The sequence below is a fragment of the Methylobacterium sp. R2-1 genome, from assembly GCF_014191355.1.
GTDB lineage: Bacteria > Pseudomonadota > Alphaproteobacteria > Rhizobiales > Beijerinckiaceae > Methylobacterium.
The window spans coordinates 280292-337371 of sequence record NZ_JACHWM010000005.1 but is presented as its reverse complement, the minus strand read 5'-3'; the positions used below and the strand labels follow the sequence as shown (position 1 = coordinate 337371).

Annotated in this window: 47 protein-coding genes, 1 tRNA gene and 1 pseudogene (2 of these 49 running past the window's edge); 17 read left to right on the top strand and 32 right to left on the bottom strand. The window is 67.6% G+C overall.

Annotated elements, in window-relative coordinates; genetic code table 11:
- The 3 genes from FHU13_RS09960 to FHU13_RS09950 form a co-directional block, all read right to left on the bottom strand.
- Window positions 1-620: the 5' portion of a sulfate ABC transporter substrate-binding protein gene (locus tag FHU13_RS09960; protein ID WP_183435690.1), read on the bottom strand. Its footprint begins 430 nt before the window's first position; 620 of the gene's 1050 nt are visible here — the first part of the coding sequence; it begins with the start codon at window positions 618-620; its stop codon lies beyond the left edge, outside the window.
- Between the two features lie 236 nt (window positions 621-856).
- Window positions 857-1003 carry a hypothetical protein gene (locus FHU13_RS09955; RefSeq protein WP_183435689.1) on the bottom strand — a complete coding sequence of 49 codons (147 nt, stop codon included), beginning with the start codon at window positions 1001-1003 and terminating at the stop codon, window positions 857-859.
- A gap of 792 nt (window positions 1004-1795) precedes the next feature.
- The gene (locus tag FHU13_RS09950) at window positions 1796-2002 is read right to left on the bottom strand and encodes a hypothetical protein (protein WP_246714578.1); all 207 of its coding nucleotides are present in this window, start codon (window positions 2000-2002) and stop codon (window positions 1796-1798) included.
- A gap of 150 nt (window positions 2003-2152) precedes the next feature.
- On the opposite strand from FHU13_RS09950, the gene FHU13_RS09945 reads away from it, so the two are divergent.
- A complete protein-coding gene (locus tag FHU13_RS09945; protein WP_183435688.1) occupies window positions 2153-2572 on the top strand; it encodes a cupin domain-containing protein in 420 nt (139 codons plus the stop codon).
- A gap of 3 nt (window positions 2573-2575) precedes the next feature.
- Here the strand turns inward: FHU13_RS09945 and FHU13_RS09940 are convergent, their stop codons facing one another.
- The 3 genes from FHU13_RS09940 to FHU13_RS09930 form a co-directional block, all read right to left on the bottom strand.
- Window positions 2576-3214 (bottom strand): cyclic nucleotide-binding domain-containing protein, encoded by a 639-nt coding sequence (locus FHU13_RS09940; RefSeq protein ID WP_183435687.1) that lies wholly within the window; start codon window positions 3212-3214, stop codon window positions 2576-2578.
- Window positions 3215-3339: 125 nt separating this feature from the next.
- Window positions 3340-4674: an NAD(P)/FAD-dependent oxidoreductase gene (locus tag FHU13_RS09935; RefSeq protein WP_183435686.1), complete on the bottom strand. Its 1335-nt coding sequence runs from the start codon at window positions 4672-4674 to the stop codon at window positions 3340-3342.
- An 87-nt stretch (window positions 4675-4761) separates the two neighbouring features.
- The gene (locus tag FHU13_RS09930) at window positions 4762-5715 is read right to left on the bottom strand and encodes a Kelch repeat-containing protein (protein WP_183435685.1); all 954 of its coding nucleotides are present in this window, start codon (window positions 5713-5715) and stop codon (window positions 4762-4764) included.
- Between the two features lie 162 nt (window positions 5716-5877).
- Here FHU13_RS09930 and FHU13_RS09925 point away from each other — a divergent pair, with 162 nt between their 5' ends.
- Together FHU13_RS09925 and FHU13_RS09920 are read left to right on the top strand one after the other, a co-directional pair.
- Window positions 5878-6603, top strand: a complete 726-nt coding sequence (locus tag FHU13_RS09925; RefSeq protein WP_183435684.1) for a sulfate transporter family protein — start codon at window positions 5878-5880, stop codon at window positions 6601-6603.
- A 277-nt stretch (window positions 6604-6880) separates the two neighbouring features.
- Window positions 6881-7135, top strand: coding sequence for a hypothetical protein (locus FHU13_RS09920; protein ID WP_183435683.1), 255 nt, complete (start codon window positions 6881-6883; stop codon window positions 7133-7135).
- Window positions 7136-7554: 419 nt separating this feature from the next.
- Here FHU13_RS09920 and FHU13_RS09915 read toward each other — a convergent pair whose 3' ends face one another.
- From FHU13_RS09915 to FHU13_RS09905, 3 genes are all read right to left on the bottom strand, one after another.
- Entirely contained in the window at window positions 7555-9207 is a 1653-nt protein-coding gene (locus FHU13_RS09915; protein ID WP_183435682.1) for an ABC transporter permease, read from the bottom strand.
- Window positions 9208-9286: 79 nt separating this feature from the next.
- Window positions 9287-10312, bottom strand: coding sequence for an extracellular solute-binding protein (locus FHU13_RS09910; RefSeq protein WP_183435681.1), 1026 nt, complete (start codon window positions 10310-10312; stop codon window positions 9287-9289).
- Window positions 10313-10413: 101 nt separating this feature from the next.
- Window positions 10414-11439 carry an ABC transporter ATP-binding protein gene (locus FHU13_RS09905; protein ID WP_409518491.1) on the bottom strand — a complete coding sequence of 342 codons (1026 nt, stop codon included), beginning with the start codon at window positions 11437-11439 and terminating at the stop codon, window positions 10414-10416.
- A gap of 289 nt (window positions 11440-11728) precedes the next feature.
- Here FHU13_RS09905 and FHU13_RS09900 point away from each other — a divergent pair.
- Window positions 11729-11802: transfer RNA gene (locus tag FHU13_RS09900), tRNA-Gly, on the top strand.
- Between the two features lie 70 nt (window positions 11803-11872).
- On the opposite strand, the gene FHU13_RS09895 is transcribed toward FHU13_RS09900, so the two are convergent.
- From FHU13_RS09895 to FHU13_RS09870, 6 genes are all read right to left on the bottom strand, one after another.
- Complete coding sequence (locus FHU13_RS09895; RefSeq protein ID WP_183435679.1) at window positions 11873-13003, bottom strand: FAD-dependent monooxygenase; 1131 nt, start codon at window positions 13001-13003, stop codon at window positions 11873-11875.
- A gap of 156 nt (window positions 13004-13159) precedes the next feature.
- Window positions 13160-15583, bottom strand: a complete 2424-nt coding sequence (locus tag FHU13_RS09890; protein WP_183435678.1) for a phosphoketolase — start codon at window positions 15581-15583, stop codon at window positions 13160-13162.
- An 80-nt stretch (window positions 15584-15663) separates the two neighbouring features.
- Window positions 15664-16869, bottom strand: coding sequence for an ABC transporter permease (locus tag FHU13_RS09885; protein WP_183435677.1), 1206 nt, complete (start codon window positions 16867-16869; stop codon window positions 15664-15666).
- A gap of 1 nt (window position 16870) precedes the next feature.
- The gene (gene rbbA / locus FHU13_RS09880; protein WP_183435676.1) at window positions 16871-19639 is read right to left on the bottom strand and encodes a ribosome-associated ATPase/putative transporter RbbA; all 2769 of its coding nucleotides are present in this window, start codon (window positions 19637-19639) and stop codon (window positions 16871-16873) included.
- Between the two features lie 7 nt (window positions 19640-19646).
- Entirely contained in the window at window positions 19647-20678 is a 1032-nt protein-coding gene (locus tag FHU13_RS09875; protein WP_183435675.1) for an HlyD family secretion protein, read from the bottom strand.
- A complete protein-coding gene (locus FHU13_RS09870) occupies window positions 20675-21877 on the bottom strand; it encodes an acetate/propionate family kinase (RefSeq protein WP_183435674.1) in 1203 nt (400 codons plus the stop codon). Before FHU13_RS09870 ends, FHU13_RS09875 begins: the two co-directional genes overlap by 4 nt.
- 624 nt (window positions 21878-22501) lie before the next feature.
- On the opposite strand from FHU13_RS09870, the gene FHU13_RS09865 reads away from it, so the two are divergent.
- Window positions 22502-24889 carry a glycoside hydrolase family 65 protein gene (locus tag FHU13_RS09865; protein WP_183435673.1) on the top strand — a complete coding sequence of 796 codons (2388 nt, stop codon included), beginning with the start codon at window positions 22502-22504 and terminating at the stop codon, window positions 24887-24889.
- Window positions 24873-25616, top strand: a complete 744-nt coding sequence (locus tag FHU13_RS09860; protein ID WP_183435672.1) for an HAD family phosphatase — start codon at window positions 24873-24875, stop codon at window positions 25614-25616. The genes FHU13_RS09865 and FHU13_RS09860 overlap by 17 nt, the downstream gene beginning before the upstream one ends.
- A 76-nt stretch (window positions 25617-25692) precedes the next feature.
- Here FHU13_RS09860 and mltG read toward each other — a convergent pair whose 3' ends face one another.
- From mltG to fabD, 5 genes are all read right to left on the bottom strand, one after another.
- Window positions 25693-27096: an endolytic transglycosylase MltG gene (mltG, locus tag FHU13_RS09855; RefSeq protein WP_183435671.1), complete on the bottom strand. Its 1404-nt coding sequence runs from the start codon at window positions 27094-27096 to the stop codon at window positions 25693-25695.
- A 227-nt stretch (window positions 27097-27323) separates the two neighbouring features.
- Window positions 27324-28586: a beta-ketoacyl-ACP synthase II gene (fabF, locus tag FHU13_RS09850; protein ID WP_183435670.1), complete on the bottom strand. Its 1263-nt coding sequence runs from the start codon at window positions 28584-28586 to the stop codon at window positions 27324-27326.
- A 122-nt stretch (window positions 28587-28708) separates the two neighbouring features.
- The gene (locus FHU13_RS09845; protein ID WP_003599981.1) at window positions 28709-28945 is read right to left on the bottom strand and encodes an acyl carrier protein; all 237 of its coding nucleotides are present in this window, start codon (window positions 28943-28945) and stop codon (window positions 28709-28711) included.
- 261 nt (window positions 28946-29206) lie between these two features.
- Window positions 29207-29947, bottom strand: coding sequence for a 3-oxoacyl-[acyl-carrier-protein] reductase (fabG, locus tag FHU13_RS09840; protein WP_183435669.1), 741 nt, complete (start codon window positions 29945-29947; stop codon window positions 29207-29209).
- Window positions 29948-29977: 30 nt separating this feature from the next.
- Window positions 29978-30910: an ACP S-malonyltransferase gene (gene fabD / locus FHU13_RS09835; protein ID WP_183435668.1), complete on the bottom strand. Its 933-nt coding sequence runs from the start codon at window positions 30908-30910 to the stop codon at window positions 29978-29980.
- A 332-nt stretch (window positions 30911-31242) separates the two neighbouring features.
- Here fabD and FHU13_RS09830 point away from each other — a divergent pair, with 332 nt between their 5' ends.
- Complete coding sequence (locus FHU13_RS09830) at window positions 31243-31572, top strand: hypothetical protein (protein ID WP_183435667.1); 330 nt, start codon at window positions 31243-31245, stop codon at window positions 31570-31572.
- 71 nt (window positions 31573-31643) lie between these two features.
- Here FHU13_RS09830 and FHU13_RS09825 read toward each other — a convergent pair whose 3' ends face one another.
- Both FHU13_RS09825 and FHU13_RS09820 read right to left on the bottom strand, forming a co-directional pair.
- A complete protein-coding gene (locus FHU13_RS09825; protein WP_183435666.1) occupies window positions 31644-32840 on the bottom strand; it encodes a pyridoxal phosphate-dependent aminotransferase family protein in 1197 nt (398 codons plus the stop codon).
- Window positions 32841-33210: 370 nt separating this feature from the next.
- Window positions 33211-34284 (bottom strand): hypothetical protein, encoded by a 1074-nt coding sequence (locus tag FHU13_RS09820; protein WP_183435665.1) that lies wholly within the window; start codon window positions 34282-34284, stop codon window positions 33211-33213.
- Between the two features lie 305 nt (window positions 34285-34589).
- Here FHU13_RS09820 and FHU13_RS09815 point away from each other — a divergent pair, with 305 nt between their 5' ends.
- Window positions 34590-34754, top strand: coding sequence for a hypothetical protein (locus tag FHU13_RS09815; RefSeq protein WP_183435664.1), 165 nt, complete (start codon window positions 34590-34592; stop codon window positions 34752-34754).
- A gap of 74 nt (window positions 34755-34828) precedes the next feature.
- On the opposite strand, the gene FHU13_RS09810 is transcribed toward FHU13_RS09815, so the two are convergent.
- Complete coding sequence (locus FHU13_RS09810) at window positions 34829-36193, bottom strand: RsmB/NOP family class I SAM-dependent RNA methyltransferase (protein ID WP_183435663.1); 1365 nt, start codon at window positions 36191-36193, stop codon at window positions 34829-34831.
- Between the two features lie 89 nt (window positions 36194-36282).
- Here FHU13_RS09810 and FHU13_RS09805 point away from each other — a divergent pair, with 89 nt between their 5' ends.
- Window positions 36283-36522, top strand: a complete 240-nt coding sequence (locus FHU13_RS09805) for a DUF1674 domain-containing protein (RefSeq protein WP_183435662.1) — start codon at window positions 36283-36285, stop codon at window positions 36520-36522.
- Window positions 36523-36588: 66 nt separating this feature from the next.
- On the opposite strand, the gene FHU13_RS09800 is transcribed toward FHU13_RS09805, so the two are convergent.
- Window positions 36589-37359 (bottom strand): NAD kinase, encoded by a 771-nt coding sequence (locus tag FHU13_RS09800; RefSeq protein WP_096483710.1) that lies wholly within the window; start codon window positions 37357-37359, stop codon window positions 36589-36591.
- 105 nt (window positions 37360-37464) lie between these two features.
- Here FHU13_RS09800 and cutA point away from each other — a divergent pair, with 105 nt between their 5' ends.
- Window positions 37465-37788 (top strand): divalent-cation tolerance protein CutA, encoded by a 324-nt coding sequence (gene cutA, locus FHU13_RS09795; protein WP_183435661.1) that lies wholly within the window; start codon window positions 37465-37467, stop codon window positions 37786-37788.
- Window positions 37789-37856: 68 nt separating this feature from the next.
- Here cutA and FHU13_RS09790 read toward each other — a convergent pair whose 3' ends face one another.
- Window positions 37857-38021 carry a hypothetical protein gene (locus FHU13_RS09790; protein WP_183435660.1) on the bottom strand — a complete coding sequence of 55 codons (165 nt, stop codon included), beginning with the start codon at window positions 38019-38021 and terminating at the stop codon, window positions 37857-37859.
- A 395-nt stretch (window positions 38022-38416) separates the two neighbouring features.
- Here FHU13_RS09790 and FHU13_RS09785 point away from each other — a divergent pair, with 395 nt between their 5' ends.
- The gene (locus tag FHU13_RS09785) at window positions 38417-38842 is read left to right on the top strand and encodes a PilZ domain-containing protein (RefSeq protein WP_246714576.1); all 426 of its coding nucleotides are present in this window, start codon (window positions 38417-38419) and stop codon (window positions 38840-38842) included.
- 272 nt (window positions 38843-39114) lie between these two features.
- Window positions 39115-40593, top strand: coding sequence for a glucose-6-phosphate dehydrogenase (zwf, locus tag FHU13_RS09780; RefSeq protein WP_183435658.1), 1479 nt, complete (start codon window positions 39115-39117; stop codon window positions 40591-40593).
- A gap of 35 nt (window positions 40594-40628) precedes the next feature.
- Here zwf and rocF read toward each other — a convergent pair whose 3' ends face one another.
- On the bottom strand, window positions 40629-41558 hold the full coding sequence (gene rocF / locus FHU13_RS09775; protein WP_183435657.1) for an arginase: 930 nt from the start codon (window positions 41556-41558) through the stop codon (window positions 40629-40631).
- Between the two features lie 354 nt (window positions 41559-41912).
- Between rocF and puuE the strand changes: the two are divergent.
- Window positions 41913-42827 (top strand): annotated as a pseudogene (gene puuE / locus FHU13_RS09770) (allantoinase PuuE).
- A 41-nt stretch (window positions 42828-42868) separates the two neighbouring features.
- Here the strand turns inward: puuE and FHU13_RS09765 are convergent.
- From FHU13_RS09765 to FHU13_RS09755, 3 genes are all read right to left on the bottom strand, one after another.
- Window positions 42869-45229 (bottom strand): PAS domain-containing sensor histidine kinase, encoded by a 2361-nt coding sequence (locus FHU13_RS09765; protein ID WP_183435656.1) that lies wholly within the window; start codon window positions 45227-45229, stop codon window positions 42869-42871.
- Window positions 45230-45428: 199 nt separating this feature from the next.
- Complete coding sequence (gene pepN, locus FHU13_RS09760) at window positions 45429-48065, bottom strand: aminopeptidase N (protein ID WP_183435655.1); 2637 nt, start codon at window positions 48063-48065, stop codon at window positions 45429-45431.
- Window positions 48066-48142: 77 nt separating this feature from the next.
- Window positions 48143-49303, bottom strand: a complete 1161-nt coding sequence (locus FHU13_RS09755; protein ID WP_246714575.1) for a hypothetical protein — start codon at window positions 49301-49303, stop codon at window positions 48143-48145.
- Window positions 49304-49467: 164 nt separating this feature from the next.
- Here FHU13_RS09755 and FHU13_RS09750 point away from each other — a divergent pair, with 164 nt between their 5' ends.
- Window positions 49468-49908 (top strand): VOC family protein, encoded by a 441-nt coding sequence (locus FHU13_RS09750; RefSeq protein ID WP_183435654.1) that lies wholly within the window; start codon window positions 49468-49470, stop codon window positions 49906-49908.
- A gap of 51 nt (window positions 49909-49959) precedes the next feature.
- Here FHU13_RS09750 and FHU13_RS09745 read toward each other — a convergent pair whose 3' ends face one another.
- The gene (locus FHU13_RS09745) at window positions 49960-50124 is read right to left on the bottom strand and encodes a hypothetical protein (RefSeq protein ID WP_017482637.1); all 165 of its coding nucleotides are present in this window, start codon (window positions 50122-50124) and stop codon (window positions 49960-49962) included.
- A gap of 100 nt (window positions 50125-50224) precedes the next feature.
- The gene (locus tag FHU13_RS09740) at window positions 50225-50734 is read right to left on the bottom strand and encodes a PAS domain-containing protein (RefSeq protein WP_183435653.1); all 510 of its coding nucleotides are present in this window, start codon (window positions 50732-50734) and stop codon (window positions 50225-50227) included.
- Window positions 50735-51413: 679 nt separating this feature from the next.
- Between FHU13_RS09740 and FHU13_RS09735 the strand changes: the two genes are divergently transcribed.
- The 3 genes from FHU13_RS09735 (at window position 51414) to FHU13_RS09725 (ending at window position 56836) form a co-directional block, all read left to right on the top strand.
- A complete protein-coding gene (locus tag FHU13_RS09735; protein ID WP_183435652.1) occupies window positions 51414-55106 on the top strand; it encodes a PAS domain S-box protein in 3693 nt (1230 codons plus the stop codon).
- 151 nt (window positions 55107-55257) lie between these two features.
- On the top strand, window positions 55258-56337 hold the full coding sequence (locus FHU13_RS09730; RefSeq protein WP_183435651.1) for a sensor histidine kinase: 1080 nt from the start codon (window positions 55258-55260) through the stop codon (window positions 56335-56337).
- A gap of 85 nt (window positions 56338-56422) precedes the next feature.
- A complete protein-coding gene (locus FHU13_RS09725) occupies window positions 56423-56836 on the top strand; it encodes a SufE family protein (protein ID WP_183435650.1) in 414 nt (137 codons plus the stop codon).
- Between the two features lie 107 nt (window positions 56837-56943).
- On the opposite strand, the gene FHU13_RS09720 is transcribed toward FHU13_RS09725, so the two are convergent.
- Window positions 56944-57080 carry the 3' portion of a DUF6456 domain-containing protein gene (locus tag FHU13_RS09720; RefSeq protein ID WP_183435649.1) on the bottom strand. Its footprint extends 673 nt past the window's final position, so the window shows 137 of its 810 coding nt (coding positions 674-810); its start codon lies beyond the right edge, outside the window; it ends in the stop codon at window positions 56944-56946.

The window sequence follows — 57080 nt, the reverse complement described above, 5'->3', positions numbered from 1 at the left end:
GTGTCGAGCACGGGCACGTTCTTGTAGAGCTGGCCGACGAAGGCGTTGGCCTTCTCCTTGTCCTTGCCGTCCCGCTCGTAGGCGTAGCCCCAGGCGGCGAGGAAGTTCCAGCGACCGCCGGCCGAGGTCTTCGGGTTCGGGGTGATGACCTTCACGTCGGGCTTGGCGAGGTCATCCCAATCCTTCACGGCCTTCGGATTGCCCTTGCGGACGAGGAACACGACGGTCGAGGTGTAGGGCAGGCCCTCGTTCGGGAGCTTGGTGCGCCAGTCCCCCGGGATCTTCTTCGAGAGCTTGGCGATGGCGTCGATGTCGGAGGGAATGCCGAGGGTCACGACGTCGGCGGGGATCCCGTCGATGACCGTGCGGGCCTGCGCGCCCGAGCCGCCATGGGCGGCGCGCACGGTCACCGTCTCGCCGGTCTTGGCCTTCCACTCTTCGGCGAAGGCGGCGTTGATCTCTCGGTAGAGCTCGCGCGTCGGGTCGTATGATACGTTGAGGATCTCGGTCTGCGCGTGGGCGCCGCCGGTCGACGCGAGACAGGTGGCCATGGCAAGGCCAAGAAGGACTGCCCGCCGATATGGTGTTGCACCGAGCCTGATCGGATATCCGTCGAACACGTCGTCTCGCCTCCAGGTCGCGGATTCTCGCCCGCCCACGACGAGGAAGTGTTCGTTTTAAAGAACGATGTCAAGCTGAGCGACAGGCTCGACCAGCCTGTGAACGCTCTAAACAGGGTCAGTTTGTGCGTTGCGCTGCAAAATTCTTCTTCATTCTTGTCGGTTTGAAGGAAAGATCATCCATTTATATCCTGTTCTGTCGAAAGAACGTTTTCCGGGGAAGTTACCCCGTGGCGTCAGGCCGAGGCCCATTCGACTGCTAGCCAGACGCCGCGGGCGACGATGAACCACCATGTCACGGTGACGAATAGGGCGCCGAGCAGGCCGAGGGTTGCGAAGCGGCTCTGGAGAGCGCGGAGGAGGGTTTCGAACGTTCGCTTCATCAAGGGAATTCTTCTCATTCCGGAGCCGGATCGACGCCAAGGGGCGCTCGAACGGCCGCGTCGGTCGTGGTGCCACGTACCATCGCGGAACATCGGGCGGCTCATCGGGCAGTCTTCGCTCGACCGTGGCAAATGACGAGCCAGGGTTGACGTCGTTTCCAGCGGCTCGACCGATCGTTCCGCGGTGAGACCGGGATTTGAGGCGTCGGATTTGCAGAGATGCGGGTGACCGTCCCGTTTTTGGACAATCCGATTCGCCCTCGAGAAAGCTTTTGAAAATGTCTCTGACAAACTGCGCGGAGAAGGTCTCGAACCGCAAGGTGCAGCCGATCCTGTTCGGGTTGCTCAGCGACGGCTCCGGTGAGGTTCGCTTCGCTTGCCTTCGCAGCGCAGCTTTTGAGTCCGGCCCAGCCTCACGGGAGTCATCCCGCTTCTCGCCGTCCAGTGATTGGTACGGTCGTTGGGCGGTTCAGCCCCTGCACGGCACTCTGATGCAGAAAGCGAGGCGGGTGGAGCGCAGCGTGTGCCCGGACGACATCGTTGTCCTGGGCTCAACCCGGCGCACAGGTCAGTCGTGAGTGGTGGCGGCGCGACGCCGTCCTGGACGCGATCGCCGCGCTATGCCCCACGCACTGCATCACTTAAGCTCAAGCTATGGACAACCATGAGTTACGTGAGTCGCGGGCCGCTCTCATCCTGATGGCCGTAGCGGTGCTTGCCGTGCTGCTGTTCGGAGCCGTGACGCTGATCGTGCAGGCGGCGGGATGAAGTGGTGGCGCGCCAGGTGACGGCTCAGTCCGAGAGCGAACGGAGCTGCCGATCGAGCGCTTCCAGGGCGCGGGCCTGATCCGGCTCGGGCTCGGGACCGCTGACATAGGCGAGCGTCACCCGGGCGATGCGCAAGGCCGTCGCGAGATCGCGACCTTCGCGCTGCGCCTGCTCGATCACGGCGGCCACGTCCGCCATGACCTGGGCGTTTCCCTCATATCCGCGCATCATCTCCGGGTCATCGATGTCCGGGCCGCGATCGATGCGGCACCGCTTTCCCTAACATTTCCGGCCGGTTGATGAAATGCACAGGGACCGGGCCCCTGTGCACTGGTCTCCCGCGCAGGCATAGTCCCGGTTCGACGAGACGGAGCACCGGAGATGGGCGAGGAGCAACCGGCCGGGCACGCGGTGTTCGACGTCGCCGAGAGTGTGCGTCGTCTGCCCGAGACGGCGGCGACCATGGTGGCCGACCACCGCTTCACCGACGACGAGACGGCCAGCGCACGCGTCTTCCGGGTCTACCGGCCGACGCCGCCGCATTATCACACGACCTGCGACGAGTATCTCTACGCCCTCTCCGGCCGCTGCCGGATGCAGTTCGGCGATGCGCCGCCGATCGAGGTTGGCCCAGGCACGCTCGTCTTCTTCAAGCGCGGGGTGGTGCATTCGGTGCCGGAGATCCTGGAGGAGCCGGTGGTGTTCCTCTCCGTCGATACGCCCCGGCGCGGGCCGCACGACATCCAGTTCGTGGAAGCCGGCACCGGCACGCCGGACAGCTTCATGCGGCAATCCGATTGAGGCTCACAGCACGTCGCTGCCGGCCGGCGCGGCGGGACGTGCCGTTTCCGCCGCTTCGGCGGCGCTCTGGAACAGGCGCTCGCTCGTCAGCTTCAGGAAGTAGAAGCCGAATTCCGGGTTCTGATAATAGAGCTGCTTGACCTCGGAATAGGAGAGGCAGCGCGCGGTGCCCGCTTCGACGCAGGCGAGCGACCCGGTCCGCTGGTTGCCGGGCGAAAGCATGCCGAGTTCGCCGACGATCTGGCCTGGCCGCACGTCGAGGCCGTGCTCGGCGATGCGGAAGCGTCCGCTCTCGATCAGGTACATCTCGTGGGCCGGATCGCCCTTGAGGAACAGCACCTCGCCGGCCCGGAAGCGGCGCAAGGTGCCGAAGGGTTTCAGCCAATCGAGGGAGAGATCGCCGGAGGCCGCCCGCTCGGTCTCGCGCACGAGGCGGACCATCTCGTAGAGCCGCCACGCGTTGAAGGGAATCTGGATTGCTTCGGTGAGCATCACCGGCACGCTGCCGATCAGGAAGCCGTAGGTGATGACGGCGCAGCTCGCGCAGAGGGCCACGATGCGCAGCGGGATCATCGTCCCCATCGCCGAGGAGGCGACGGTGAGCGCCGTCCCGAGATACCCGATCGCCTCGACCCAGTTCATCGTGATGCCCCCGCTCGCGGCCGGTCCTTGCTCCGGCGGACGCTTCGCGCGCCTGTCGCACCGGCGGTTCGCCTATCCGAGCGGGGGATGCAAGGGGATGCAGGAGGATACAGGTGCCGGAGGGCTCAGGCGCTCTCACGCAAATCCGTTGGGGCGGACGTGCCGGTAAGAGTGTCAGTGACGCGGTCGGCCGCGCGGAGCCCTTCCTCGTACGCGCCGCCGGCGGTGCCCCACTGTGCACGGGAATTGGCCTCGCCCGCGAACCAGATCCGCTCCCCGACCGGCTCTTGGAGCATCGTCCGGGCCGCCGCATGCCCTGGGGGAACCACGGCCCAGGAGCCCCGCGACCAGGGATCGTGCCGCCACGCGGTGACGGCCGGAATCGCGAGATCGGCGAGAGAACGACGGCCGAAATGCTCGGCCAGCACCGCGCGGGCGAGGCGCCGTGCCCCGTCGGGGCCGGCCCCGGCGGCGTCGAGGGCGCGGGCGAAGGCGGTGTCCAACTCGAAATAGTGGAACGGCGTGCCGTCGATCCGGGTCAGCATCCCCGGCGGCTTGCGACGTCCGCCGACCACGCTGGCGAGCCGGTCGCGGCCGCGGAACGGGGCGGAGGGCCAGTGCAGGACGACGTGCTCGTAGAGGCCCGAGAGGAAGCCACCGATGGCGTCGCGCGCTCGGTTGGGCAGGGGCGGATCGAAGTGGAAGGCCGCCTGAAGTACGGGCACCGGCACGGTGACGATGGCGGCCCGCGCCGCGATCTGCCCACCATCGGCGAGCTGGACCCGCACGCCCGGCCCTGACCAGTCGAGGCCGGTGACGGGGCAGCCGAGTCGGAGCGGCAACCCGAGCGCCAGCCGCGCCAGATAGGCGCCGTAGCCGCCCGTGATGAAGAAGTTGTCGCCGTATTCCAGGCTCGGCCAATCGTGCAGCGACACCTCGTCGAGCGGCCGGCCAGAGACCAGGGAATGAACGCGGGCGACGCGCTCACCCCAGGGGCCGAGATGGCGGGGGAGCGCCTGGGAGGCCGGCCCGTCCTCGCTGCGGGAGGCCGCGTGTGTGATCGCCCGGTCGGCGACGTCGAAGGCGCGGGAGAAGGCGGCCTCCTCGGCGGCCCGACCCGGTCGGCGCCCGATCCAGAGATGCTCCCCCTGTGCGGCGCGCCGCAGCGGCTCGCCGCGCGCCTTGCCAAGGGCCACGAGGGGGTTGATCGGCCCGGCATGCAGCCAGTGCGCGCCGAGATCGATCGCATGGCCGCGCAGCCGCGTCGTCACGGCCCGCCCGCCGACCCGGTTTCGCGCTTCGAGAACGGCGACGGTAAGGCCGCGCTCGATCAGCCGCCGGGCGGAGGCGATGCCGGCGGCGCCCGCACCGATCACGATCACGTCGGGCGAGGGGGGCAACGGTGCGACGCGCGGCGCGACGGTGGGGCGGAAGCGGGCGTGCTCGGGGACGAAGAGCATGGTCTCGATGCGAATCCGGTAGGGAGGCGGCCCTCATGTCGTCCGCCGATCCGGCCGCGACAAGCACCCGTGCTCGCACGCGACCGCTCACCGGGCCGGTGCGACGCCGTTCGGATCGAGCACCTCGACGGTACCGGACCGGTCGCCGCCGGGCCGCGGACTTCCGGTCAGGGTGTAGATGCGGCCCTTGTAGGTCACCGCGCCGAAGCCGTGGCGGGCGGTGGGGAGCCGCGCCAGTGCGCGCCAGAGATTGCGCGGCAGGTCGAAGGCCTCGACCTCGTCGTAGGTCCTCCGGTTCGACTCACCGCCGATGACGAAGACCTCGCGGCCGAGCACGGTGGAGGCGACACCGCTGCGTGCTGTCGGCACGGGAGACGCCTCACTCCAGGCGTCACGCGCCGGATCGTAGATCTGATTGGCCGATAGGTTCTTGCCGGAATCGCCGTCGATCCGGCCTCCGCTGGCGACGATGCGGCCCTCTACCGTCTGAACCGCGAGATGGTCGCGGGGCGTCGGCAGGTCGGCTGCCTTGGTCCAGGTATCGCCGGCCGGGTCGTAGACCTCGTGAGAGCGCACGTTGCCGCGCCCCGATCCGCTGCCGCCGACCACGTGGATCTTGTCCCCGAGCAGAGTCGTCCCGCCCGCGGCCCGCGGGGTCGGCATCGGCGCACGGGGCTCCCAGGCGTTCGTCCTCGGGTCGTAGGCCCACACCTTGTCACTCGCCTCCCAGCCGTTGACGTAGCCGCCGAACACGTAGATCCGCCCGTCCTGCTCCGCCGCCATGGTGTGGTGGACGGGGTAAGGGAAGGGCGTGCCCTCGCTCCAGGTATCGGCGGCGAGATCGTAGATCAGCAGCTCGGTCGCACCGTTGTAGTCGCCGATGACGTAGGCCTTGCCGTCGAGCGCCGCGACCGCCACCTCGGAGCGCTCCGCCGGGGCGGAACTAGCGCCTGCCCAAGCCCCGACCTCGTGGGCGGTGGCGGGTGCGGCGGCGAGCAGGCCGGCGAGGAGGAGGATTCGAGGGAGGGATGGACGTGCCATGCGCGGGCTCCGGCAGATCGCGTTCCCGGAGCAACGCATCAATCGCCCTCAAGGGCCCGCCTTCGTCCGCATTCTCCCCGACGCGCCACTTGCGCAGCGGGACCAGTGCGGCGAAAACCCGGCCCGGGCGGGTGCAGATCATCGGAAGGACTGAAGGGCACGATGCTCATCAAGGCCGCCGCCGCAGCCATGCGGCAGGTATTCTCGCCCGCCCTGCGCGGCATCCTGTTCAAGTCGCTGGCGCTCACGATCGGGCTGCTGGTGGTCATCTGGTTCGGACTGACGCGCCTGATCCAGGCGTTCCAGGCGAGCCACCACATCTCGGCCGACTACCCGTTCTTCGACACCCTCGCCTTTTTCCTGGCCGGCGCCGGGCTGTTCGTGGCGCTGGCCTACATCATGCCCGCGGTGTCGATCCTCGTGGCCGGCTTCTTCCTCGACGACGTCGCGGAGGTGGTCGAGAGTCGCGACTTCCCCGCCGACGCGCCGGGGCGCGCGCTGCCTTGGGGGCAGGCGCTCGGCTCGGCCGTCCGCTTCGCCGGCCTCGCCTTGCTCGTGAACCTCGTCGCGCTGATCCTCGTCTTCGTGCCGGGGGTGAACCTCTTCGCCTTCTTCGGCGCCAACGCTTACCTGCTCGGACGCGAGTATTTCGAACTCGCTGCCGGCCGGTTCCGGCCGCTGCCGGAGGCGCGGGCGATGCGTGAGCATTACGGGTTCACCGTCATCGCTGCCGGCTGCCTGCTCGCCGGCCTGATGATCGTGCCGATCGTCAACCTCGTCACACCGCTCTTCGGCGTCGCGCTGATGGTCCACCTGCACAAGGGCCTGGAGCGCAGAGCTCTGCCCGGTCCGGCGGGGACGGACGCGCGCCTGACGAATCGACGCTGACGCGCTGCCGTCACCGCAAACAAGATCGCCAAGGGCCGCCGAGGCCGGGCTCCCACCCGGCCGAACTGCGTCCGCGGCGCGATGACGCCGTTTCGCAATATACTGCAACAGCCTGCCGGTAGGCACGATGAGAGGCAAGTCGAGCCCCGGATTTAATCCCTGATGGTGAGTGTGCCGCGGCACGTCATGCCCAAGTTCGATCGTCTATATCAGTAAAACCAGAGGAGAAGAGTGCTCTTCCCACCGGATGAGCCACATAATCAAGAGTGAACATCAGATGAAGATCCGAATCTCTGCCTTCGTCGCCGCACTCATCATCGGCGTTTCTGCTCCGGTCTCCTCCGCGATGGCGTTCGATTACGAGTATGATCGGCGCGCGCCCTATGATGTCGAGGTCACGGGGTCTCTCGGTGTCCACGACAGCCCGAAGCACACGGCTTGCCCGATGAGCTCGGCGGCCGAGGGCAACGCGAACCAGCAGAACTTCCCCGTCAAGCAGTACGGCCAGACGTCCGGCGGCACGCGCTGCTGACGCAAGGATGAATAAAGCGAAGCGTGGCAGCGTCGTGATATTGTGCAAATTCCGATATTTTCCGGAATTTTATCGATAAGTTCGGCGGAGTTAGCCTCACATCTTCGCGAGTCGAGATGACAACCTTCGTCTCGACCCGTTTTTCTATCTCACTTGACGGAATGGCCGGGCGTTTCTGTCGTTGATGGAAGTGCCGGGCCATTCTGGCCTCGTTCCTGCCTTTCTCCGTCTCCCGGCCAATGGCCCTCCCGCCGCTTCGGGATCGGCTTGTCCGGGTGGCAGTCACTGACCGCAAGGAGTTGTGCCGCGCATGCAGCTGAAGCCCGTGTCCTACGCCATGATCGCCGTGTTCGCCTGCGGCCTCGTCATGACCGTCGTTGGATCGATGAACGTCCTGCTCGGCGGCATGTAAGGCCCGGTCAGGCGCCCGGCCGGCTCGGCTGCCGCCCGGCACCCCGGTCGAGGCGCAGCAGCAAAGCAACGGGGATCAGACCCGTCATCACGATCAGCAGCGCGCTCGCGGCACCGTCCTCATAGGTGCCGCGGGCGGCCTCGCCGTAGAGGTGCGTGCTCAGCGTCTCGACGTTGAGCGGGCGCAGCAGCAACGTCACCGGCAATTCCTTCGCCATATCGACGAAGGCGAGCAGCGCCCCGCTCAGGATCGCAGGCCATGCCAGCGGCACCTGCACCGCGAGCAGGGTGCCGAAGCGCCCGCGTCCCAGCATCCGCGCCGCGTCAGGAAGCGTCGAGGGAATGCGAGCGAGTCCTGCCTCGGTCGCGCCGACAGAGATGGTCAGGAAGCGGAGCGTGTAGGCGACGACCAGCGCCGCGCCCGTGCCGAGGCCGACGGCCGGTGCCCATCCGAGCCCGGCACCGGCCAGGTTGTTCAGACCCGTATCGAGCAGAGCGAGCGGAGCGAGGAGTCCGACGGCCAGAACCGTGCCGGGCATCGCGTAGCCGAGGCCGGCGGCCCGGATCAGCGCCGATCCGCTTCGGCGACCCAGGAGATGCGGGGCGGCGGCCACCAGCACTCCCACAGCGACCGTGACCAGGGTCGCGGCGCCGGCGTAGAGCAGGGTGTTGAGGGTCTGCGCGGCCAGCGTCTCCGGCAGCCCCATCCCCCGCAGCCGCCGCCAGGCGGCCCAGGCGAGATAGCCCGCGGGCAGGCCGAAGCCGAGGAGCACGGGGGTGAGACCGAGGGCGAGAGCGAGACCCGCCCGCCAGCCGGAAAGGGCCCGGCGCGCGGTCGGCCGGTCGCGATGGCCCGAGCCGGCATAGCCCCTCTTGCCGCGCGCGAGCCGCTCAAGCGCGACGAGACCGACGACGCCGGCCAGCATCACCAGGGCGATCTGCGCGGCACCGGGCAGGTCCGAGCGGTTCACCCAGGTCGCGTAGACCTGCACCGTGAGGGTCCGGACCCCCAGGAACTCGGCCGCGCCGACATCGTTGAGCGCCTCCATCAACGCGAGGCCGGTGCCGAGGGCGATGGCCGGACGAGCCAGCGGCAGCGCGACCCGGAAGAAAGTCCGCGCCGGTCCGGCACCGAGCATCCGTGCAGCCTCCAGCAAAGTCCCCGCCCGCATCAGGAACAGCGCCCGCGTCGGCAGGTAGACGTAGGGGTAGAGAACGAAGCCGAGGAGCAGGACGCAGCCGGGAAGCGAGCGCAGATCGGGAAAGGACAGATCGCGCGGGCTCGACAGGCCGAGTAGCGCGCGCAGACCGCTCTGCACCGGGCCGAGCGGGTGCATCAGGTCGAGATAGGCGTAGGCCACCACGTAGGTGGGCACCGCAAGCGGTAGCAGGAGGGCCGCATCGAGCAGCCGACGGCCGGGAAAGGTGAAGGCCGAGACGAGCCACGCCGTACCGGTGCCGAGCCCGATCACCAGGATTCCGACGCCGCCGAGCAGCAGGCCGGTCTCGCGGATCGCCTGCGGCAGGACGTAGGCCGCTAGATGCGGCCACAATTCGCCTGACCCGTCGGCCGCCGCGACGGCGAGCGAGACGACCGGCGCCAGGAGGATGACGGCCAGCACCGCCGCCGCGGCATAAAGGAGGCCACGTGCGGGCGTCATCGATGATCCTGCGATCCCGTCCCCTCAGTATTCTGTCGGCCGGCCGCTTCGGGAACGGACCGGTGATCCTTGAGAGCGGTCAGTTGTCGAAGCCGACCTTGTCCGCGAGCAGGCTCGCTGCCTTTCGGTTGCGGGCGATCTCAACGAGCGGTGTCGTGTCGAAGGCGAGCGGACCGAGCGCCTGCAGCATCGGATCGGCCGCGACGCCGGCTTTGACCGGGTACTCGAAGTCGGCCCTCGCGTAGAGCGCCTGTGCCTCGTCGGAGACGAGATATTCGAGAAGCTTGACCGCCTCCTCGCGATGCGGCGCGTGCTTGGCGACGACGGCGCCCGAAACGTTCACGTGGGTGCCGCCGCCCTCGAAGGTCGGCAGCACGACCTTGATGGCCTCGCCCCATTTCTGTTGATCCGGCCCGCCGCGGCCTGAGCGCATCAGCCCGACATAGTAGGAGTTGGCGAGCCCGATGTCGCAAAGGTCGGCGGCGATGTCGCGCGCCACGTCCCGGTCGCCCCCGGCCGCCTTGCGGGCGAGGTTGGCCTTGACGCCGCGAAGCCAGCTTTCCGTCTTTTCCGCGCCGTGGCGCACCAGGAAGGCTGAGATGAGCGCCGTGTTGTAGGGGTGCTGGCCCGACCGGATGCAGATCTTGCCCCGCCATTTCGGATCGGCCAGCGACTCGTAGGTCGCGGCGTTCAGGTCGGAGAGCGCCTTGTCGGCGTAGAGCAAGCGGGCGCGCATGGAGAGGGCGAACCAACGCCCGTCCTGATCGCGAAGCGGCGCCGGAACGGCCGCCTCCAGCACGGAGGAACGAACCGGCTGGGCGAGGTCGCGGTCGACCAGCTCGATCAGGTTGCCGATATCGACCGTCATGACCACGTCGGCGCTGCTGCGGGCGCCTTCCGCCGCGACACGCTCGGCCAAGCCCTTCTCGACGAACACGGTGTTCACCGTCACGCCGCTCTTGGCGGTGTAGGCGTCGAGGAGAGGCCGGATCAGGCCCGGCTCGCGGGTCGTGTAGAGGTTCACCTCGGCGCTCTCGGCCTGGCCGGCCAGACCCAAGGCGAGACTGAATCCCACGAAATAGCCGAAGCACCGCAGCCGCAACATCTTATTCCCCCGAGCATCGAAGATGCTCGCCGGGTGTTATAGACGGTCCAGTAACCCGACAAGTCTGATGATTTATACTTATTCTAGATAAAATCCGTGCATCAAGTGGGTTCGGATCTGGGGAAGACGAGGATCCCGCCTTCCAAGAGGCCCAGCTCGATCCTCTCATCCACACGATCATCCGCCGGCGCGGCGAGGCGCAAGGGGGCGTCGAGTCCCGCGACTTCGATGTCGATGCGGGTACTCGCGCCGGCAAAGCTGCGGCGCAGAACCCGACCCGGCACGCCTTCGCCGCGCGGCACGATGCGGATCGCTTCCGGCCGCAGACAAACCTGCACGGACCCCTCGGGCGCGGAAGTGGGCAGGGCGACCGTCCCCAGCGGAGTCGTCAGACGGCCGCCAGAGGCGAGGCCTGCCACCGTCACGACGTCGCCGAGCGCCCTTGCGGCGAAGGGGCTCACCGGCGAGCGATACAAAGTCTCGGCCGTGTCGCACTGGATCAATCGGCCCTTCCGCATCAGGGCGATGCGGTCGGCGAACTCCACGGCCTCGGCGGCGTCGTGGGTCACGAGTATGGCACTGATGCCGTCCTGCCGCAGAACGGCGAGGGTGTCGGCCCGGACCCGCTCGCGGGTGCCGGCGTCGAGGTTCGAGAACGGCTCGTCGAGCAGCAGCATCCGGGGACGCGGCGCCAGCGCCCGCGCCAGCGCGATCCGCTGCGCTTCGCCGCCGGACAGCGTTGCCGGATAGCTCGCCTCACGCCCCGCCAGACCGACCTCGGCGAGGCGCTCCCGCGCCACGGCCCGCGCCTGTGCACCCGGAAGGTGGCTCAGGCCGAACCGGACATTGGCCAGCACGGTGAGGTGGGGAAACAGGGCGTAGTCCTGAAACATCAGGCCGATGCCGCGGGTCTCCGGCGGCTCAGCGACTCCGCTTCCCGCAACCCGCCGGCCATCGATGCGGATCTCGCCGGCATCGGGCGTGTCGAGCCCAGCGACCAGCCGCAGCAACGTGCTCTTCCCGCAGCCGGAATCGCCGAGAACCGCGAGGATCTCGCCCGGCGACAGCGACAGCGAAACGTCGTCGAGCGCGAGCGTCCGGCCGTAGCGCCGGCTCACGCCGCGAATGTCGAGACGCGCGGACGGCGCGGTCGATGCGTCGACATCTCCGGCGGCGGGAGGAGGTGCGGGTTTACGGCGAAGAAACAACGGCGGCGGATCCGACACACGGGCCTGAACCGGGAGGGCTTGCCCGGCGATTCACCCTCACTCGCACAGGTTCTACGTTCGGGCGAGATCCTGCTTCACGCTTCTCAAAGCCGCCGAGGCGTGCTATCGCCCCGCTGCGATGCCGCTCGCCACACCGCCCCGTGCGGAAGGGTTCCGGGAAACCGGTGCCCGGCGTGAGTTGCGGTCGGCGGGTGTAGCTCAATGGTAGAGCAGCAGCCTTCCAAGCTGAATACGAGGGTTCGATTCCCTTCACCCGCTCCAATTTTCCTTATCGATCAGCCTGATCGGCAAAACTGAGGCTGCGCCTTCGGCCGCGGCGCGATCTCCGGCCTCAGATTGCCGGCATGCGAAGCGGATCGTAGGTGGCGCGGTAGCTGCGCGGGCCGACGACCGGAAGCAGAAGGTTCCTTGCCCAGTCCGGCAGGCGCGCCGTGCGCGACAGGCGATCTGTCATCCGCTGGACATGCTCGACCCGGGGACGACGCAGGCGCTCGTACTCCGCCCCGGCATCGTTCCAATCGCTTCGTTCCGCCAACAGACGGGCCAGCACCAGCGCGTCCTCCAGCGCGAGCGCCGCGCCCTGCGCCCAGACCGGCGCGGTCGCGTGTGCCGCATCGCCCAGCAGGACGACACGATCGCGTCCCCAGGCCGGGATGCGTACCTCCTCCAGCGGCGAGTGATAGATCGCGTCCGGTCGCGCGAGCGCCGCATCGAGCGTGTCGCGCACGAGGCGGGGAAACGCGGCGAACGCCCCGCGGGTCGCCGCTGGATCAGCGCTGCCCCCTCGATCCGTGCTGACCGAGACCCAGCCATAGGCCTCGCCGCGATCGACCGGGATGAGCAGGAACAGGGCTCCGGCGCCAGCCCACAGGGTCCAGGCCTCGACGCCCGGGTTGGGCGTCATGAAACGCCAGCTTTGGCTCGCCAGCATCGCCGCGCCGAGGACCTGATCGCCGAAAAGGCTGCGGCGAACCGTCGAGTGCACGCCGTCGGCACCCACGAGCAAGCCGCCCGCCTCCGTTGCACCATCCTCCAGTTCGACGTGAGCCCCCTGCGGATCCTGCCGGACGCTGGCGATCCCGGCTCCCTGCCGGATATCGTCGCGCGAAAGGTCGCGCTGCAGCAGGCGTTGCAGGTCGACGCGGCGCAGGCAGTGCGGCCCCGTCTCGCTGCCCCAGAACGCGTCCTCGTCCACGGTGAAGAGGAGACGCCCGCGCTCGGTCCGATACTCGCGACGCCGCACCGGCGAACCGGTCTCGCGCAGCGCATCGAGCAGGCCGAGCTGGCTCAGTGCGCGCACCGCATTGCCGGGCAGGTTGATCGCGAGCCCCGCATCCGCCTGTACGCTGCGGCGCTCCAGCGTGAGCGACGGGAGGCCCCGCTGGTGCAGCGCCCGCCGGACGGCGAGTCCCGCGATGCCGCCGCCGGCGATGAGCACCCGGCGGCTGTGTTGCGTGTCCATGCGGATGCGCGCCCTTCCCACCCATGCGCCGAGGCGGGTCTCACGGTCCCTTCCCGGTTTCGGGAGCTGGATTGACGACGGATCGCGCTCTGCCGCAAGCCCGCTCGTGTCTCGTCGGCCGAGCGGGTCTGCCTGGCGCCAGGCCAGGGTCCACGTTCAGTGCGGCGTTTCACTTTCCCCGCGCGTCTCGTAGGGCCATTTCCAGCCCATGATCTGCGGCATGTCCTCGCCATGCTCGCGGATGTGGAGCTTGTGCGCGGTCAGGCGGTCCCGGAAGTCCTGCTTGGCCTGCGCCGCCCGCGTGACCAGTCCCGGCACCCGGTCGATCGCCTCGATGGCGAGGTGGAAGCGGTCGAGCTCGTTCAGCACCACCATGTCGAAGGGCGTCGTCGTTGTGCCCTCCTCGACGAAGCCGCGCACATGCATGTTGGCGTGGTTGGCCCGGGAATAGGTAAGCCGGTGAATGAGATAGGGATATCCGTGGTAGGCGAAGATCACCGGCTTATCGCGGGTAAACAGGCTATCGAACGCGGCGTCCGTCAGTCCGTGCGGATGATCCCTGTTCGACTGCAGCGTCATCAGGTCGACCACGTTGACGACGCGGATGCGAAGGCCCGGCACGGCCCGCTTCAGCAGATCGACGGCGGCCAGGGTTTCGAGCGTCGGCACATCGCCGGCGCAGGCCATCACGACATCGGGTTCGAGTCCGCTCTCGTCGGTGCCGGCCCAGTGCCAGATGCCGATGCCCGCCTCACAATGGAGCCCGGCCTCGTGCGCGTCGAGCCATTGCGGCTGCGGCTGCTTGCCGGCCACGATGACATTGATGCGGTCGTAGGTCTTCAGGCAGTGATCGGCGACCCAGAGCAGAGTGTTGGCGTCCGGCGGCAGGTAGACCCGGACGATGTCCGACTTCTTGTTGGCGACGAGGTCGATGAAGCCGGGATCCTGGTGGCTGAAGCCGTTGTGGTCCTGCCTCCAGACATGAGAGGTCAGGAGGTAGTTGAGCGACGAGATCGGCCGCCGCCAGACGAGTTCGCGCGACACCTTCAGCCACTTGGCGTGCTGGTTGAACATCGAATCGACGATGTGGATGAACGCTTCGTAGCAGGAGAACAGGCCATGGCGGCCGGTGAGCAGGTAGCCCTCGAGCCAGCCCTGGCAGAGGTGTTCGCTCAGCACCTCCATCACACGGCCCTCGTGGGCGAGGCTGACGTCGTAGGGCTCGATGTTCTCGATCCAGACGCGGTCGGTCGCCTCGAACACGGCGTCGAGCCGGTTCGAGGCAGTCTCGTCCGGGCCCATGATGCGGAAGTTGCGCGCCTCGGCGTTGAGTCGGACCACGTCGCGCAGATAGTGCCCCAGCGTGCGCGTCGCCTCGCCGATCGCCGCGCCGGGCTGCGGCACCGCTAGCGCAAAATCCTGCCAGCGGGGCAGCCGCAACTCGCGGCGCAGCAGACCGCCATTGGCGTGCGGGTTGGCGCTCATGCGGCGGCTGCCCTCGGGCGCGAGGGCGGCGAGTTCGGGGCGTAGCCGCCCGGTCTCGTCGAACAGGGCCTCGGGCGCGTAGCTTCGCATCCAGTCTTCGAGGATCTTGCGGTGCCCGTCGTCGGTGCGGGCGTTGCCGACCGGGACTTGGTGCGCGCGCCAGAAGCCCTCCACCCGCTTGCCGTCCACCGTCTTCGGGCCGGTCCAGCCCTTGGGGCTGCGCAGCACGATCATCGGCCAGCGCGGACGCCGAAAGCCCATGCCGCCGCTCCGCGCCTCGGCCTGGATGTCCCTGATGCGGTTTACCGCCCGGTCGAGCATCTCGGCCATCGCCCGGTGCATGGGTTCGGGCTGGTCGCCCTCGACGAAGAACGGCTCGTAGCCGTAGCCGGTGAACAGGGCCTCCAACTCGTCATCACGCATGCGGCCGAGCACGGTCGGATTGGCGATCTTGTAGCCGTTGAGGTGCAGGATCGGCAGCACAGCACCGTCGGTGACCGGGCTCAGGAACTTGTTGGAGTGCCACGAGGCGGCGAGCGGTCCCGTCTCGGCCTCGCCGTCGCCGACCACGCAGGCGGCGATGAGATCGGGATTGTCGAACACGGCGCCGAAGGCGTGGACGAGGGCGTAGCCGAGTTCGCCGCCCTCATGGATCGAGCCCGGCGTTTCCGGCGCGACGTGGCTCGGGATACCGCCGGGAAACGAGAACTGCCGGAACAGCCTCCGCATGCCCTCGGCATCCTGCGAGATGTCCGGATAGACCTCGCTGTAGGTGCCTTCCAGATAGGTGTTGGCCACGATGCCGGGCCCGCCATGGCCGGGTCCGCAGACATAGATCGCGTCGAGATCGCGCGCCCGAATGAGCCGGTTGAGGTGCACGTAGATGAAGTTGAGGCCCGGCGTGGTTCCCCAGTGGCCGAGAAGCCGCGACTTGATGTGTTGCGGCTGCAGCGGCTCACGCAGCAGCGGATTGTCGAGCAGGTAGATCTGGCCGACGGAGAGGTAGTTCGCCGCCTGCCAGTAGCGGTCGATCAGGGCAAGTTCCTCGCCGCCTAGCACGGCGGTCGGTCGCTGCGGAGTCGTGGGCTTGGTCACGGGGCTTCTCCTGGCTGACGGACGCCTGAGGGCGCGGCCCGTCGGGTGATGGCCGGAACGCGGCGGGGGCGTGTCGTCGGTCAGACGCCGAAGATCACGCGGCGGAAGCGGGCAAGGGCGAAGGCGAAGTAGACGCTGCCGAGAGCGGTGAGCGCGAGCAGTTGCGGCCAGACCACGGACAGTCCGGCACCGCGATAGAGGACGGCCTGGGCGAGAGCGACGAAGTGCGGCGTCGGGCTCACGGTCTGCACCACGATCTGGAGCCAGAACGGCATGCTCTCCATCGGCGTGCTGCTGCCCGAGAGCAGCTGCATCAGCAGCAGGATCGGAATCACGAGCAGGCCGAACTGGCCCATGGAACTCGCGATGGTGCCGAGCAGGATGCCGAGCGCCGCCACTGCGAGGGCGTAGAGGCCCGCTCCGAACAGGAACAGGGGGATGGAGCCGGCGATCGGCACGCCGAGCCACCCCTCCACCACGACGACCAGCGACAGGCCGGCGCCCACGAGGATGACGAGCCCGTTGGCGATCACCTTGGCGAGCATGATCTCGACGGGCACCAGCGGCATCACCAGCAGGTGCTCCACCGTGCCCTGCTCGCGTTCGCGGATCAGAGCGGCGCCGGTGAGAATGACGGTGAGCAGCGTGATGTTGTTGATCACCTGCATCACGGAGGTGAACCAGCTCGTCTGGAGGTTCGGGTTGAACTTGGCCCGCGTCACCACCTGCACGGGGGCGGTGTCGGTGAGATCGCTGCGCGCGGCGAAGCGGGCGACCTCCTGGGCGACGATGGCCTGAATGTAGACCGAGCCGTTGCCGGCCTGGGTCATGGCCGTGGCGTCGACGCCGAGCTGGACCTGGGTCGGGCGGCCGGAGAGCACGTCCTTCTGCAGGCGCGGCGGCAGCTCGATCACGAACACGAGCCGGCCGGTATCCATGGCGGGATCGATCTCGGCGGGGGTGAGTGGCACGACGCTCTTTACCAGCGGCGGGTTGAAGGCGCTCACGATCTGCCGCGAGAGGTCGGAGCGATCCTCGTCCACCACGCCGATGGTCAGGTTGCGCACCTCGGTCGAGGCGCCGGAGGCGACCGAGTGGACGGCGAAGGTGAAGGCGTAGACGACGAGGAACAGCATCACCGGATCGGCCCGGATGCTGCGCAACTCCTTGACGATGAGGCGGAACACGTTGGCCACGTGCGTGCCGAAGCCGAGCGGCGCGGGTGCGGTGGCTCGCGCGGGGCCAGTGGCCTGGGCGGGTTTAGCGCCCTGGGCGGGACCTGCCATCTCACGCCTCCTGCTTGCGCAGGAGCAATTGCGACAGGATCAGGAACAGGAGGGCGAAGCCCGCCAGCACCACGATGTTGCGTTCGAGTTCCGAGAAGGGCAGCCCCTTGGTGAAGGTGCCGGCGGTGACCGGCTGGTACCAAGCCGGCGGCAGCGAGAGTCCGATCAGCCGGGCACTGCCCGAGAGCGACGAGATTGGGACCAGCAGCCCCGAGAAGTTGACGGCCGGGATGATGGACAGGAGCGCCGTGGCGAAGACCGCAGCGACCTGGGTCTTCATGAAGGTCGAGATGAACTGCCCGAAGCCCGTGGTGGCCGAGACGTAGAAGAGCGTGCCGAGGGCCAGCGCGGCGAACGAGCCTTTGACGGGCACGTCAAACACGAACAGCGCCACCAGCACCAGCAGCCCGAAGCTGATCATGGCGATGCCGATATAGGGAAGCTGCTTGCCGAGCAGGAATTCGAACTTGGTGACCGGCGTCGAGCGGAAATTGGCGATCGACCCCGTCTCCTTCTCGCGCACCACCGCGATGGCCGACATGATCGCCGGGATCAGGATGAGCAGCAGCATCATCACGCTCGGCACCATGGCGTTGACGCTGCGAAAGGCCTGATTGTAGCGGAAGCGCGTCTCGACGCTCACCGTCGTGGCGGCGTCGGTGCCAAGGCGCTCCACGGCGAGCTGGTGGGCGTACTGGTTCGCGAGTCCCGTGACGTAGCCCCGGCTGGTCTCGGCCCGGAACGGCATTGCCCCGTCGAGCCAGACGGCGACCTCCGGCGCGCGCCCGGATTGGAGGTCGCGTCCGAAGCGGGGCGGAATCTCCACGGCGATCTGGACGCTGCCGTTGCGGAAGCGTCGGTCGAGTTCGGTCGCGGAACGAATGGGCGGCTGCTCGCTGAAGTAGCGCGAGCTGGTGAAAGCATCGACCAGCTGGCGGCTCTCCGGGGTGTTGTCCTGGTCGAAGGCCGAGAAGCGCAGGTTCTCGACGTCGAACGAGATGCCGTAGCCGAAGGCGATCATCAGCAGGATCGGGCCGATGAAGGCGAAGGCGATGCGGATCGGATCGCGCAGGAGCTCCATCGTCTCGCGCCGGGCATAGGCCCAGAGGCGCCGCGGATCGAAGCGGTGACGGTGCGGGACCGCACGGGGAGGCGCCGGGGCGGGCGCGGCGTCCGGACCTGCCGCTGCCTCTTCTCCCGTCTCAACTCCCGCTTTCTCGGCCGTCTTGGGGTCGAGCCCCGCGGCGTCGGCCAGGTAGTCGATGAAGCACTGTTCCAGCGAGCTGCTGCCGCGCTCCCGCACCAGCTCGGCCGGCGTGCCGACGGCCAGCACCCGGCCGGCATGCATCAGCGAGATGCGGTCGCAGCGCTCCGCCTCGTTCATGAAGTGCGTGGAGAGGAAGATCGTGACGCCCTCGTCCCTCGAGAGGTCGATCAGCGTCCGCCAGAAGGCATCCCGGGCGATCGGGTCGACGCCCGAGGTCGGCTCGTCGAGGATTAGCATTGCCGGCCGGTGCAGCACGGCGACCGCGAGCTGCAGCCGCTGCTTGATCCCGAGGGGCAGGCTGTCGGGCCGCGCGTTCTTGACCGGCTCGAGTTCGTAGCGCTCGAGAAGCTCCTTGATCCGCACCGGACGGTCGTGCGGCGGCAAGTGGTAGAGCTGCGCGTGCAGTTCGAGGTTCTGCAGCACCGTCAACTCGCTGTAGAGCGAGAAGGCCTGCGACATGTAGCCGACGTTGCGGCGGGTCTCCATGTCGTTGTCGCCCACGGGATGGCCGAACAACTTCGCGCTCCCCTCCGAGACCGGCAGGAGACCCGTGAGCATCTTCATCGTGGTGGACTTGCCGCAGCCGTTCGAGCCGAGGAAGCCGAAGATCTCGCCGCGGGCGATGCGGAAGCTGACGTCGTCGACCGCGGTGAAGCTGCCGAAGCGCCGGGTCAGGTGCTCGGCCTCGATCGCCGGCACCGCGTCGAGCCGGGGCGGTCGGGGCTTCAGCACAACGGGCCGGTGCTGGGCCTGCTTTTCCGGCGGCAGAAGCGCGATGAAGGCGGCCTCCATGTCGGGTTTGGCCGTCCGGGCCAGCAGGTCGACGGGGCTGCCGCTGGCGATGACGTGGCCGTCATCCATGGCGATCAGCCACTCGAAGCGCGAGGCTTCGTCCATGTAGGCGGTGGCGACGATCACGCTCATGCCGGGCCGGCCGGCCCGGATCGAGCCGATCAGCTCCCAGAACTGCCCGCGCGAGAGCGGGTCGACGCCCGTGGTCGGCTCGTCGAGGATCAGCAGGTCTGGATCGTGGATGAGGGCGCAGCACAGGCTGAGTTTCTGCTTCATGCCGCCCGACAGCTTGCCCGCCGGCCGGTCCTCGAACGGGTCGAGACCGGTCGCGGTGAGCAGGTCGGTGATGCGCCGTCGCCGCTCCGACGCGCCCTGGCCGAACAGGCGGCCGTGGAAGTCGATGTTCTCGAACACGCTCAGCGTCGGGTAGAGATTTCGGCCGAGCCCCTGCGGCATGTAGGCGATGCGCGCCGCCTCCCGCGTGCGGTGGCGCCGCTGCGCCATGTCGCCGCCGAGCACGGTGACGCGGCCCGCCTGGATCCGGCGTACGCCCGCGACGAGCGCGAGAAGCGTCGACTTGCCGACGCCGTCCGGGCCTATCACCCCGACCATTCGGCCCGCCGGAAGGTCGAGCGACAGGTCGTCGAGTGCAGCCACCGCGCCGTAGCGATGCGACACGTGCTCGAGCCGGGCGATGGCGGCATCGCTCATGCCGACCTCACGGCAGCTTCACGGCGAGGTCGGCAGGCCACGGGACGTCGGCCTTGGTGCGCACGAAGCCCATGCCGCGCACGCCGGTCTTCACCCGCTTATGGTAGGTCTTCAGGATCTTCGGATCGATCTGGAGCTTGATCCGGAAGGTCAGCTTCTCGCGCTCCTCCTCGGTCTCGACGCTTTTCGGCGTGAACTGCGCCTCGGTGGCGACGAAGCTGATCGTTGCCGGGATGACGTATTGCGGCACGGGATCGAGGACGATCCGGGCATCGTCATTGAGCGCCAGCGGCCCGGCCTGCGCGGCCGGCAGGTAGATCGTCATGTAGACGTCGGCGAGGTCGAGCAGTGTCAGGATGCGGGTGCCGGCCCCCACCACCTCGCCCTCCCGCGCCAGCCGGTACTGCACCCGCCCGTCGCGGGGCGCCCGCAGCACGAGATCGACCAGAACCGCCTGCAGCCGCTCGACGTCGGCCTCGGCACTCTGCACCGCGAATTTGGCTTGGTCCTCCTGAGCCTTGGCGGCCTCGAGCCCGGCCTTGGCCGCGTCTGCCTTGGCCTTGCGCTGGTCGAAGATCTGCTTGGTCAGGTAGCCCTTGCCGACAAGCTCCTTGCCGCGGTTGTAGTCGGCCTCCGCAAAGGTGAGATCGCTGGTGCGCTGGGCGATCAGGGCGACCGCCTCCGCGAGGCTCTTCTTGGCCCGCAGCACCTGGGCCTGGGCGCCCCGGAGCTGCGCCTCGGTCTCGGGCGAGGAGATCGTGGCAACGACCTGACCCGCGCTTACCTCGTCGCCTTCCTTGACGAGCAGCTTCGCGATCCGGCCGGCATATTTGGCCGCGACATCGACCTGCGTCGCCTCGATGCGTCCGTTGGACTTGGCGATGCCGTCGGGCATCCGCTGGCCGCGCAACCGGTCGATCAACTGCTTCAGCCGCGACTGCGCCAGGGATGGCGGGGGGGCGGCGATGGCGAAACCGGTGACAAGCAGGATCGCGAGCAGGGCTCCGCGCGATCTCGGAACCGCTATCGTCCGCCTCATGCCGTCGCTCCCGGCGCGGTCCGGCCCGGCAGACGCATCGTGTGTCTCGCGATCATGCACTCTTCGTCGGTCGGGATGATCCAGATCTGCGCCCGGCTTCCCGGTGCATCGAGTCTTGCGACGCCGGACCGGTTGGCGTCATTGCTCAGGATCAAACCGGCCCAGCCCAAATCGGCGACGATGCGCCGCCGGATCTCGGGCGCGTTCTCGCCGATCCCGGCGGTGAACACGAAGGCGTCGAGGCCGCCGAGTGTCACGGCGAGCGCGGCCGCGGCCTGCGCCACCCGCCGGCAGAAGAAGGCCACGGCCAGGGCGGCCTCGGGCCGATCGCTCGCCAGCAGCGTCCGCACGTCGTTGCTGAGCCCGGACAGTCCGAGCAGTCCGCTCTCGTGGTACAGCATGTGCCCGACCTCGGCCGGGGTCATGCCCTTGTGCTCAATGAGGTGAAGCACGGCGCCGGGATCGAGCGCGCCGCAGCGCGTGCCCATGGGCACGCCGTCGAGGGCGGTGAAGCTCATGGTGGTTTCCTGGCTCTGACCCTCCTTCAGGGCGCAGAGCGAGGCGCCGGAGCCGAGATGAGCCACCAGCACGCGCCCATCCGCCGTCTCCGGCGCCAGATCCCGAAGGCGTCCGGCGACATATTCGTAGGACAGGCCGTGGAAGCCGTAGCGCCGTACGCCCTCGTCATGGAGGAAGCGGGGCAGGGCGAAGCGATCGGTCAGTTCCGGATGGCCGCGATGGAAGGCGGTGTCGAAACAGGCGACCTGCGGCAGATCGGGTCGGCGCTGCCGCAGAACCCGGATCGGATCGAGGTTGCCGAGCTGGTGCAGCGGCGCAAGCGGGATGAAGGTTTCGAGCGTCCGCAGCACCGCGTCATCGATCAGCACCGGCTCCGCGAAGGCCGGTCCGCCATGGACCACCCGGTGCCCGACGGCGATGATCGATTCCGTGCCGTGATGGTGGGTGAACCAGTCGGCAAGGTGATGCTGCGCCGCCGAGACGTCGGGCACGTCGCTCGCCTCCAAGTGGCGCTCTTCCAAGACGGCTCCGCTCGCATCCTTCACCGTCAACAGAGGCGCGCTGCCGATGCCGCTCATCCCTCCGCTCAGAAGGGGCATGAGGTCCGTATCGTCGATGCCGTACAGCTTGAACTTGATCGACGAGCTGCCCGCATTCACCACCAGGATGCTGTCGCTCATCTCAGCCCCGCGCCGAAGCCGCCCCTCGGGCCGGCTGTGCCGGAATCGTCGATGTCGCCCGCCCCGACCCGGCGTTGCGCCTCACATGTCGGCGGCTAGGGACATCCCCGGACAGTGAGATGCGGAACTCCATCGGATCTGCTCCATCCATCGGCTGCGTGCATGGCCAAGTGGGTGTGACGGCGTCGCCCGAGCCCTCCTTAGGATTTCAATATTTTCTATAGTTAAGCAAATGATAGACCCATTTTTGAAGCTGTCGCGACGATTTCTGAGAGTAAATTTTGACAACTATCTCATAACAAATGATAAATTCAGACAGTGTCCGACCGCAATTGCCGGAATGTTCGATCGTCAACAGATGTTGACACCGTATGGTTGCGTTGATTGTATGAGATCATCGGTTGTGAGCGGCTAATATCGTGAATGGCGCCAGGATCGACGCTGCTCAGGTTGCATTTCCGCAAGCTGCGCCGTCTCCGTCCCCGTCCGTCATGGGCGTGCCAGCCCGATCGCTTCAGGCAGGCGGAAAACCTTCGGGGCCGGCGAGCCGGGACCGGATTGGCCCTTCGTCGGCAACGAGGCCGTCGAGCCGGCATGTCCCGAGACGGAGCGAACGGACGATCGATGCTGCGCCCGCGTCTGAATCCACCAACCGACATCTTTCCCCCGAACCCATGGGCCATTGAGGCCGTCCGCTACGTGCGGGAACTGGTGCGCGACTTCACCGGGCAGGCGGAAACGATGTTCGCCCTGTCGAACGGCTATCTCGGGATGCGCGGGATCGCCGATGAGGGAACGCCGGTTCGGGAGGCGGGCACCTATCTCAACGGCTTCTACGAGCATCGCCCAATCTCGTACGGTGAGCGCGCCTACGGCTTTCCTACGGTCGGACAGAGCATCCTGAATTGTCCCGATGGGACGGTCATGTCGCTCTCCGTCGATGATGAGCCCTTCATCCTGGCGGAAGCCGAAATCCTGTCATATCGGCGCACCCTCGATTTCCGAACCGGAACCCTGAACCGGGACGTGACCTGGATGACGCCGGCGGGCAAACGCCTTCGCCTGCGGACGTTGCGTCTCGTCTCCCTCGCGCACCGCCACCTCGCTGCGCTCGCCTACGAGCTCACGACGGAGGATGCGGAGGCGGAGGTGGTGATCGCGTCCGAACTCCGGAACGACCAGCCGCTTACCGCCGACACCAGCGACCCGCGCTTGGCGGAGGGATTCGTCGGCCGCGTCCTGCATCCGAACGGATTTCAGGCCGAGGCTCTGCGCGCGATCCTCAGCTATCGCACCGCCAGTTCCGGGCTGGTGCTGGGCTGCGGCATGGATCACGTCATCGCGGCCGATTGCCCACTTGGCACCCAGGCAACCTGCACCGACGATCTCGCCCGTGTCGTTTTCCAGGGCACCGTCGCGCCGGGCCAAACGATCCGCATCCACAAATACTTGAGCTACCACTACTCCGGCACGGCGGCGCCCGAGCCGATCCGGTCCCAGGTGGCGTGCACACTCGACCGTGCCATCGAGACCGGCTTCGCATCGATCCGCGCTCGCCAGCACGCCGATGTCGACCGGTTCTGGCAACGCGCCGACGTGATGGTGGACGCTGCGAACCCGCGGACGCAACAGGCGATCCGCTGGAACTTGTTTCAGTTGATGCAAGCCTCGGAGCGGGCGGAGGGACACGGCATCCCCGCTCGAGGCCTGACCGGGCGGACCTACGAAGGGCACTACTTCTGGGACACCGAGATCTACGTCCTGCCGTTCCTGATCTACACTAACCCCCCTATGGCGCGCAGCCTGCTCAAGGTCCGCTACGACATGCTCGACAACGCCCGCGACCGGGCGCGCGAACTCGGGCATCGCGGCGCGATGTTCCCCTGGCGGACGATCAACGGGCGGGAGGCGTCCGCTTACTATGCGGCGGGGACGGCCCAGTATCACATCAACGCCGACATCGCTTTCGCCCTTCGCCAGTACGTCGAAGTCAGCGGTGACACCGATTTTCTCTGCCGTTACGGCGCCGAGATCCTCGTCGAGACCGCACGCCTATGGTGCGACCTCGGCTTCTTCTCCGAGCGCATGGGGGGCCGCTTCTGCATCCACGGCGTGACCGGGCCGGACGAGTACACGGCCATCGTCAACAACAACTGCTACACGAACCTGATGGCGCGCGAGAACATGCGCTACGCCGCCGAGACCGTGCGGAGACTGGCGCACGAGGATCCCGACAGCTTCGCGAGCCTCGTCCGCCGCACCGGACTCGAACCGGACGAACCTGAGGCCTGGGATCAGGCGGCCGAGCAGATGTACCTGCCCTACGACGAGCGGCTGAAGGTGCATCCGCAGGACGACGCCTTCCTCGATCTTGAGAAATGGGATTTCGCCGGCACGCCGGAGAATCACTACCCGCTCCTGCTGCACTACCACCCGCTGAACCTCTATCGTTCACAGGTGATCAAGCAGGCCGACATGGTGCTGGCCATGTTCCTGCTGAGCGAGCAGTTCACCCACGAGGCGAAGCGACGAAACTTCGAGTATTACGACCCGCTGACCACCCACGACTCGTCGCTATCCGTTTGCATCCAGAGCATCGTCGCGAACGAGATCGGATTACGCGAGAAGGCGATCCATTACTTCAACTTCGCCGTGGCGATGGATCTTTCCGATATCGGCGGGAACATGATGCACGGCGCGCACATCGCGGCCATCGGTGGTACGTGGCTCGCGCTGGTCTACGGCTTCGCAGGAATGCGCGACACGCGCGGCCGCATCAGCTTCCACCCCTGCCTGCCCGACGCCTGGAAGCGGCTGAGCTTCACCCTCAGAATCCGCGGCCGGACGGTTCGGGCCGAACTCGACCACGCCGCCGCCACCTACAGGCTGCTGGAGGGCGAGGAATTGACCCTGTGGCATGCCGGGGATTGCGTCCGCCTGTCGCCGGCCGAGCCTTCTGTGACGCGAGCGATCCGCCCGCCGGTCGGTGACACCCATGCCTCCGCGCCCTGACGCCGTGCCAGGGGCTCTGCGGGCTGTGATCTTCGATGTCGATGGCGTGCTGGTCGATTCGCCACACGAACAGGCTTGGCGCGAGGCGCTGGCCGATTTCGCCGACCCGACCGGCTTCACCACGAAGTTCTATCAGGCTCACGTCGCGGGCAAGCGGCGCCTGGAGGGCGCGCGCGCGACGCTGGAGCGTCTCGGCGGCGCCGGGGCAGCCACTCATGCCGCTGCGTTCGCCCAGAAGAAGCAGGCGGTGATCGACCGGCTCATTGCCGAAGATCGTTTCACAGCGTTTCCCGATGCGATCCGTCTCGCGCTGGCGCTGGAGGCGGTGGCCCTGCGCACGGTGCTCGCCTCATCCTCGAAGAACGCCGATGCGATGCTGGCCCGCGTGATCCTGCCGGACGGCCGCACGCTGCTGTCGCTGTTCGACGCCGATGTGAGCGGGCGCGACGTGCCGCGCGGCAAGCCCGATCCGGCCCTATTCCTGCTCGCTGCCGGGTCCGTGGATGTGCCTCCGGCCCAGTGCCTCGTCGTCGAGGACGCACCGGCCGGGATCAGGGCAGCGAAGGCCGGCGGCATGGCGGGGCTTGGCATCGCCCGGCTCGGCGACGAAGCCCTGCTGCGGACGGCCGGCGCCGACCTCGTCCTCACGTCGCTCGATGGGCTCGATGTGAGCGCCTTGCCGAGCGGGGTTCTCCGAGCCCGGCCTGGGCCGGCACCGCACGGGTGACGGCGGCAGCTTGACGGATACGGGCAGCATCGGTTCACCTACTCACAGGCGTAGGAACGGCTGCGGTGCGATCACGTCACGGGTTGCGCAGCGCCGGCACCATTTTCGGCGAGCCGAGATCGTAGGTCTTGTTGCGCAGAGGATCGAGCCGGGTGCCCTCTGAGGCGTCGAATGCCTTCGGCCGCGCTCCGCCCGTCCCGTCGGTCGTCGCACCGTCGAGCGCCGAGGCCGCATTCGAGCCGGGTGCGTAGGCCGAGGCGCGGCCCGGCGCGGCGCCGGCCGGGCCGGCATTGGGCTCGGCGGTGTTCGGATCGACCTTGTCGACGGCACCTGGATCGGCTTGCTGCGACTGCTGGCGGGAGCGCTCCACCTGGCGCCAACGGGTCACGTTGCGCTGGTGGCCCTCCAATGAGTCGGCGAAAGCGTGGCCGCCGGTGCCGTCGGCGACGAAGTAGAGGTCCTTGGTGCGCGACGGATTGGCAACCGCCTCCAGTGCCGCGCGGCCCGGATTGGCGATGGGGCCGGGCGGAAGGCCTTCGATCACGTAGGTGTTGTAGGGGGTCGCCCGCTCGATTTCCGAACGCAGGATGCCGCGCCCCAGGGTGCCGCGTCCGCCGACGAGTCCGTAGACGATGGTCGGATCGGATTGCAGCTTCATCCGCTTCTGCAGGCGGTTGACGAACACGCCCGCCACCCGCGGCCGCTCGTCGGCGCGACCGGTCTCCTTCTCGACGATGGAGGCCAGCGTCACCATCTCGGCCGGTGTCTTCACCGGCACCTCGGCGCTGCGGCGCTGCCAGATCTGGTTCAGCACCTCGCGCTGCTTGGCGCGCATCAGGTTGAGGATCTGCTGGCGCGTGGCGCCGCGCTCGAACTTGTATGTGTCGGGCAGAAGCGAGCCTTCGGGCGGCGTCTCGGCGATTTCACCGGACAGAACATCGTTATCGTTGAGCCGAGCGACGATCTGCTCGGAGGTCAGGCCCTCGGGGAAGGTGATGGCGTGCTGAACTTGACGCCCATTGGTCAGCGTCTCGATTGTGTCCTTCACGCTGGCATGGGCCTTGAACATGTACTCGCCATGCTTGAGCGGCCCCTTGCCCCCGAAGCGGGCGGACATCTCGAACAGGCTCGGATGCTCGATCACGCCCTCGCGAGCGAGGACGCTAGCGATCTCCGAGGTGCCGCTGCGGCTGGGAATCACCACGACCTTGTCGGCCCCGAGCGGGCCCGGCTCGGAGGCCTGCCGATTGAGCAGGGTGAGTCCTACGAGGGCACCGAGCGCCAGGACGACCCCGAGGGTCAGGAACCCGCTGATGGTGGCGAGCAGGCCGCCGCGGCGGCGCTCAGGCTTCTCCGGCGGGGGAGGGGCGACGGTCGGTTTGATTGCCTCGCTCGGGCTGCGCGGCGACGGCCGGTTCGGCAGCGACGGCTCCTCGGAAGCGGGCGGCGGAGACGGCGGAGCTTGTCGTCTGCGAAACATCCGGAATCCTGCTGTGGCCCTTCGCGGCGCCCCGCTCAGGGCACCTTTTCCCGGTCGCCAAGGCCGTAGCCGAGCGTCGACGGGCGGAACCTTGAGCGTCTCTCACAAAATCTCCGCCCGGCCGTAGACCGGGCGTTTTGCGAGGCAGTGTAAGCCGTTTTGTGGCGAAATGGCGTTGCCTGCGACCGGACCGCCACATGCCGTGTGCCTTCGGACGACGGTCGCCCTCAGGCGACCCGGCGCATCAGCAACGAGGCATTGGTTCCCCCGAAGCCGAAGGAGTTCGAGAGAACCGTATCGACGCGCTTGCGCTTGGCCTCGTGCGGCACGAGGTCGATGGCGGTCTCGACCGACGGGTTGTCGAGGTTGAGCGTCGGCGGCATCACGCCGTCGCGAATCGCGAGAACGGAGAAGATCGCCTCCACCGCGCCGGCGGCGCCGAGCAGGTGGCCGATCGCCGACTTGGTGGAGGACATCGACGCCCTGGAGGCAGCGGGACCGAGCAGCCGCTCTACCGCCTTCAGCTCCAACTCGTCGCCGAGCGGCGTCGAGGTGCCGTGGGCGTTGATGTAGTCGATTTCGGACGGGTCGATCCCGGCGCGCTTCACCGCGGCCTTCATGCAGCGATAGCCGCCGTCGCCGTCCGGGGCGGGCGAGGTGATGTGATAGGCGTCACCCGACAGGCCGTAGCCGATCACCTCGGCGTAGATCTTGGCGCCGCGCGCCTTGGCGTGCTCGTACGCCTCCAGAACGACGATGCCCGCACCTTCGCCCATGACGAAGCCGTCGCGGTCGCGATCGTAGGGGCGGGAGGCCTTGGTCGGCTGGTCGTTGAAACCGGTGGAAAGAGCGCGGCAGGCGGCGAAGCCCGCCAGCGACAGCCGATTGACCGGCGCTTCGGTGCCGCCGGCTACCATCACGTCTGCATCGCCCAGTGCGATCAGCCGCGATGCGTCGCCGATGGCATGGGCGCCTGTAGAGCAGGCGGTGACGACTGCATGATTCGGGCCCTTCAGCCCGTGCTGTATCGACACCTGCCCCGAGGCGAGATTGATGATGCGGCCGGGGATGAAGAACGGCGAGATGCGCCGCGGGCCCTTCTCGTGGAGGGTCACGGAGGCATCGTAGATCGTGCCGATGCCGCCGATGCCGGAGCCGATCAGGACGCCGGTTGCCTCCTGATCCGCGTCCGATTTCGGATGCCAGTCGGCATCGTCGAGCGCCTGGCCGGCAGCGGCCATGGCATAGACGATGAAGGGATCGACCTTGCGCTGCTCCTTCACCTCCATCCACTTGTCGGGATTGAAGGTGCCGTTGGAGCCGTCGCCGAAGGGCAACGTGCAGGCGATCCGGCAGGCGAGATCGTCGGTCTGGAAGGCGGTGACCGCGGAGGCGCCGCTATCACCGGCGACGAGGCGACTCCAGGTGTGCTCGACGTTGCCACCCAGCGGTGACACCATCCCCAGACCCGTAATCACCACCCGACGCATTGCCTGATCCCAACGATCCGCTAAGTCCGCGAAGGACTCATAGTTCGTCCCGAAGGACGATTGGTTTTCAAACATGGTGGCGCGCGGGGCCTTGTCGACCCCGCCCGCGTAACGACACCGCCTTAGGCGGAGTTCTTCTCCAGGAACTTGATCGCGTCGCCGACCGTCTGGATGGTCTCGGCCGCGTCGTCCGGGATCTCGACGTTGAACTCCTCCTCGAACGCCATCACCAGCTCGACGGTGTCGAGGCTGTCGGCGCCGAGATCGTCGATGAAGTTGGAGGCCTCGGTGACCTTCTCAGGCTCGACGCCAAGGTGCTCGACGACGATCTTCTTCACGCGCTCGGCGATATCGCTCATCGTTGTTGGTCCTCGTCTTTTCGATCGTGGTGGTGTGTGCTTCTGACGAAAGCGCCGTGGCCGCCTTCCCGCTTCCGGGGGTTTTTGGGACGGCCGGTGTTCGATCGCGCGTGGTTTGGAAAAGCCGCAACCCGCTGAACCGTCAACTCCCCTGCACGGCTGAGCCGGGTGTTAACACAGGGTTTCCGCTCTGGCGAGTGGCGGTTCAGAAAGCGTTCATCGCCGTGGTTTTCCGGTTGGAACACCTCTTTGTGGACATTCTCAATACATCGCCATGCCGCCATTGACGTGCAACGTCTGCCCCGTCATGTAACCCGCTTCCTCCGAGGCCAGATAGACTGCGGCGGCACCGATTTCGGCGCCCGTCCCGAGCCGGCCCGCGGGCACGCGGGTGAGAATCGTCTCGCGCTGCTTCTCGTTCAACGCGTCGGTCATCGCCGATGAGATGAAGCCGGGCGCGATGCAGTTCACCGTGATCCCGCGCGTGGCGACCTCGGCCGCCAGCGCCTTGGTCATGCCGACGAGTCCAGCCTTGGCCGCCGCGTAGTTGCCCTGACCCGGATTGCCGGTGGCGCCGACCACGGAGCCGATGCCGATGATGCGGCCGTAGCGGCGCTTCATCATGCCCCTGAGCGCGGCGCGCGACAGGCGGAAGGCGGCGGTGAGGTTGACGTTGAGAACCGCCTCCCACTCCTCGTCCTTCATCCGCATGAAGAGGTTGTCGCGGGTGATGCCGGCATTGTTGATCAGGATGTCGAGCCCGCCGAGTGCCGATTCGGCGGCCGGAAGCAGCGCTTCGACCGCCTCCTTGTCGGCGAGGTTGGCCTCGACCACCGCGACGCGCTCCCCGCCCAGCTCCGCGGCCAACTCGTCGAGCACCGCGCGGCGGGTGCCTGAGAGCGCGACGTGCGCGCCTTGCGCATGCAGCGCCCGGGCGATTGCCCCGCCGAGCCCACCGGTCGCGCCGGTGACGAGGGCCTTGCGGCCGGTGAGGTCGAACATGGTGTCGGCTCTTCTGATCGGAGAGAGGAGTCAGGCGTAGGCGGCGACGTCGTCGGGCGTGCCGACCGCGCTCGTGGTGGCGTTCGGGGCAATCCGCTTGACGAGGCCGGTCAGCACCTTACCGGCGCCGAGTTCGAAGAAGCGGTCGGCGCCGGCCTCGGCCATGGCGGCGACGCTCTCGGCCCAGCGCACTGTGCCGGTGACCTGGGTCACCAGGGCGTCGCGGATCGCGTCCGGATCGGTGAGCGGGCCGGCGGTGACGTTGGCGTAGACCGGTACGACGGGCGCCTTCATCGCCACTTCGGCAAGCGCGCCGCGCATCGCCTCGGCGGCGGGTGCCATCAGGGCGCAGTGGAACGGGGCGGAGACGTTGAGGAGGACGGCACGGCGCACGCCGCGGCTCTGCGCCAGAGCCATCGCCCGCTCGACGGCCTCCCGATGACCGGAGAGCACGACCTGACCCGCGCCGTTATCGTTGGCGACGTCGCAGACCATGCCTTGCGCGGCCTCTTCCGCGATGTCGCGCGCGGTTGCGAGGTCGGGACCGAGCAGGGCGGCCATGGCGCCGACCCCCGGCGCCACCGCCCGCTGCATCGCCTCGCCGCGGATGCGCAGCAGGCGGGCAGCGTCGGAGATCGAGAACGTGCCGGCAGCGGCGAGCGCCGAGTACTCGCCGAGCGAGTGGCCGGCGACGAAGGCCGCGTCCCGCGCGAGATCGAGGCCTCGCTCGGCCTCCAGCGTGCGCAGCACCGCGAGGCTTGCCGCCATCAGCGCCGGCTGTGCGTTGGCGGTCAGCGTCAGTTCCTCGGACGGGCCATCGAACATCAGCCGCGAGAGGTTCTGGCCGAGCGCCGCATCGACCTCCTCGAACACCTGCCGGGCGGCCGGCGACGCCTCGCTCAGCGCCTTGCCCATACCGACCGCTTGGCTGCCCTGTCCCGGAAAGATGAAGGCTCGCGTCATGACGTCCCGTCGCCTCGGCGCCGGGACGGGGGCCCCGGCACATCGGGGTCGCGCCCGAAGTCACGCCGCAGGCGTGCAGCCACGAGACGGACTGCCGCTGACCGGGATCGTCGAGGGACCCTGTTTAAGGTGCGGCGCAGTCGCATCACGTGCGGCGGCTGTCAACAATGCGATGCACAAGAGCAGAGCACTGAAATCGCCAGGCTCGATCTCGGTCGCGGAGTTCGGATCACGGTCGAGCTTGGTCCGCACTGCCGTACATTATCGATCTTCTCGCTCGAACCCGGCACGTTTCCGCGCATTGATTGGGCAGGCCTCGTGAGACACCTGCCATGTTCCGCACGATGTTTCCTCAAGAAGCGGTCGGGCACGCCCACGCTCTGATCGGCGCCTACGAGTCCGCCCATGCCGGACTTGCCAGGATCTCGCACGAGTTCCGCCGCGACCTCTGCGTGACCCTCGACCGGCTCGGCCCCGGCGCGGCGCCCTATCTGCGCGTCGTCCGCAGCGATCTCGAGGGGCGCACTCTCGAAGCTCGTGCGACATGGCCGCTCTGGATCGACCGCCTCACCGATCCGATGATCGACCGCCGCCTGATTGCCTCCCGCGCCCTGCTCGATGCCGTCGAGAGAGAGGCGGACGCCCGCGGCATGGTACTCTGAAGTCTTGTTCCGGAGCCGTGGTTGCCGGCTTCCGGAAGACGACGCTCGGATGTGTTCGAGCGCAGCGGCGCCTACGCGGCGGCACGCAGGCGCGGCCGGCGCGACGAGGGGGACAAATCGGCCCGCGCCCGCTCCAGCGCGGCGGCGACGCAAGCCGCGGCCCGCGCGACCTCGGCATCGGAATGCCCGGCGGTAACGTGCAGCCGCAGGCGGCCGGTATCCTCCAACGTGGTGAGGTCGGCCAGCATGCCGGATTCGGCCAGATGGTAGGCGAAGCGGCGTGCACGCTCGCCGAAGCCGATCTCGACGGAGACGGACGTGCAGGGCTCGCCGCAGACGCTCAGCGCGCGATCCCGTAGCGCCGTGCGCAGGTTCAGGACATTGCGCATCAGCCGGGCGCGGCGCTCCCGCCCCTCGGCCGCGTCGATGACGGCGAAGGCTTTGAGGATCACCGCGATCTGGATCGGCGAGAGGGCATGGGCGGCCGCCTCACCGGCGCGCAGGCATGCCGTCACCGCGCGGGTGCGGGCAGCCACGAAGCCGCCGTTCGAGGCGAAGCTCTTCGAGAAGCTGCCGGTGACCAGATCGGCCTTGCCCAGCATATCTTGGAGGCCGAGGTGGCCGCGCCCGTCCTCGCCGAGGCAGCCCAGATCTTGGGCCACGTCCACGAGGAGCGTCGCGCCGTGCTCGTCACACACAGCGCGCAGGGCGGTGAGGTCCGGCGTACCGGAATCGAGCGGAGACAGGCTCTCGGTCACGACGAGGATGCCGTTCTCCGCGTCGTGGGCGCGGATAACCCGGAGGCGATCGCGGCAATGCTCCGCATCGAGGTGGCGGAAAGGCAGGACGTTGTCCGTCGCGGCCTCGGCGCTCTCCCGAAGGCCGCCCCGGATGGCGGCATCGATCACCACGTGGTCGGCCGGGCGCAAGAGGCCGCTGATCACGGCCTGGGCGGCGGCCCGGCCGGTCGAGCAGAGCAGCGCCTCCTCCATCTGAAGGAAGTCGGCGATCCGGCGCTCCAGTGCCACGGCGAGACCAGGATCGCCGGCCTCGGCCGCGGCGCAAACGCTGCGCACGCCGAACCGGCGCAGGGTGTCGGCGGCGGCGGCCACGATGTCCGGGTGAGTGGAAAGGCCGAGGCAATCCTGCGAGGCGAAGTCGAGGCCGCACAGAGCGTGACGGTCGCCGAGCGGGGGAGCGCTCGGAAGGCGGCGAACGCCATCCGCGCGGTCCTGGGTCGTCGCGTCGGTCTGCTCACGATGTCTCATGCCATCCCGTCCGATGCCGCGTGGTTACAGGCCGGACTGTCGGTCCGGTCGACTTGCCATCGCGTTAAACGGAGCCGGTGTAGGAAAAATGCATCATCGCGTATTTAACGAATTGCTTCTTCCATCGCTCTGAACAGAGCGCCGTGCTTCTGTGCTGGCCTTGAGATCATCGACGATCGCTGTCGGTAAACTTAGCGAAACGTGAAGGGAGTGTTGCTGAGATCTTCCGCGTGCGGCTTCAAGCGTCGTGCGGGTGTCCGTCGGACGCATTCGGGCGATCGGCTGCCGCCGGGCACCCGAACGATTCGGGGGCGCCCCATGCGCCGGAGGCACCCCCGAGGCATCGTTCGAACGCGGAGCCGGCGTCGGATCAGATCACCGGAAGCCCGCCTATGCCCGCACCGATCCCATAACGCTCGCCGTAGAGCGCGCTATGGGCGAAGTAGTAGACGCCGAGGAACAGCATCAGGGCGCTGGCATAGTAGACCGGAGCGAGAACCACGTCCCGGCGCGTGGCCGGCACCCGGGCATCATCGGCGGCGATGGCGACCAGGACCGCGATGATGCCCGAGTGGCCGATGGCGTCGATCTTGCCGAACTCGAAGATGGCCGAGATGAACACTGCCGTCAGGATGATCGCCGAGGCGCGGCGCACCAGGGGAGTCCAGATCAGGGCAAAGGCCAATGTGAACTCGATGACGCCCGCCGCCTGCATGAAGAGTTCCGGCGAGGCACCCATCGTCATGCCGGGTTTGGCGGCGATGAGCGGATCGGTCCAGTGCGGATAAGCCCATTTCTCGACGGAGGCCCACATCAGGGTGATCGCGGCGGCGATGCGCACCACGTCGATGGGGCGCTGGCCGAACAGGGTCCGGTCGAAGGCGGTCAGGGCCAGGAAGGCGGCCACGCCGAGGAACACCGGATAGTCGGCGAGGTGAAAGACTCCGTAATTCCAGACGGCGAAGCCGAATAGGAAAACGATACCGGCAGCGGTGAACGGCAGGGTGCGCTTCCAGAGCAGAGCGGCGGCCATGGCGAGTTGGAGCCAGGGAATCCACGTGGCGTCCGTCTTCAGTTCCGGCGTGAGGATGATCCCGCCGAGGTTCCAGAGCGAGACGAGGAAGAAGCCGACCACTGCCCGAACGATCAGAACGCTGTTGTTCCGGACCGCCGCGGTGACGCGGTCGAGGGCGTTGAGAATTGCAGTACCGAGCGGCGTACCCTCGGTCAGACAGCCGAACATCAGGCAGACGAGAGCGAGTCCGGTCAGCAGCTCGAAGTCCGTGCATAGCACCTGTTCGAGGCCCCGCGGCTGGCCGGCGACATCGAAAGCACAAAACCATTTGACGTGGGCGCTGGCTGCCCCCGTCCCGAGTATGAGAAAGCTTGCTGCGCCTGCAAGCATGACTGAAGAGCGCACCCAGAATCTGGACACGTAAGTCATAAAGCCGCCGAAACGGGAGGGGAGTTCGTTGTGTAAAAAATAACTAACCGAAGTTGAGCGAGCTTGCTAAGGCTTTGTTTACCCAACTGAACGAATGGTTAATGACAATTGTGTAACAAAGGATATGCAACCGGACGCCGCGTCGACATCGTTTGTCGATGGCTGTCCTTGTGATGTCTCGGCCGGGCTGTGGAGAATGGGGAGAGCGGGGATGCCTGACGGGGCGGTTCCGGCGTTAACGCCTTCGAAGACCCCATGGTGACCGCTGGAAAGGCGCCACAATGCGCGCTTGATCGGGAAGATGGATGATTGCGCTGCTCAGCCTCGTGAGCTTGTCCTGCGGCCTCGTTCTGGCCGGCCGAGCGCCACACCACCCTGATTGGACCGTTCGGATGGAGACGGCCGGTGGCCTCTCTCTCGTGACAGGCCTTGCCATGGTCGGCGCCGGCCTGAAGGCCTATTGCTGCTGAGGGGTGTAATGCGGGCAAGGGCCGGCCAGCCCCGGATCACAGGATCACCCGTGCTGGCTCGAACGTTTCCGGGCTCAATCCCGCCGCCTCAACACACTCGCAAAGAAGCCGTCGAGGCCGCTCGCCCGCCCGGTGCCGCCGGCGAGATGGCTCGGCAAGGTGCGAAGGTCGCCCGACGCGTCGATCAACTCGGCATGGCCGGCCAACCGGTCGGGGGTGAGCGCGATCCGCTCGAAATTCGAGTTACGCTTCAGGAAATCGGTGACCTGTCCGCTGCCCTCCTCGGGCTCAAGCGAGCAGGTGCAGTAGACGAGGCGCCCGCCCGGGCGCGTCAGCCGCGCGGCCTTGTCGAGGAGCCGGCGCTGGAGGCCGACGAGGCGGATCACGTCCGTCTCCGTCTTCGTCCAGGCGACGTCGGGGTGCCGGCGGATGGTGCCGGTCGCCGAGCAGGGCGCATCGAGCAGCACCGCGTCGAAGGGCGCGTCCTCCGGCAACGCCAGGGCATCAGCCGTCACCACCTCCGCGGAGAGGCCAAGGCGCTCGAGGTTGCGTCCGAGGCGTTCCAGACGCGCGGCCGAACGATCGACGGCGGTGACGGCCGCGCCCGCCGCTGCAATCTGAGCGGTCTTGCCGCCGGGCGCCGCGCAGAGGTCGGCGACGCGCTCGCCCGAAGCGGGTGCGAGCAGCCGCACCGGTAGAGCGGCGGCGGCGTCCTGCACCCACCATGCGCCCTCCGTGTAGCCAGGAAGCTCGACGACCGACTCCCGCACCTCGACGAGGCGGAGAGACCCGAGGTCGAGGGGGAGTCCACTGAGCCGCTCGGCCCAGATCTCGGGATCGCGCCGAACCGTGAGATCGACTGCCGCACCCTCCAGGTGGGCAGCGGCGATACGGCGCGCCGTCTCCTCGCCGTAAGTCGCTCGCCATCGCCGGGCGAGCCACTCCGGGGTGTTGTGCGCGAGCGGATCGCTCTCCTGCGCGCGGATCGCATCGCGCTCGCGGGCGATCCGGCGCAGCACCGCATTAACGAGGGGCGCGAGGTGCTGAAGCTGCGGGTCGGCCTTGGCGAGGCGCACCGAGAGATCGACGGCGGCGTGGTCGGCCACCGCGAGGTCGAGGATCTGTGCGGCGCCGGTCACCAGCAAGGCGAGGAGGTGCGGCCGGTCCTCCGGCAGACCGTCGCGCAGACGGGCGGCGAGGGCCGCCTTGATGAAGCCGAGGCGACGGAAGCTCGCCGTGGCGATCGCCCGGGCGAGGGCAGCTTCGCCGGTCTCCAGCCGGGCCACGCGCCCGGCCTGGGCGAGGGCATCCTCGAGCGCCAGGCCGCGGGCGGGACCGAGCAGAGTCGCTACCGCCTCGCGTGCGACGTGGCGTGCCGCGAGGCCCGGCACGGACGGGTCGAAGGGGGGCGGCGTATGGCGGTTGGGGGGCAGTGCCACGCGGGAAAGGCCGTTCTCAGCTAAAAGGGATCGGCGGGGTCTCGCCCCGGAGCCGACGCAGTCACATCTGTCGACAAGGGATGCAAGCGATGAAGGAGATCGGCATGACGCAGGCGGATGCCAAGGAGGACATCGATCCGCCGGACGCGGCGCCGCGCATCTTGTCCCCGGCGGCGCAGCGGGCGCTGGCGGAGGCGGCGGAGCGCCGTGCAGCCATCGATGCCCGCGTGGCCAAGATCGCCGAGCGCCCCGAGGCGCTCGGACGCGGCGGCCTTGAGCCGGTCCGCTACGAGGATTGGGAGGTGAAGGGCCTCGCCAGCGACTTCTGACCACTGCTGACGCGGCACCCGCTCGGCCCGACCTCGCGGCATCCCGCCGAAGGTTGGCAGGTCGGATCAGCCGAACTGCTCGCGCAGGATACGCTCTTCCAGGCTGTGACCGGGGTCATGCAGCAGCACGAGGTTGGTGGCGTGGTCGAGCCACGTCTCCACCGTACAGACCCGGCGGAACTCTGTGTGGTCGGCGACCGCCGCGACGGGGCGATGCTCGGCATCGATCACGTCGATGCGGATGCGGGCGTAGTTCGGCAGCAGCGCGCCGCGCCAGCGCCGTGGGCGAAAGGCCGAGATCGGCGTCAGCGCCAGGAGATGCGCGTTGAGCGGCAGGATCGGTCCGCCGACCGAAAGATTGTAGGCGGTCGAGCCGGCGGGCGTCGCGGCGAGGATGCCGTCGGCGATGAGTTCGGGCAGGCGCACATGGTCGTCCACCGAGACCCTCAGCTTGGCGGTCTGGTGGGTTTGGCGCAGCATGTAGACTTCATTGATCGCCCGCGCCGTGTGGCTGCGTCCCTCCGTGTCGGTGGCGATCATCGTCATCGGGTGGATCGTCGAGCGCTTGGTCGCCTCCAGGCGGTCGAGCAGCCCTTCTTCCCGGAACTCGTTCATCAGGAAGCCGACCGTACCGCGATTCATGCCGTAGATCGGCTTGGGCGCGTTCATGAAGCGGTGCAGCACCTGCAGCATCAATCCGTCGCCGCCGAGCGCCACCACGACATCCGCCTCTTCGGGCGGGACATGGTCGTAGCGGCGCATCAGCAGGTCGGCCGCCTCCCGCGCATCGGCCGTGGGGCTCGCCACGAAGGCGATCCGTGAAAAGCGACGCGGCATTCGTGCAGTCAGCCCTGTTGACGGGAAGAGGCCGAGCCGGTCTCACTCGGGGCACGCGCCGGGCACCCGAGATTGAGCGCCGGCCTGCCGAGGGAGAGCCATAGCATGGAGCGCCCGCTCCTCGTCTACACGACCTTTCCCGATGCCGCGATTGCGCTTGAAGTCGGCGAGGCTTTGGTCCGCGCGCGTCTTGCGGCCTGCGTGAACGTGATTCCGGGGATGCAGTCGGTCTACGCCTGGAAGGGTGCGGTCGAGCGCGGTGCAGAGGTCGTCGCGATCCTCAAGACCCGTGACGGACTGGGCGGCGCCTTGGCGGCGGAACTGAAGCGGCGCCACCCCTATGAGACTCCGATCATTCTGCATCTGCCGGTCTCGGACGCGGATCCGGACACCGCCGCCTGGATACGGGCGGAGACCGGCCCCGTCTGATGGAGCCGACATGTGAAGGGCGCGGCACCCTCATCGGAGCCGCGCCCTTGATTCGTCGGTCGGGCGCCTCAGGCGCCGACGAGCGGTGAGAGCCCGCGCAGCTGACGAGCAGCGATGCTCGCCTCGTAGCGCTCGGCTTGCAGCCTCGTCAGGCCCGAAACGAGGGCCAGTGACCCGCGATAGACGGTGTAGGTGCCGTCCTGGGTCGGTTTCACGCGGATGAGCTCGGACATGGGACCGCTCCCTGCCAGGGTTCGAACATCGAACGCGATACGATGGGACCACGTTAATCAGCTGTTCATGTCTTGCAAGCCGGTACGAGCGCCACTTCACGAACTATTTTCGCTGCAGTGCAAGAAGAGCCGGCTTGTTTCGCGCTGCGGTAAACATCGTCGAAGGTGAAATCAGCTATCCCAGCACAATCCATTTTGTGGGGCGGCTTGAGATCGCCGCGATTTCCGCAAGGGCTTACCGCCTCCGACGTCGGAAACGTCGCCTTCCAACGAATATGTGATCATGTCCCGGCACGACGGTCCGCCCGTCCCTTGCGTGGCCTCCCGCAACGCCAATCTTGCATCAACACTTTCGCGATAGCGTCGGCCGCGAAACGCCTCACGCCATGGCCCCTATGCCGAGCCCTCTCTCACAGGCCGCCGACCTCCTGCCCGAGCTGACGTCGGAGGAGGCCTCCGCGCAGATCGAGGCAGCCCTCATCGCGCGGCGTGAGGAGCGGACGTCGACCAACTGGATTGCACTGATCCGACTGTTCGACGGCACCGAGATTCCCTGCAACGTCAAGGATATCTCAAAATCCGGTGCCAAGCTCGGCGTGCCCGAAACCTACGTGCTGCCGTCCGCATTCATGCTCAGAATCGTGGGTAGGGATTTCGTCCTACGGGTCAATCTGGCGTGGCGGAGAGGCAATTATGCCGGTGTCCGCATCGAACGCATCGCCAAGCTGACGGTCCCCGAAGAGAAGAAGGCTGTGACCGAGGAGCAGACCCCGGACTACAGTTCCATCGGCACGCGACGCAGCCGCAGTTTCGCCAGCTAAGGCGATCAGCCCCGCGATCTTTCGAAGGCCGGGGACCGGCGTCCTTGGCATTGACAAGCGGGGTGTTCGGCAACGGTCTGCCTCCGCCGCCGTAGAGCCCAGACCGTTTGTTCGGCAGCGCACTTGCAAGGCGTCGCTGCAAACCGATAACCCACGGTGCCAGGCGCCGCTGGGCGCTTCGGCAGACTGTCGGGTGAGAGGCGCGGAGCCGCAGGAATGCTCTCCGACATGCGTCTGCGCTTCAAAACCCGCGCGTATCCCGGGAGCCGCGCTTGGCCACCATCATCCCCGTCTCGCCCTTCGATTACGTCGTGTTCGGCGCCACCGGCGACCTGACCCAGCGCAAGCTTCTGCCAGCTCTCTACCAGCGCTACCGCGACGCCCAGATTCCCGAGACGAGCCGCATCATCGGCGCCTCGCGCAGCCATATGACCGTGGAAGAATTCAGGGAGCACGCCCGAGACGCCCTGAAGAGCTTCGTGCCGTCGGCCGAGATCGACGAGACCAGGCTCGCCGGCTTTCTCGATCACCTGTTCTACGTGGCGGTCGATGCCCTGGGCGACGATGGCTGGGACGAATTGAAGACCCTGCTCGACGAGCGGCCCGATCGGATCAGGCCCTACTATCTCGCCACCTCGCCCGATCTCTACGGTTCGATCTGCCGCAACCTCGACCGTTATGGGCTGATCGGCGAGAACAGCCGCGTCGTGCTCGAAAAGCCGATCGGCAAGGATCTGAAATCCGCCCGTGCCATCAACGACGCCGTCGGCGCGGTGTTTCCCGAGAGCCAGATCTTCCGCATCGACCACTATCTCGGCAAGGAGACGGTGCAGAACCTGCTGGCCCTGCGCTTTGCCAACACGATCTTCGAGCGGCTCTGGAACGCCGACGTGATCGACCACGTGCAGATCACGGTGGGCGAGACGGTCGGCGTGGAAGGGCGCGGCGGCTACTACGACACCTCGGGCGCCCTGCGCGACATGGTGCAGAACCATATCCTTCAGCTCCTTTGCCTCACGGCGATGGAGAGCCCGATCTCGCTCGACGCGAATTCCGTGCGAGACGAGAAGCTGAAGGTGCTGCGCGCCCTCAAGCCCATCACCGCGGCGGACGTGCAGAGCGTCACTGTGCGTGGCCAGTACGCGGCGGGCGCCGTCGGCGGCCGGCCGGTGGTGGGCTATCAGGCCGACCTCGGCAGCGACGCCGCGAGCCGGACCGAGACCTTCGTGGCCCTCAAGCTCGAAGTCCGCAGCGGGCGTTGGGCCGGCGTGCCGTTCTACGTCCGCACCGGCAAGCGCCTGCCGAAGAAATTGTCCGAGATCGTGGTGCAGTTCCGCGCCTCGCCGTTCTCGATCTTCCCCACCGATGCTTTCGGGCGCGAGCCGAACCGCCTCGTCATCCGCCTCCAGCCCGAGGAGGGCATGAAGCTCGAGGTGATGACCAAGGATCCGGGTCCCGGCGGCATGCGCCTGCGCCCGACCAACCTCGACATCTCCTTCGAGGAGACGTTCAAGCAGCGCTACCCGGATGCCTACGAGCGCCTGCTGATGGATGTGGTGCGCGGCAACGCCACCCTTTTCATGCGGCGCGACGAGGTGGAGGTGGCCTGGGCCTGGGCCGACACGCTGCTGAAAGCATGGGCCGACCGCCCCGAGCCGCCGCGCCCCTACGCCGCCGGAAGCTGGGGGCCGACCGCCTCGATCGCCCTAATCGAGCGCGACGGCCGCACGTGGCATGAAGAGATCGGCTGACGCCTCATCGGCATGAAGAGATCGGCGCAGGCCGCTCACGCCTCCAGCGGCGACAGCTCCGTCGGGCGGTCGATGATGCGGCGGCCGAACAGGCTCGCCACCAGCTCGACGAGCACCCGCGCGCTGCGCCCGCGCTCGTCGAGGAACGGGTTCAGCTCCACCACGTCGAGGGAGCCGACAAGGCCGGAATCGCACAGCATCTCCATGATGAGATGCGCCTCGCGAAACGTCGCCCCGCCCGGCACCGTCGTGCCGACGCCCGGCACGATGGTGGGATCGAGGAAATCCACGTCGAAGCTCGCGTGCAGGTGGCCGTTCTCGGCCGCCACTCGGTCGAGGACGCGGCGCAGCGGCGCCACGACGCCGAACTCGTCGATGGTGCGCATATCGACGACGTTCACTTGCCGCTGAGTCACGATCGCCCGCTCCCCGGCATCAATGGAGCGCAGGCCGAACAAGCAGACGCGGCTCGGATCGAGCAGCGGGCGCTCGCCAGCGTCAAACAGATCGTCGAAGCCGGGCTCGCCGCACAAGGCGGCCAGCGGCATGCCGTGGACGTTGCCCGAGGGTGAGGTCTCCAGGGTGTTGAAGTCGGCATGGGCGTCGAGCCACAGCACGAAGAGCGGCCGGCCGGTGCGGCTGCAATGGCGCAGCGCTCCGTCGATCGAGCCGAGCGACAGGCTGTGATCGCCGCCCGTGACGAGCGGCAGGTTTCCGCCATCCAGGGCCGTTTCGACCGCCCGTGAAATTTCGGTCATCCAGGCGCGGATCGCCGGGAGGTCGCGCTGGCCCGGCGCGCAGACAGGGGCGAGATCGCCTCGGTCGCGGACCGTGAGCCCGAGATCCTGCAGCACCCGCACCAAACCGGCGGTGCGCAGGGCGGCCGGTCCCATCACGGCTCCGGGCTCGCTCGTTCCGATCTCGATCGGTGCACCGATGAGTTCGATGATGGGTGACGGATGCATGGATGCTTCCCCTCGAACAGGCTGGGTCGTGATCTTCGCCGAGCCGGGCGCTCATCCTTGTGTCTTGCGGAGAGCGGGAGGACATCGACGACAGATCGATCGTCTCGCGGGCGGTCCTCTACCACGAAGAGAATGATCGGATGATCGCAGGGCAGTGTGGATCGGGCCGGTGCGCCGACAGGCTCTTGCAAGCTTTCCGCCATTCCACCTGCCCCGGTTCTCCGGTCTCGACCGGCCGTCTCGCGGATCACCGAAGCCGGACGGTCGTTGCCGCGACGAGTGTTCATGCGCCGTGCGCGTCTTGCCTCCACGGGTCTTGCTTCGGAGAATGGGTTCTGTCTCGGAGACCACGCCTTGGGCACGCCCGATCCCACCTATCCCCGTGACCTCGCCGGCTACGGCCGCACCCCGCCCGATCCTCGTCGGCCGGACGAGGTGCGCGTCGCCGTGCAGTTCGTCGTCAATTACGAGGAGGGCGGCGAGAACTGCATCCTGGACGGCGATGCGGCTTCGGAGGGCTACCTAACCGAGGTGGTGCCGACGTTGCCCTGGCCGGGACGGCGGAACCTGAGCGTCGAGTCGGTTTACGAGTACGGCGCCCGCACCGGGTTCTGACGGCTGTAGCGGATCTTCTCGCAGCGCGGGCTGCCGGTGAGGGTGTTCGGGGTGACGCGGGCGCTGGAACGCAATCCGGTGGCCGTGGCCGCCATGCTCGAGGCGGATTGGGAGATCGCGAGCCACGGCCTGCGCTGGATCGACTATTCCGCCTTCGACGCGGCGGCGGAGGCCGCCCAAATGGACGAAGCGATTCGCCTGCACAGGCAGGTGACCAGAAGCCGGCCGCTCGGCTGGTACACCGGCCGCTTCTCCGAGCACACCCTGCCGCTGGCGATGGAGCGGGGCTTCACCTATCTTGCCGATTCCTACGCCGACGAGCTGCCTTACTGGCTCAGGGGACCCAGCGGTCAGCAGCTCGTCGTACCCTATACCCTCGACGCGAACGACATGCGGTTCGCCACCTTCCAGGGCTTCAACACCGCCGAGCATTTCTTCACCGACCTGCGCGACAGCTTCGATGTGCTTCACGCGGAAGGCGAGATGGCGCCGAAGATGCTGTCGATCGGCCTGCCCGGTCGGCTCGCGGGGCGTCCGGACCGAGCGGCGGGACTGATCCGCTTCCTCGACCACATCGCCGCCCATGACCGGGTCTGGGTGACGCGCCGCATCGACATCGCCCACCACTGGATCGCGGCGCACCCGCCGGATTGATTAGGCGCCTGCTGGTCGCGTTCGAATGGGCGGGCTGATCGTCACAGGGTCGCGATCGTATAGCCTTTAGCTCGCGTCGCGCCGGCCAGTTCACCGATCGCCGTCAGCGTGTCCCGCTCGGCCTCCCGGCCAACCTCGGCCAAGCGGTCGGGCGTGGGCATCGGCAGCCGCACCAGCACCAGGGTGCCGACCCCTTCCTCCGAGCGGATGCGAAGCGAGCCGCCATGCAGCTCGGCGGTGGAGCGGGCGATGGCAAGGCCGAGGCCTGAGCCCTTGTAGCTGCGGGTGAGGTTGGTCTCGACCTGCTCGAACGGCCGCCCGAGCTTGGAGATCGCCGCCTTCGGGATACCGATGCCGGTATCACCGATGAACAGGTGGGCGAAGCCGCTGCAGGAGCGGCCGCGAAGCGCAACGCGGCCTCCTTCGGGCGTGAACTTCACCGCGTTCTGGATGATGTTGAGCAGGATCTGCTGGAGCGCCCGCTCGTCGGCCAGCACACTCAGGGTCCCGGCCAGCTCGATATCGATGGCGACCGACTTACTCGCCGCCTCCTTGGATACCAGCGTGACCGCCGAGGCGATCGCCGTGTCGAGGTCGATGGTGCGGCGCACGAGCTTCACCCGCTTCGCCTCGATGCGCGACATGTGCAGGATGTCGTCGATGACCGAGAGCAGGTAGGTGCCGCTCTGCTGGATGTCGCGGCAATAGTCGGCGTAGCGGGGTGAGCCGAGTGTCCCGTAGACCTCGCTCTCCATCAGCTCGGCAAAACCCATGATCGCGTTGAGCGGCGTGCGCAGCTCGTGGCTCATATTGGCCAGGAATTCCGACTTGGCTTGGTTGGCGATCTCGGCGCGGGCCTTCTGGTCGAGGTGGCGTTCGGCGAGGTCGGCGAGCTGCTGCGTCTGGGTTTCCAGGGTGCGCCGGGAGCGCTTCAGATCCTTGACCGTCCCGATCAGCTCGCGCTCGGAGGCGACGAGCTGCTCCTGATGGCGCTTGAGACTGGTGATGTCGGTGCCGACCGAGACGTAGCCGCCATCCTTGGTGCGGCGCTCGCTGACCTGAAGCCATCGCCCATCGGTGAGCTCGACCTCGAACGTGCGTGCGGTGCCGCGCTCCGGGCCCGGGATGCCCCGGCGCACCGGGGGCAGCACGCCTTGCCCCATGATCTCGTCGTAGCGGCGGCCTGGTACCGCGTCGTCGCTGGAGAGCGCGTGGAGGTCTCGGAATTTCGAGTTGCACAGCACCAGCCGGTTGCCGGCATCCCAGAGTACGAAGGCCTCGGAAATGGCCTCCACCGCGTCGCGCAGGCGCATGTCGGCGGTGGCGGTGAATTCCGCGAGGCGGCGCTGCTCGGTGACGTCCATGGCGATGCCGACGAGGTGGCGGCTGCCGTCGGCCGCATCCTCCACGATCTCGGCGCGGGTGCGCAGCCAGATCCACTCGCCGGACGCGTTGCGGATGCGAAACTCGTGATCGACCGTCGCGTGGCTCGCGGCAAGGTGGCGGGCGAGGCTGTAGAGATCGCCATCATCGGAGTGGAGCAGGGCGTTCACATCGCCGAAGGAGAGAAGGTCCTTCTCGGGGGTGTAGCCGAGCAGGGCGTACATCGAATCAGACCAGAAGATCGTGCCGCGGGCGATGTCCCAATCCCACAGGCCGCAGCGCCCCCGCCCGAGGGCCGTGTCGAGGCGCTGCTTGACCAGCTCGCAGACCTCGTCCGCGGCCTGCGCCCGCTGCGTCTGAAGAATGTAGGCGGTGGCCATCCCCGCCAGCACGAGGCCGATGGCGGAGAGCGAAACGGCGTGATGTCCGAACATCCGCCACCAATTAGCGGTGATCGGCTCGAACCGTTGAACGACGGCGACTTCGCCCGACCCATCGGCCAGGCGGCGCGCCGCGACGACGGCTTGGCCGCCCGCCTGAAGATTCACCGTCATGGCCCCTGCGCTCTCGCCGAGGATGGCGATGGGCTCTCCTTCGGCGAGGTAGCCCGCGAAGGTGTCGGCCGGCGCCGGATGGGGATAGGCCGCGAGGATCCGGCCTGAGCGACCGATTACCAGAATCTCGCAGCCAGTCGGCAGGAGGTGGACGGGAAGCACCCGGTCGAGCCGCGTCTCGGCGGAAGCCGCCTCCTGTGACAGTGACAGCGCTGCGAGGCGGGCGAACGCCTCGACCTCGCGGGTGGCAATACGCATCGCCTGATCGTGGCGTCCGCGCATCTGCAGGACTGCCACGCCCAGCAGCGTGAGCATGAAGACGACGAGCAGGGCCGGAAGCGCGTAGCGAAGCCACGTCTCCGCCCGAATGAGACGAGCTTGCGCGGTGCCGGTCGTACGCTGGATCCCGAGGATCGTGTCCGCGCGCGCGCGCGCGGACAGGGACGCGGAAACCGCCCCCGACATATCGACACCTCTACGCTGGTCTGGGAACGGCGCCTCGGCCTGGGCCGCGCCGGTGGTTTCGAATCGTATTCACATTGGACATCGCGGACGGACGTTTGTCCACGCGGTTTTTGGAGCTCGGTGTTGACTCGGCAAGGCGCTTGGAGGGCCGTTTCGGCGGCGGTGAGTCGCCGAAACGTTATCCTCAACAGAGTCTTAACTAGCCGGCCACGCTTCGTGTGACGATGTCGGTCACATCGCGAGAAAGTCCGGGCGTGGCAACGATGCGACGCAGGGCGGCTTCGGCCGCGGCGCGGCGTCCCGGTTCGAGGCGGCGCCAGGGTCCGAAGGCGGTCATGAGGCGCGCGGCGACCTGCGGGTTGGTGCCGTCGAGAGCCAGCACCGTCTCGGCCACGAGGGCATAGCCGGCGCCGTCCAGACGGTTGAACTGGGTCGGGTTGGCGAGGCTGAAGCTGCCGATGAGGGAGCGCACACGGTTCGGGTTGGTCATGGCGAAAGCCGGGTGGCTCTGAAGCTGGCGGATCCGCGCCACCGTCCCGTCCTCGGGAATCATCGCCTGGATCGCGAACCACTTGTCGAGGACGAGGGGCTCGTCGGCGTAACGCTCGGCGAACGCAGTCAGCGCGACTTCCCGGGGCTCTCCCGGCAGCAGTGCGCGGGTCGCCAGCCCGGCGAGTCGGTCGGTCATGTTCGTGGCCGCGTCGATCTGCGCCTGGGCCAGGGCCGCGCCGGCCTGCGGGTCGGCCGCGGCGATCAGGTCGAGGGCGGCATTGCGCAGCGCCCGGCGCCCCGCTGCAGCGGCATCCGGCGAGAAGGGTGTTCCTGCCGGCTCGGCCAGCGCCTCGCGCAGGCTCGTCAGGCGCTCGCGCAGACCCGTGCCGAGGCGGCGGCGCAGCGCGCGGCGCGCGGAAAAGATCGCGTCGGGGTCGGTCTCCGTTTCGAGCTCATCCGCGAGGTCGCCTTCACTCGGCAGGGCGAGGACCTGGGCGGCGAAGGCCGGATCGCGCAGGGCGTCCGCGTCGAGGAAGGCATTCAGCGCGGCGACGAAGTCGTCGGCGCCGGCGCTCTCGATCGTTTCGCCGCGCGCCTGCCTCGCCATCAGGCCCAGAGCGACGCGCTGAGCCGCCTCCCAACGGTTGAAGCTGTCGGGATCGTGGCGCAGCAGGATCAGACGCGCCGCATCGTCGAGGGTGCTCTCCACGCGCACCGGCGCCGAGAAGGCACGAAACAGCGAGGGAACGGGCTCGGCCGCCACATTCTCGAAGGTGAGGGCATCCTCGGCCGCATCGAGGACGAACACGCCGGTCTCGACGCGCTCGCTCGTCGCCTCGTCCAGGGGCCCCTCGGCACCGATGAGGCCGAGGCGGACCGGGATGACGAGGGGCGGCGCATCCGCGCCAGCGCCGGGGCGCGTCTGCCGGAAGGCGAGGCGGTACGTCTTGGCGGCCGCATCATAGTGGCTGGAGACGGCGACCCTCGGCGTTCCCGGTCGCTCGTACCACTCGGCGAAGCGGGCGAGATCACGGCCGGTTACCGTTTCGAAGGCCCTCAAGAAGTCCTCGACGGTCGCGGCTGTACCGTCGTTGTCGGCGAAGTAGCGGTCCATTCCGGCGCGGAACGCCGCCTCGCCGATCAGCGTGCGCAGCATCCGCACGATCTCGGCGCCCTTCTCGTAGACCGTCGCCGTGTAGAAGTTGTTGATCTCGGCATATTGCTTCGGCCGCACCGGGTGGGCGAGCGGGCCGGCATCCTCCGGGAACTGGCGGGCGCGCAGGGTGCGCACCTCGGCGATCCGATGGACGGCCCGCGAGCGCATGTCGGACGAGAATTCCTGGTCGCGGAAGACGGTGAGGCCCTCCTTCAGGCAGAGTTGGAACCAGTCGCGGCAGGTGACGCGGTTTCCCGACCAATTGTGGAAGTACTCGTGGGCGATGATCGCCTCGATCGCCGCGTAATCCGCATCGGTCGCGGTCTCAGGCGACGCGAGCACGTACTTGTCGTTGAAAATGTTGAGGCCCTTGTTCTCCATCGCCCCCATGTTGAAGTCGGAGACGGCGACGACGTTGAACACGTCGAGATCGTAGGCGCGCCCGAACGCTGCCTCGTCCCAGGCCATGGAGCGCTCCACCGCGTCGAGCGCGTAGGCCGCCCGGTCACCCTTGCCCGGCTCGACATAGACGGCAATCTCGACGGGCCGGCCCTCCATGGTGGTGAAGGGCTTGGAGACGCGGTCGAGCCGCCCGCCCACCAGCGCGAACAGGTAGGCGGGCTTGGGCAGCGGATCGTGCCAGATCGCGTAATGCCGGCCCGTCCCCGGCACCTCGCCCGCCTCGACCGGGTTGCCGTTCCCGAGCAGGACCGGGACAGCCTCCCGCTCCGCCTCGATGCGGGTGGTGTAGACCGAGAGCACGTCCGGCCGATCGAGGAAGTAGGTGATCCGCCGGAAGCCGTCGGCCTCGCACTGCGTGCAGTAGACGCCGTTCGAGCGGTAGAGGCCCATCAGCCGCGTGTTGGCGGTCGGATCGAGCCGCGTTTCGATCCGTAGGGTGAAGGGGCGCTGCGGGGGCGCATGCACCGTGAGGCCGGAGGCTTCGACGCCGTAGGCATCGGACGCGAGCGCCTGCCCGTCGCATTCGAGGGCCAGCAGGCTGAGGTCGTCGCCGTCGAGGACGAGGGGCGCGCCCGCACGCCCCGCCGGGTTCGGACGCAGCGCCAGGGTCGCCGTCACGCGGGTGTCGTGCGGGTCGAGGCGCACGTCGAGTTCGACCCGGTCGATCAGATGATCGCTCGGACGATAGTCCTCGAGGCGGACGGTCGGGGGCGTCTCGGTGCGCATCGGGCAGGGCTCGCCGTCGGGAAAAGGTCACGCCTTCTAGAGGCGATCCCCTGCGAGCGGAATCCGTCGCGGTACGATCAGGCCTCGAAACGAGCCTGTTCCACCTGATGCCGCAGGGCGAGCCGGTAGGTGAGGTCGCTTTGGGCGAGGCTGCCGGCGATGAAGCGGTCGAAGGCGGCGATCCAGTGCGGGGTGAGTTGGATGTAGGCGTTGCGCGGCCCCGAGCGGACGAGGAAGTTCCGCTCCTGCGCGACGGCCATGATGTTGCGTACATGGCTGCGTGAAACGGCGAAGCGTGGCGCGAGCTCGACGAGATCGGCTTCGCGGATGCGGCTTTCCGGATCGCTGCCACCCATCTCGAAGAGCGACAGCAGGATGATCAGTGCGCTCGTGCTGCTGAGGAAGAAGACAATCTCCAAGTTGCTCCACATCATCGCGATGATCGTATCGAACGCCGCGACGGCCGACCGGGCATGTGCGGCCTGGAAGGCAACGTCGCGCTGCCTCGGTGGGCCGAAACCGGGCTCCGGATAGAGAACTTCGAGAGCCGCATAGTGGGCCGCCATCCACTCGCGATCCCAGGCCAGGAGGCGCTCGGTCGGGCACAGGAGACGCACCCGGTTGTCCTCCGGCTGCTGCCTGAGTTCGAGATAGCCGGTCTGCGCGAGCCGCGCGACGAAGCTGTCGATCAGCCTGGGACTGGCGAACCCGAAACGGGCAACGGTGTCCTTCAGGCGGCTCAGCGTCGGCCAACTCGCCCTGTCGGTCGGATCGTAGTCGGCATGCTGGCACACGATGATGGCGAGCGTGGTGACCCGCCCGGCATCGGCACCGAACCGAGCCGGAAACATGCCGGCCTCGTAGACCCTCGCGTGTTCCGAGACAAAGACGCGCCGCGCCCTCGGAAACTCTGGATGCGCCAGGATCTGCTCGGGGGTCGCGTGTTCGATCTCGCCGATCCCGCGGATGACCGAGCCCGTCTTCACGTGCAGCGCCCCAGGGTCCGTGCGCTCAATCGAGACGCGGTAGAAGTCATCGCGACAGGGAGCTTTCTCCCATGCCATTGTCGATGCGTAGACTTCCTTGATGTGACCTCGCGCCTCCAAGTCAAATCGACGGAGAACGATTTTCTCCTGACACTCAGCTTCATCTTTTACAGCGTCTAATAGAGATTTCGCAATGCCGGGTAAGCGAAACGGCGAAAATGAGCAATTCGAAGAATGTGACTGTTTTGTCAATTATCTGTTACTTCAAATAGCTGTAGTCGATGATGCGCAGTTGCGGGCCGCCACGTAGCCCGCCTGAGCCGGCCCTAGACGCCGAACGCCCGTCCGCCAGCCCGTTGACGGGTGCGCGCCTCGGGCCAGATAGCCGACCACCCCTGTCATCATCCGGTGTAGCCATGGAATACCTGCACACGATGGTCCGCGTGGCGGATCTCGACCGCGCGCTCGCCTTCTACGTCGATACCTTCGGACTAAAGGAGGTGCGTCGGGTCGAAAACGAGAAGGGCCGGTTCACCCTCGTCTTCCTCGCCGCCCCCGGCGACGTCGAGCGAGCCGAGGCGACGAAGTCGCCCTTGATCGAACTGACCTACAATTGGGATCCGCAGGAGTATTCAGGCGGGCGCAACTTCGGGCACCTCGCCTATCAGGTCGACGACATCTACGCCTTCTGCCAGCGGCTGAAGGATGCCGGTGTGACCATCAACCGGCCACCGCGTGACGGGTACATGGCCTTCGTGCGCTCGCCCGACGGCATCTCCATCGAGATCCTGCAGAAGGGCGGATCGAGGCCGCCGCAAGAGCCCTGGGCGTCGATGGAGAATACTGGAACTTGGTAGTGCGACGGGTGGGCGCCCAGGCTTGAGGCCGCGGGCGTCCATCCGGATCGGTCAGGCCTCGACCTTCGGCGTGATGCCGAGTTCGGCGAGCTTAGCACACACTGCATCGACCGGCCGCTTCAGCCTCAGACTGATGACGGACACGGGCACGCCCTCGCGGGCCATGCTGCGCAGGCTCTGGACGGCATCGAGGCTCCAGTTGGTATCAACCGACATGGCTTCCTTCTTTCTTCTCAGGCCGCGGCGCAATTCGCCGGATCATTCCTCGGATCGCACCGCGTGAACGAGGTGGATCGCAGCCGCGTCTCCGGCAACGTCACGCCGAACATCTGTGCATGCCCGCAAGTTGTGCAGCCCGAAGCGTCGGTCGGCCCTGAAGCGGGCTGCGGAAGCTGACGCGCAGGCTGGGTCGTTCGACCTTGAGGAGGATGCTGCAGCCACCGACCAAGGCGCCCCGGTTGTCACGCAGCGCCGTAGGATAGGGCATGAACGCCATCCGGCTCCCATCCGGCCGTTCGAGGCCGATCTGGATGCCGCGGGGGGCGCGGCCTTCTCTGAGGGTGACGGCCATCGGCGAGAGATCGTGCGGGAGCGGTCTCCCGTCTGCCTCGAACAACCGCCACGACCCGCACCAGCGAGCCTTGCCGAGCACGGGACGAAACCCCCAGAGCTGCGCGGCGGCGTCATTGTAGTAGGTCAGCCAGCCATCCGAGTCGGTGGTGTAGAGAGGCGCATCGATCTGCCGGAACAGATCGGCCCGCGACGGCTCGTAATTCCAATCCGAGTCCGGGGCATCGAAATCGTAGGCGAAATCGTCCGTGTCCATCAGGCTCCCCACGACATGCGGGCATTCGAAATGCCCACTGGCAGCATTTCGTGCCCCCCTCTGTCATGGGCTCCTGGGGACCCCACCGGCACTTCGGCCGGATCGATGGGTCCTTCGGCGCGGCGCCGGAGCGTCACCCTCCAGATCGTCCAACCTTAGCGGGATTGTGCCTTGAAGCTTCCGGGGGCGGTCGCTTCTCGACGCCATGAACGACCCTTTGGGACGAACTGGGCTCTCTCGCCGGGTCTGATGCGGACGAGAGGTAGAATGCACGTCTCGGCTGATGAGGCAAGCACCACGATCACATTTCGGTCACCGATGCGACAACAAAAAGCTGGCTGAACTTGTTGCAGCGCAAAATAGGACTGGATGTCGTGCGCTGTGGGACAAGTTTCGTCTCGAGTGATGCGGCAAAGATCACATTTGTTGTAAATCTTGGCCATGCGTCTTCCTCGAACGCTTCCAGATCAGGTGGTTTCAAGAAGCTCCGAAGGTTTCTCCGCCAGATTCGAACCCACTTTTTCCGCTGTGATTCGATGGACATTCGCCAGGAATCTGCCGTGGCCCGGCTCGCAGTGACGGCTGCATCGGCTAATGACTCATGGCGGTCTCGCCCTCTCGGAAGCACCTTGCCCAGCCCCAGCACAGATTCCGATTATGGGCGCCGGAGCCTCGGTCGATGATCGCCGTGGCCGACGGCGCGGATATTCCGGCCTCTCTCCGCTTTCTCGAGGAGGGTGGGGAGACGGGCCGTGAGATCCTGGCCCATCGCTGGGCCGACACGCCGCTCGGACCCCTGCAGGATTGGCCGGTATCGCTGCGCACGACGCTGGCGACGATGTTGGCCTGCCCGGCGGCGATGTTCCTGGCCTGGGGGCCTGACGGCATCTCCTTCTTCAATGACGCCTACCGGCCGATCTTCGGTGATCGGTTGCCGCGGGCGCTCGGCGCGCGCTTCCGGGAGATCTGGGCGGACCTGTGGGACGATATCGGCCCGCTGGTCGACGCGGCCCTGCGGGGCGAGAGTGTGGCCCAGCGCAACCTGCCGCTCGTTATGCATCGCTACGGTGCACCCGAGCTGAGTTGGTGGAGCTTCACCTACTCGCCCGTGCGCGACGACGAGGGTCGCATCAACGGCATGATCTGCGTCACGGCGGAGACAACCGCCGAGGTGCTGGCCGAACGGGCGCGCCGCCGCAGCGACGAGCGCCTGGAGATGGCCCTGTCAGCCGGCGGCAGCATCGGCATCTGGGACTGGGACGTGGCCGCCGACCGCGTCACGGCCGACCCGCGCTTTGCCAATCTATACGGTGTCGATCCGGATCTGGCGGCAGCCGGGACACCGGTCGACGCCTTCTTCGCCGGCGTGCATCCGGAGGATCTGCCCGGTCTGAAATCGAGCATCGACGCGGTCCTGCGCACGGGCGGGCGGTTCGATGCGGAGTACCGCCTCCTTCAGGAGGATGGCGGCATTCGCTGGGTCGCCGCGCAGGGGCGTTGCACGCTTGCTGCCGATGGCACGCCGCAGAGCTTTCCCGGCGTCAGCTTCGACATCACCGAGCGCAAGCGCACCGAGCAGGCCCTGCGCGACAGCGAAGACCGTTTCCGCGGCATCATCAATTCGGTCGATCAGATGATCTGGGCGACACGGCCCGACGGCTACCACGATTTCTACAACGACCGATGGTATGAATATACCGGCGTCCCCGCCGGCTCGACGGACGGCGAGGCCTGGAACGGGATGTTCCATCCCGACGACCAGGAGCGGGCCTGGGCGGAGTGGCGGCGTGTCCTCGTCACGGGCGAGAACTACCAGATCGAGTATCGCCTGCGTCACCGCTCGGGCCTCTATCGCTGGGTGCTCGGCCGGGCCCAGCCTGTGCGCGATTCCGGCGGGCGGATCGTGCGCTGGTTCGGCACCTGCACCGACATCCACGATCGCAGGCTCGCGGAAGACCGGCAGGCCTTCCTGCTTGGGCTGAACGACCGGCTGCGAGAGGCCGACGATCCGCACGCGGTGACGCTGGTCGCCGCCGCGACGCTCGGCGCCCATATCGGCGCGGCCCGAGCCGGGTACGGTGAGATCGACGAGGCCGGCGAGATCGTGCGGGTCGAGCGCGACTGGATCCGCGACCCCTCGGTGATGAGCCTCGCGGGCGCGTCGCGCATCCTCGACGGGTTCGGTCCGGCGGCGATCGCGGAATTGCGGTCCGGGCTCACCCTCGTCGTCGAGGATTGCTACGCCGATCCCCGCGCCGGGCGGACTTACGCGGCGATGTGGGACTCCATCGGCTGCCGAGCCCTCGTCGTCGTGCCGCTGATCCGCGACGGGCAGCTGCGGGCGATCCTCTACCTGCACGAGCCGCAGCCGCGGGTCTGGCGGGCGGAGGAGATCGGCCTCGTGGAGGACGTCGCCCAGCGTGTCGGCCACGCCGCCGACCGCGCCCGTGCCGAGCAGTCCGAGCGCGCGAATGCCCGCGAGTTGCGCCTGATCACCGATGCGCTGCCGGTTCTCATTGCTCTCTTCGATGCGGACGGGCTGTGCCGCTTCGCGAATGCCGCCAGTGCCGACTGGTTCGGGACATCCTCAGCGGACGCGATCGGACAGACACTGGCCACGCTGGTCGGTCGGGAGGCCTCCGCCGAGGCTCGGGCCCGCTTCGAAACCGCACGGGCCGGCCTCGAAGTGCGCGCGGAGCGGTCCTGGCCGCGCCGGGACGGCAGCTCTCGCATCGCCGACATTCGCTACCTGCCGCGACCGATGCCGGATGGTTCCACCGATGGCGCCTACCTGTTCGTAACGGACATCTCGGATGCCAAGCGGATCGAGGCGATGCTGGAGCGCGAGGTCGGCGAGCGCACCCGCGAGCGCGACCGCCTCTGGCAGACCACCAACGACCTGATGGGGACGGCGGGCCTCGACGGCCGTCTCCGCAGCGTCAACCCGGCCTGGGAGCGCCTGCTCGGCTGGAGCGAGCCGGAGCTTCTCAAGCGGCCGTTCCTCGATTTCATTGATCCCGAGGATCATCCGGGAACCGGGGCGGTGCTGGACCGGCTCGCCGGCAGCGAGCGGGTCACCGATTTCGTCGATCGCATCCTCAGCCGGGACGGGCGGCGGCGTACGGTGATGTGGACGGCGGTGCCTGAGGGAGACTGCTTCCACATTATCGGCCGCGACATCACCGAGCAGCGCCTCGCCGAGGAACAGTTGCGGCAGGCGCAGAAGATGGAGGCGGTCGGGCAGTTGACCGGGGGCATCGCCCACGACTTCAACAATCTTCTGACCGGCATCGTCGGCTCGCTCGACCTGATGCAGACCCGCATCAGTCAGGGCCGCGTCGATGCGCTGGAGCGCTACGTCGCGGCCGCCCTGTCCTCCGCCCACCGTGCCGCCGCGCTCACCCATCGCCTGCTGGCCTTCGCGCGTCGACAGCCGCTGGAGCAGAAGCCGGTCGACGTGAACGCCCTCGTCACCGGCATGGAGGACATGCTGCGGCGTGCCCTGCCCGAACAGGTGCGTCTCGAGATCGTCGCCGCAGAGGGGCTCTGGCCCACGCTCTGCGACCCGCACCAGCTCGAGAATGCGGTGCTCAACCTCGCCATCAATGCCAGGGACGCGATGCCGGACGGCGGCAGGCTGCTGATCGAGACCTGCAATGTCCGCCTCGACCCTGCCGAGCCGAATCTGAATCCCGACACGCGCGATCCGGAGACGGGCGAGGGCGCCTATGTCTGCGTCCGCGTGACCGATACCGGGCTCGGCATGCCGCCGGAGGTCGTAGCGCGGGCCTTCGAGCCGTTCTTCACGACGAAGCCGATCGGCATGGGAACCGGCCTCGGACTCTCGATGATCTACGGGTTCGCCCGCCAATCGGAGGGGCAGGTCAGGATCAGCTCCGAACCCGGCCGAGGCACGACCGTGACGATCTACCTGCCCCGCCACCGCGGCGCGCTGCCGGTCGAGCCGGAGCCGGTATCCTCTCCCGAACCCGTACGCTCGGAGCGGAACGAGACGGTGCTCGTGGTCGAGGACGAGCCGGTCGTGCGCAACCTCGTGGTCGAGGTGCTGCGCGACCTCGGCTACCGGGCGATCGAGGCGCAGGACGGGCCCTCCGGACTCGCCATCGTGCGCTCGCACGCCCGAATCGATCTCCTCGTCACCGATGTCGGTCTTCCGGGTCTCAACGGACGCCTGCTCGCGGAGCGATCCCGCGCCTTGCGCCCCGGCCTGAAGGTGCTGTTCATGACAGGGTACGCCGAGAACGCGATGTTCGGTGGCGGCCGGCTGGACCCGGACATGCAGATGATCACCAAACCCTTTCCGGTTGAACGGTTCACCGCACGCATCCGTGAGATGATCGAGCATTCGTGAAGCTTGGCCGCGCCGCGGCCTTGCGCGGGGGCTTGCCTGGGCGAAAGGATTTATCGACTTGTGGACGGCCCGGAACGGCCCAACCGCGCGGACGTTGTCCGGCGCATAGATGAAGTCGTTTCCGGGCATTAGCGAGCAACAGACGAGCGGAATGGGTGCTGATACGCCAGAGGGCGGCTTTTCGGGGAGTAGCGGGATCGATACCCCGTTCGACCTGGGTGATGGCTTTCGTCGGTTTGCCGACCACGTGCCGCTGATGATGTGGCGGACGGACGATTCCGGACGCTCCACCTATCACAACGAGTGCTGGCTCCAGTTCACGGGACGCCCCTTGGCGGACGAGATTGGCGATGGCTGGCGTAAAGGGTTGCACCCGGACGATTTCAAGCCTCACGCCGAAATCGTCGCGAAGGCAGTCGAGTCGCGCCTTCCGTTCACCGTCGAGTTTCGTTTGCGACGTCACGACGGCGCCTATCGTTGGCTTCTCGATACCGGCCGCCCCCTTGAGGAGAACGGCCTCTTCCACGGGTATCTCGGCTCGTGCTTCGACATCACCGACCGGAAGAGTGCCGAGGAGCATGCCGAGCACGCGCTTCTCGAGAAGGAGACGCTGCTCGCAGAGATCTATCACCGGGTGCGTAACAACCTCCAGGTGATGGTGAGCCTGATTGGCCTTTACGGCCGCGCCGCGCCGGAATCGTGCCGCGGCAGCTTCGATGCCTTGGGTCAGCGGGTGAGGGCGATCGCCCTGGTGCAGCAGCACCTGCACGAGGCGCCGCACATCGCGTCGATCGACCTGCGCGACTACCTGCGCCGGCTTGCCTCCGGACTCGGACAGTTGCGCCGGGCTGGACGGATCAGCGTCGCCATCGAGGGAGAGGGGTCGAGCCTGGTCGAGCCCCGCACCGCCAATGCACTGGGCATGATCGTCGCCGAGATCGTCGCAGAGTGCCTCGATGCCACGAACGACACGGTGACGTGCGGCATCGTCATCCGCATCGATGCCGGTGTCGGTGCGCCGGTGCGTCTCTCGATCGTCTCCGGCTCCGGCGAGGCCGCCGCCGCCGGGCGTGAGGGCGTGCCGAAGCTCGGCCCCCGCCTCATCGCGGCCTACGCCGCCCAGGCCGAGATCGCCGTCAGCGGCACCGCGACCGAAGCTGACCCGCTCCTGCTGCAACTGCCGGAGGCACGGGCCTACGTTCCCCCCTCGCTGCCGACCGCCCTGCGCTGACGCATTTGCGGAGGGGTGCCTCGCAGCCCCGGCCCGCGGTCGCTATATCGGCCTCAAACGTCCGACGCTCCTGAACGCGTGTGCCATGCTGCCCGACCTCGACACCATCATCGAGAACTTCGACCTCATCGACGACCCGCACGAGCAGCTCGTCTACGTCATGGAGCTCGGCCGCGCTCTGCCTCCGATGCCGGAGGCTTGGAAATCCGAGCAGAACCTCGTCCGTGGCTGCGAGAGCCAGGTCTGGCTCGTGGTCTCGACCGAGGAAGATGGCCGACGTCTCACCATCGTGGGCGACAGCGATTCGCACCTCGTGAAGGGCTTCGTCGCACTCATGGTCGCCCTGTATTCCGGCAAGAAGCCGGAACAGGCAGCGAAGCTGGACGGGCTCGATCTGCTCAAGCAGCTCAAGTTCGGCGCTCACGTCACCTCGAAGCGGTCGAACGGCGTCCGTGCCATGGTCGAGAAGATCCAGCGCGACGCCAACCGGATGAGCTGACCCGCCGGGGCCGAAGGTGCGCGTCTGAGGGTCAAGAGCCCTCCGGGCGTATCGACTTCGCACCATCAAGCGCAGCCTTCGGACGATGCTCTAGGGTGGATCGGCGATTACCCGTTCTGCGGCGAACGCCAGGAGCGGGTGCGCGCACGTTCCGGCCCCGTCGCCTCGCGCGAGATCCCGTAATGCTCTGCGAGTCTTCCGAGGGCGATTCGCGCAACCACCTTAGCCGAGCGCGCCGGCCAGC

Bases quoted from the DNA above. Each gene is read 5' to 3' on its own strand.
- FHU13_RS09940 (WP_183435687.1), bottom strand. From the start codon at position 3,214: ATGAACTGGGTCGAGGCGATCGGGTATCTCGGGACGGCGCTCACCGTC.
- FHU13_RS09870 (WP_183435674.1), bottom strand. From the start codon at position 21,877: ATGAGCGACAGCATCCTGGTGGTGAATGCGGGCAGCTCGTCGATCAAG.
- FHU13_RS09920 (WP_183435683.1), top strand. From the start codon at position 6,881: ATGAAGATCCGAATCTCTGCCTTCGTCGCCGCACTCATCATCGGCGTT.
- rocF (WP_183435657.1), bottom strand. From the start codon at position 41,558: ATGCATCCGTCACCCATCATCGAACTCATCGGTGCACCGATCGAGATC.
- FHU13_RS09930 (WP_183435685.1), bottom strand. From the start codon at position 5,715: ATGGCACGTCCATCCCTCCCTCGAATCCTCCTCCTCGCCGGCCTGCTC.
- FHU13_RS09765 (WP_183435656.1), bottom strand. From the start codon at position 45,229: ATGTCGGGGGCGGTTTCCGCGTCCCTGTCCGCGCGCGCGCGCGCGGAC.
- FHU13_RS09745 (WP_017482637.1), bottom strand. From the start codon at position 50,124: ATGTCGGTTGATACCAACTGGAGCCTCGATGCCGTCCAGAGCCTGCGC.
- FHU13_RS09805 (WP_183435662.1), top strand. From the start codon at position 36,283: ATGAAGGAGATCGGCATGACGCAGGCGGATGCCAAGGAGGACATCGAT.
- FHU13_RS09875 (WP_183435675.1), bottom strand. From the start codon at position 20,678: ATGAGGCGGACGATAGCGGTTCCGAGATCGCGCGGAGCCCTGCTCGCG.
- FHU13_RS09950 (WP_246714578.1), bottom strand. From the start codon at position 2,002: ATGATGCGCGGATATGAGGGAAACGCCCAGGTCATGGCGGACGTGGCC.
- FHU13_RS09750 (WP_183435654.1), top strand. From the start codon at position 49,468: ATGGAATACCTGCACACGATGGTCCGCGTGGCGGATCTCGACCGCGCG.
- FHU13_RS09915 (WP_183435682.1), bottom strand. From the start codon at position 9,207: ATGACGCCCGCACGTGGCCTCCTTTATGCCGCGGCGGCGGTGCTGGCC.
- mltG (WP_183435671.1), bottom strand. From the start codon at position 27,096: ATGTTTCGCAGACGACAAGCTCCGCCGTCTCCGCCGCCCGCTTCCGAG.
- FHU13_RS09935 (WP_183435686.1), bottom strand. From the start codon at position 4,674: ATGCTCTTCGTCCCCGAGCACGCCCGCTTCCGCCCCACCGTCGCGCCG.
- FHU13_RS09910 (WP_183435681.1), bottom strand. From the start codon at position 10,312: ATGTTGCGGCTGCGGTGCTTCGGCTATTTCGTGGGATTCAGTCTCGCC.
- FHU13_RS09800 (WP_096483710.1), bottom strand. From the start codon at position 37,359: ATGCCGCGTCGCTTTTCACGGATCGCCTTCGTGGCGAGCCCCACGGCC.
- FHU13_RS09955 (WP_183435689.1), bottom strand. From the start codon at position 1,003: ATGAAGCGAACGTTCGAAACCCTCCTCCGCGCTCTCCAGAGCCGCTTC.
- fabG (WP_183435669.1), bottom strand. From the start codon at position 29,947: ATGTTCGACCTCACCGGCCGCAAGGCCCTCGTCACCGGCGCGACCGGT.
- pepN (WP_183435655.1), bottom strand. From the start codon at position 48,065: ATGCGCACCGAGACGCCCCCGACCGTCCGCCTCGAGGACTATCGTCCG.
- FHU13_RS09790 (WP_183435660.1), bottom strand. From the start codon at position 38,021: ATGTCCGAGCTCATCCGCGTGAAACCGACCCAGGACGGCACCTACACC.
- FHU13_RS09785 (WP_246714576.1), top strand. From the start codon at position 38,417: ATGCCGAGCCCTCTCTCACAGGCCGCCGACCTCCTGCCCGAGCTGACG.
- FHU13_RS09860 (WP_183435672.1), top strand. From the start codon at position 24,873: ATGCCTCCGCGCCCTGACGCCGTGCCAGGGGCTCTGCGGGCTGTGATC.
- FHU13_RS09825 (WP_183435666.1), bottom strand. From the start codon at position 32,840: ATGAGACATCGTGAGCAGACCGACGCGACGACCCAGGACCGCGCGGAT.
- FHU13_RS09925 (WP_183435684.1), top strand. From the start codon at position 5,878: ATGCTCATCAAGGCCGCCGCCGCAGCCATGCGGCAGGTATTCTCGCCC.
- cutA (WP_183435661.1), top strand. From the start codon at position 37,465: ATGGAGCGCCCGCTCCTCGTCTACACGACCTTTCCCGATGCCGCGATT.
- FHU13_RS09730 (WP_183435651.1), top strand. From the start codon at position 55,258: ATGGGTGCTGATACGCCAGAGGGCGGCTTTTCGGGGAGTAGCGGGATC.
- FHU13_RS09945 (WP_183435688.1), top strand. From the start codon at position 2,153: ATGGGCGAGGAGCAACCGGCCGGGCACGCGGTGTTCGACGTCGCCGAG.
- FHU13_RS09865 (WP_183435673.1), top strand. From the start codon at position 22,502: ATGCTGCGCCCGCGTCTGAATCCACCAACCGACATCTTTCCCCCGAAC.
- FHU13_RS09885 (WP_183435677.1), bottom strand. From the start codon at position 16,869: ATGGCAGGTCCCGCCCAGGGCGCTAAACCCGCCCAGGCCACTGGCCCC.
- FHU13_RS09845 (WP_003599981.1), bottom strand. From the start codon at position 28,945: ATGAGCGATATCGCCGAGCGCGTGAAGAAGATCGTCGTCGAGCACCTT.
- rbbA (WP_183435676.1), bottom strand. From the start codon at position 19,639: ATGAGCGATGCCGCCATCGCCCGGCTCGAGCACGTGTCGCATCGCTAC.
- fabD (WP_183435668.1), bottom strand. From the start codon at position 30,910: ATGACGCGAGCCTTCATCTTTCCGGGACAGGGCAGCCAAGCGGTCGGT.
- FHU13_RS09895 (WP_183435679.1), bottom strand. From the start codon at position 13,003: ATGGACACGCAACACAGCCGCCGGGTGCTCATCGCCGGCGGCGGCATC.
- FHU13_RS09830 (WP_183435667.1), top strand. From the start codon at position 31,243: ATGTTCCGCACGATGTTTCCTCAAGAAGCGGTCGGGCACGCCCACGCT.
- FHU13_RS09815 (WP_183435664.1), top strand. From the start codon at position 34,590: ATGATTGCGCTGCTCAGCCTCGTGAGCTTGTCCTGCGGCCTCGTTCTG.
- FHU13_RS09725 (WP_183435650.1), top strand. From the start codon at position 56,423: ATGCTGCCCGACCTCGACACCATCATCGAGAACTTCGACCTCATCGAC.
- fabF (WP_183435670.1), bottom strand. From the start codon at position 28,586: ATGCGTCGGGTGGTGATTACGGGTCTGGGGATGGTGTCACCGCTGGGT.
- FHU13_RS09820 (WP_183435665.1), bottom strand. From the start codon at position 34,284: ATGACTTACGTGTCCAGATTCTGGGTGCGCTCTTCAGTCATGCTTGCA.
- FHU13_RS09740 (WP_183435653.1), bottom strand. From the start codon at position 50,734: ATGGACACGGACGATTTCGCCTACGATTTCGATGCCCCGGACTCGGAT.
- FHU13_RS09735 (WP_183435652.1), top strand. From the start codon at position 51,414: ATGATCGCCGTGGCCGACGGCGCGGATATTCCGGCCTCTCTCCGCTTT.